This is a genomic window from Nitrosospira multiformis, from assembly GCF_900110185.1.
Lineage (GTDB): Bacteria > Pseudomonadota > Gammaproteobacteria > Burkholderiales > Nitrosomonadaceae > Nitrosospira > Nitrosospira multiformis_A.
Map to the genome: position 1 here is coordinate 1 of NZ_FOCT01000015.1, position 56,150 is coordinate 56,150.

58 protein-coding genes and 2 pseudogenes (1 of these 60 running past the window's edge) are annotated in these 56,150 nt (G+C 52.8%); 26 read left to right on the top strand and 34 right to left on the bottom strand.

The genetic code is table 11. The annotated features are described in order from the left end of the window. The first annotated feature begins 149 nt into the window (after positions 1–149). The 3 genes from BMY01_RS14055 to BMY01_RS14065 all read left to right on the top strand — a co-directional run bounded on the left by BMY01_RS14055 (position 150) and on the right by BMY01_RS14065 (position 1,752). Positions 150–971, top strand: a complete 822-nt coding sequence (locus BMY01_RS14055) for a DUF932 domain-containing protein (protein WP_074748789.1) — start codon at positions 150–152, stop codon at positions 969–971. Between the two features lie 215 nt (positions 972–1,186). Beyond that, positions 1,187–1,474, top strand: a complete 288-nt coding sequence (locus BMY01_RS14060) for a CopG family ribbon-helix-helix protein (RefSeq protein ID WP_074748681.1) — start codon at positions 1,187–1,189, stop codon at positions 1,472–1,474. Continuing rightward, complete coding sequence (locus BMY01_RS14065; protein WP_074748683.1) at positions 1,462–1,752, top strand: type II toxin-antitoxin system RelE/ParE family toxin; 291 nt, start codon at positions 1,462–1,464, stop codon at positions 1,750–1,752. The genes BMY01_RS14060 and BMY01_RS14065 overlap by 13 nt, the downstream gene beginning before the upstream one ends. Before the next feature lie 787 nt (positions 1,753–2,539). Here BMY01_RS14065 and BMY01_RS14070 read toward each other — a convergent pair. Continuing rightward, on the bottom strand, positions 2,540–2,953 hold the full coding sequence (locus BMY01_RS14070; protein ID WP_074748684.1) for a response regulator: 414 nt from the start codon (positions 2,951–2,953) through the stop codon (positions 2,540–2,542). A 273-nt stretch (positions 2,954–3,226) separates the two neighbouring features. Between BMY01_RS14070 and BMY01_RS14075 the strand changes: the two genes are divergently transcribed. After that, complete coding sequence (locus tag BMY01_RS14075) at positions 3,227–3,469, top strand: hypothetical protein (RefSeq protein ID WP_074748687.1); 243 nt, start codon at positions 3,227–3,229, stop codon at positions 3,467–3,469. Between the two features lie 1,239 nt (positions 3,470–4,708). Beyond that, positions 4,709–6,826, top strand: coding sequence for a putative bifunctional diguanylate cyclase/phosphodiesterase (locus tag BMY01_RS14090; RefSeq protein WP_074748691.1), 2,118 nt, complete (start codon positions 4,709–4,711; stop codon positions 6,824–6,826). A gap of 19 nt (positions 6,827–6,845) precedes the next feature. Here the strand turns inward: BMY01_RS14090 and BMY01_RS14095 are convergent, their stop codons facing one another. The 4 genes from BMY01_RS14095 to BMY01_RS17855 all read right to left on the bottom strand — a co-directional run bounded on the left by BMY01_RS14095 (position 6,846) and on the right by BMY01_RS17855 (position 8,956). Then, a complete protein-coding gene (locus tag BMY01_RS14095; protein WP_254772760.1) occupies positions 6,846–6,998 on the bottom strand; it encodes a response regulator in 153 nt (50 codons plus the stop codon). A 28-nt stretch (positions 6,999–7,026) separates the two neighbouring features. Next, a complete protein-coding gene (locus tag BMY01_RS14100) occupies positions 7,027–7,764 on the bottom strand; it encodes a PEP-CTERM sorting domain-containing protein (protein ID WP_074748693.1) in 738 nt (245 codons plus the stop codon). 113 nt (positions 7,765–7,877) lie between these two features. Next, positions 7,878–8,795, bottom strand: a complete 918-nt coding sequence (locus BMY01_RS14105; RefSeq protein WP_074748695.1) for a GGDEF domain-containing response regulator — start codon at positions 8,793–8,795, stop codon at positions 7,878–7,880. Further along, entirely contained in the window at positions 8,792–8,956 is a 165-nt protein-coding gene (locus BMY01_RS17855; protein WP_175463276.1) for a hypothetical protein, read from the bottom strand. Before BMY01_RS17855 ends, BMY01_RS14105 begins: the two co-directional genes overlap by 4 nt. A 169-nt stretch (positions 8,957–9,125) precedes the next feature. On the opposite strand from BMY01_RS17855, the gene BMY01_RS14110 reads away from it, so the two are divergent. The 5 genes from BMY01_RS14110 (at position 9,126) to BMY01_RS17865 (ending at position 11,280) form a co-directional block, all read left to right on the top strand. Next, positions 9,126–9,416, top strand: coding sequence for an NADPH-dependent FMN reductase (locus BMY01_RS14110; protein WP_081353952.1), 291 nt, complete (start codon positions 9,126–9,128; stop codon positions 9,414–9,416). A gap of 387 nt (positions 9,417–9,803) precedes the next feature. Further along, entirely contained in the window at positions 9,804–10,043 is a 240-nt protein-coding gene (locus BMY01_RS14115) for a hypothetical protein (protein WP_139176926.1), read from the top strand. 92 nt (positions 10,044–10,135) lie between these two features. Continuing rightward, on the top strand, positions 10,136–10,540 hold the full coding sequence (locus BMY01_RS18835) for a lysozyme inhibitor LprI family protein (protein ID WP_074748698.1): 405 nt from the start codon (positions 10,136–10,138) through the stop codon (positions 10,538–10,540). A gap of 217 nt (positions 10,541–10,757) precedes the next feature. Beyond that, complete coding sequence (locus BMY01_RS14125; RefSeq protein ID WP_074748700.1) at positions 10,758–11,081, top strand: FAD-dependent oxidoreductase; 324 nt, start codon at positions 10,758–10,760, stop codon at positions 11,079–11,081. 49 nt (positions 11,082–11,130) lie between these two features. Beyond that, on the top strand, positions 11,131–11,280 hold the full coding sequence (locus BMY01_RS17865) for a hypothetical protein (RefSeq protein ID WP_175463278.1): 150 nt from the start codon (positions 11,131–11,133) through the stop codon (positions 11,278–11,280). 110 nt (positions 11,281–11,390) lie between these two features. Here the strand turns inward: BMY01_RS17865 and BMY01_RS18840 are convergent. The 3 genes and pseudogenes from BMY01_RS18840 to BMY01_RS14135 all read right to left on the bottom strand — a co-directional run. Continuing rightward, positions 11,391–11,576, bottom strand: a pseudogene (locus tag BMY01_RS18840) (hypothetical protein); the annotation flags it as partial. Positions 11,577–11,832: 256 nt separating this feature from the next. Continuing rightward, the gene (locus BMY01_RS14130) at positions 11,833–12,471 is read right to left on the bottom strand and encodes a hypothetical protein (protein WP_074748702.1); all 639 of its coding nucleotides are present in this window, start codon (positions 12,469–12,471) and stop codon (positions 11,833–11,835) included. An 82-nt stretch (positions 12,472–12,553) separates the two neighbouring features. Continuing rightward, the gene (locus BMY01_RS14135; protein WP_139176927.1) at positions 12,554–12,784 is read right to left on the bottom strand and encodes a hypothetical protein; all 231 of its coding nucleotides are present in this window, start codon (positions 12,782–12,784) and stop codon (positions 12,554–12,556) included. A gap of 457 nt (positions 12,785–13,241) precedes the next feature. Between BMY01_RS14135 and BMY01_RS14140 the strand changes: the two genes are divergently transcribed. The 4 genes from BMY01_RS14140 to BMY01_RS14155 all read left to right on the top strand — a co-directional run bounded on the left by BMY01_RS14140 (position 13,242) and on the right by BMY01_RS14155 (position 16,838). Further along, positions 13,242–13,814, top strand: coding sequence for a hypothetical protein (locus BMY01_RS14140; protein WP_139176928.1), 573 nt, complete (start codon positions 13,242–13,244; stop codon positions 13,812–13,814). A gap of 91 nt (positions 13,815–13,905) precedes the next feature. Beyond that, positions 13,906–14,193 carry a ribbon-helix-helix domain-containing protein gene (locus BMY01_RS14145; protein ID WP_074748707.1) on the top strand — a complete coding sequence of 96 codons (288 nt, stop codon included), beginning with the start codon at positions 13,906–13,908 and terminating at the stop codon, positions 14,191–14,193. Between the two features lie 280 nt (positions 14,194–14,473). After that, a complete protein-coding gene (locus tag BMY01_RS14150; RefSeq protein WP_074748709.1) occupies positions 14,474–15,463 on the top strand; it encodes a tyrosine-type recombinase/integrase in 990 nt (329 codons plus the stop codon). Between the two features lie 484 nt (positions 15,464–15,947). Beyond that, on the top strand, positions 15,948–16,838 hold the full coding sequence (locus BMY01_RS14155; protein ID WP_074748711.1) for a hypothetical protein: 891 nt from the start codon (positions 15,948–15,950) through the stop codon (positions 16,836–16,838). A gap of 320 nt (positions 16,839–17,158) precedes the next feature. On the opposite strand, the gene BMY01_RS18425 is transcribed toward BMY01_RS14155, so the two are convergent. The 5 genes from BMY01_RS18425 to BMY01_RS14185 all read right to left on the bottom strand — a co-directional run bounded on the left by BMY01_RS18425 (position 17,159) and on the right by BMY01_RS14185 (position 20,142). Beyond that, positions 17,159–17,923, bottom strand: a complete 765-nt coding sequence (locus BMY01_RS18425; protein ID WP_074748712.1) for a PEP-CTERM sorting domain-containing protein — start codon at positions 17,921–17,923, stop codon at positions 17,159–17,161. Positions 17,924–18,065: 142 nt separating this feature from the next. Continuing rightward, positions 18,066–18,656, bottom strand: a complete 591-nt coding sequence (locus BMY01_RS14165) for a hypothetical protein (RefSeq protein WP_074748714.1) — start codon at positions 18,654–18,656, stop codon at positions 18,066–18,068. Further along, positions 18,656–18,928: a hypothetical protein gene (locus BMY01_RS14170; protein ID WP_074748716.1), complete on the bottom strand. Its 273-nt coding sequence runs from the start codon at positions 18,926–18,928 to the stop codon at positions 18,656–18,658. The genes BMY01_RS14165 and BMY01_RS14170 overlap by 1 nt, the downstream gene beginning before the upstream one ends. 7 nt (positions 18,929–18,935) lie before the next feature. Continuing rightward, positions 18,936–19,400, bottom strand: coding sequence for a hypothetical protein (locus tag BMY01_RS14175; protein WP_074748718.1), 465 nt, complete (start codon positions 19,398–19,400; stop codon positions 18,936–18,938). Positions 19,401–19,980: 580 nt separating this feature from the next. Further along, positions 19,981–20,142, bottom strand: a complete 162-nt coding sequence (locus BMY01_RS14185; RefSeq protein ID WP_081353954.1) for an HU family DNA-binding protein — start codon at positions 20,140–20,142, stop codon at positions 19,981–19,983. 220 nt (positions 20,143–20,362) lie between these two features. On the opposite strand from BMY01_RS14185, the gene BMY01_RS14190 reads away from it, so the two are divergent. Together BMY01_RS14190 and BMY01_RS14195 are read left to right on the top strand one after the other, a co-directional pair. Next, on the top strand, positions 20,363–23,770 hold the full coding sequence (locus BMY01_RS14190; RefSeq protein ID WP_074748720.1) for a TM0106 family RecB-like putative nuclease: 3,408 nt from the start codon (positions 20,363–20,365) through the stop codon (positions 23,768–23,770). Positions 23,771–23,937: 167 nt separating this feature from the next. Next, complete coding sequence (locus tag BMY01_RS14195) at positions 23,938–25,314, top strand: phospholipase D family protein (RefSeq protein ID WP_139176929.1); 1,377 nt, start codon at positions 23,938–23,940, stop codon at positions 25,312–25,314. A gap of 2 nt (positions 25,315–25,316) precedes the next feature. On the opposite strand, the gene BMY01_RS14200 is transcribed toward BMY01_RS14195, so the two are convergent. Next, entirely contained in the window at positions 25,317–28,124 is a 2,808-nt protein-coding gene (locus BMY01_RS14200) for a DNA methyltransferase (protein WP_074748723.1), read from the bottom strand. A 64-nt stretch (positions 28,125–28,188) separates the two neighbouring features. On the opposite strand from BMY01_RS14200, the pseudogene BMY01_RS14205 reads away from it, so the two are divergent. Continuing rightward, a pseudogene (locus BMY01_RS14205) lies at positions 28,189–28,995 on the top strand (IS3 family transposase); the annotation flags it as partial. 158 nt (positions 28,996–29,153) lie between these two features. Here the strand turns inward: BMY01_RS14205 and BMY01_RS14210 are convergent. From BMY01_RS14210 to BMY01_RS14270, 14 genes are all read right to left on the bottom strand, one after another. Beyond that, positions 29,154–29,879, bottom strand: coding sequence for a hypothetical protein (locus BMY01_RS14210; RefSeq protein ID WP_074748726.1), 726 nt, complete (start codon positions 29,877–29,879; stop codon positions 29,154–29,156). Between the two features lie 720 nt (positions 29,880–30,599). Further along, complete coding sequence (locus BMY01_RS14215; RefSeq protein WP_074748728.1) at positions 30,600–31,052, bottom strand: lysozyme family protein; 453 nt, start codon at positions 31,050–31,052, stop codon at positions 30,600–30,602. A 15-nt stretch (positions 31,053–31,067) separates the two neighbouring features. Further along, on the bottom strand, positions 31,068–32,489 hold the full coding sequence (gene trbL / locus BMY01_RS14220) for a P-type conjugative transfer protein TrbL (protein ID WP_439331409.1): 1,422 nt from the start codon (positions 32,487–32,489) through the stop codon (positions 31,068–31,070). Next, the gene (locus BMY01_RS17545; RefSeq protein ID WP_139176930.1) at positions 32,395–32,601 is read right to left on the bottom strand and encodes a hypothetical protein; all 207 of its coding nucleotides are present in this window, start codon (positions 32,599–32,601) and stop codon (positions 32,395–32,397) included. Before BMY01_RS17545 ends, trbL begins: the two co-directional genes overlap by 95 nt. 9 nt (positions 32,602–32,610) lie before the next feature. Continuing rightward, positions 32,611–33,402, bottom strand: coding sequence for a P-type conjugative transfer protein TrbJ (trbJ, locus tag BMY01_RS14225; RefSeq protein WP_074748730.1), 792 nt, complete (start codon positions 33,400–33,402; stop codon positions 32,611–32,613). Next, positions 33,395–34,702 (bottom strand): TrbI/VirB10 family protein, encoded by a 1,308-nt coding sequence (locus BMY01_RS14230; protein WP_074748792.1) that lies wholly within the window; start codon positions 34,700–34,702, stop codon positions 33,395–33,397. The genes trbJ and BMY01_RS14230 overlap by 8 nt, the downstream gene beginning before the upstream one ends. 16 nt (positions 34,703–34,718) lie before the next feature. Continuing rightward, entirely contained in the window at positions 34,719–35,264 is a 546-nt protein-coding gene (locus BMY01_RS14235; protein ID WP_074748732.1) for a hypothetical protein, read from the bottom strand. A 1-nt stretch (position 35,265) separates the two neighbouring features. Next, on the bottom strand, positions 35,266–36,468 hold the full coding sequence (trbG, locus tag BMY01_RS14240) for a P-type conjugative transfer protein TrbG (protein ID WP_254772762.1): 1,203 nt from the start codon (positions 36,466–36,468) through the stop codon (positions 35,266–35,268). A 16-nt stretch (positions 36,469–36,484) separates the two neighbouring features. Continuing rightward, the gene (locus BMY01_RS14245; RefSeq protein WP_254772763.1) at positions 36,485–37,234 is read right to left on the bottom strand and encodes a VirB8/TrbF family protein; all 750 of its coding nucleotides are present in this window, start codon (positions 37,232–37,234) and stop codon (positions 36,485–36,487) included. A gap of 32 nt (positions 37,235–37,266) precedes the next feature. Next, positions 37,267–39,945, bottom strand: a complete 2,679-nt coding sequence (locus BMY01_RS14250) for a VirB4 family type IV secretion/conjugal transfer ATPase (protein ID WP_074748733.1) — start codon at positions 39,943–39,945, stop codon at positions 37,267–37,269. Then, entirely contained in the window at positions 39,942–40,253 is a 312-nt protein-coding gene (locus BMY01_RS14255; protein WP_074748735.1) for a conjugal transfer protein TrbD, read from the bottom strand. Before BMY01_RS14255 ends, BMY01_RS14250 begins: the two co-directional genes overlap by 4 nt. Further along, the gene (locus BMY01_RS14260; RefSeq protein WP_074748737.1) at positions 40,240–40,659 is read right to left on the bottom strand and encodes a TrbC/VirB2 family protein; all 420 of its coding nucleotides are present in this window, start codon (positions 40,657–40,659) and stop codon (positions 40,240–40,242) included. Before BMY01_RS14260 ends, BMY01_RS14255 begins: the two co-directional genes overlap by 14 nt. Before the next feature lie 3 nt (positions 40,660–40,662). Further along, positions 40,663–41,628: a P-type conjugative transfer ATPase TrbB gene (gene trbB / locus BMY01_RS14265; RefSeq protein ID WP_074748738.1), complete on the bottom strand. Its 966-nt coding sequence runs from the start codon at positions 41,626–41,628 to the stop codon at positions 40,663–40,665. Between the two features lie 150 nt (positions 41,629–41,778). Then, a complete protein-coding gene (locus tag BMY01_RS14270; RefSeq protein WP_074748740.1) occupies positions 41,779–42,186 on the bottom strand; it encodes a transcriptional regulator in 408 nt (135 codons plus the stop codon). Between the two features lie 262 nt (positions 42,187–42,448). On the opposite strand from BMY01_RS14270, the gene BMY01_RS14275 reads away from it, so the two are divergent. From BMY01_RS14275 to BMY01_RS14295, 5 genes are all read left to right on the top strand, one after another. After that, positions 42,449–43,477, top strand: coding sequence for a replication protein RepA (locus BMY01_RS14275; protein ID WP_175463280.1), 1,029 nt, complete (start codon positions 42,449–42,451; stop codon positions 43,475–43,477). A gap of 923 nt (positions 43,478–44,400) precedes the next feature. Beyond that, positions 44,401–44,685, top strand: coding sequence for a KleE stable inheritance protein (gene kleE, locus BMY01_RS14280; protein ID WP_074748741.1), 285 nt, complete (start codon positions 44,401–44,403; stop codon positions 44,683–44,685). 67 nt (positions 44,686–44,752) lie between these two features. After that, entirely contained in the window at positions 44,753–45,532 is a 780-nt protein-coding gene (locus BMY01_RS14285; protein WP_074748743.1) for a ParA family protein, read from the top strand. After that, complete coding sequence (locus BMY01_RS14290; protein ID WP_074748745.1) at positions 45,529–46,509, top strand: ParB/RepB/Spo0J family partition protein; 981 nt, start codon at positions 45,529–45,531, stop codon at positions 46,507–46,509. The genes BMY01_RS14285 and BMY01_RS14290 overlap by 4 nt, the downstream gene beginning before the upstream one ends. A gap of 2 nt (positions 46,510–46,511) precedes the next feature. Next, positions 46,512–46,856, top strand: coding sequence for a KfrB domain-containing protein (locus tag BMY01_RS14295; RefSeq protein WP_074748746.1), 345 nt, complete (start codon positions 46,512–46,514; stop codon positions 46,854–46,856). Here BMY01_RS14295 and BMY01_RS14300 read toward each other — a convergent pair whose 3' ends face one another. Genes BMY01_RS14300 through BMY01_RS18845 form a run of 3 tightly spaced genes read right to left on the bottom strand, consistent with a single transcriptional unit; the run spans position 46,857 to position 48,381 of the window. Continuing rightward, on the bottom strand, positions 46,857–47,309 hold the full coding sequence (locus BMY01_RS14300) for a hypothetical protein (protein ID WP_074748748.1): 453 nt from the start codon (positions 47,307–47,309) through the stop codon (positions 46,857–46,859). After that, on the bottom strand, positions 47,306–48,034 hold the full coding sequence (locus BMY01_RS14305) for a nucleotide-binding protein (protein WP_074748750.1): 729 nt from the start codon (positions 48,032–48,034) through the stop codon (positions 47,306–47,308). Before BMY01_RS14305 ends, BMY01_RS14300 begins: the two co-directional genes overlap by 4 nt. After that, positions 48,034–48,381 carry a TraK family protein gene (locus BMY01_RS18845; protein WP_074748752.1) on the bottom strand — a complete coding sequence of 116 codons (348 nt, stop codon included), beginning with the start codon at positions 48,379–48,381 and terminating at the stop codon, positions 48,034–48,036. Before BMY01_RS18845 ends, BMY01_RS14305 begins: the two co-directional genes overlap by 1 nt. A 241-nt stretch (positions 48,382–48,622) precedes the next feature. On the opposite strand from BMY01_RS18845, the gene traJ reads away from it, so the two are divergent. The 4 genes from traJ (at position 48,623) to traF (ending at position 53,519) form a co-directional block, all read left to right on the top strand. Further along, a complete protein-coding gene (gene traJ, locus BMY01_RS14315) occupies positions 48,623–48,982 on the top strand; it encodes a conjugal transfer transcriptional regulator TraJ (RefSeq protein ID WP_074748754.1) in 360 nt (119 codons plus the stop codon). 25 nt (positions 48,983–49,007) lie between these two features. Beyond that, complete coding sequence (gene traI, locus BMY01_RS14320) at positions 49,008–51,014, top strand: TraI/MobA(P) family conjugative relaxase (RefSeq protein WP_074748756.1); 2,007 nt, start codon at positions 49,008–49,010, stop codon at positions 51,012–51,014. Beyond that, positions 51,011–52,873, top strand: a complete 1,863-nt coding sequence (locus BMY01_RS14325) for a type IV secretory system conjugative DNA transfer family protein (RefSeq protein ID WP_074748758.1) — start codon at positions 51,011–51,013, stop codon at positions 52,871–52,873. Before traI ends, BMY01_RS14325 begins: the two co-directional genes overlap by 4 nt. A 94-nt stretch (positions 52,874–52,967) precedes the next feature. After that, a complete protein-coding gene (gene traF, locus BMY01_RS14330) occupies positions 52,968–53,519 on the top strand; it encodes a conjugative transfer signal peptidase TraF (protein WP_254772764.1) in 552 nt (183 codons plus the stop codon). 57 nt (positions 53,520–53,576) lie between these two features. Here the strand turns inward: traF and BMY01_RS14335 are convergent, their stop codons facing one another. From BMY01_RS14335 to BMY01_RS14350, 3 genes are all read right to left on the bottom strand, one after another. After that, positions 53,577–53,894 (bottom strand): helix-turn-helix domain-containing protein, encoded by a 318-nt coding sequence (locus tag BMY01_RS14335; protein ID WP_074748761.1) that lies wholly within the window; start codon positions 53,892–53,894, stop codon positions 53,577–53,579. Beyond that, positions 53,872–54,261, bottom strand: coding sequence for a type II toxin-antitoxin system RelE/ParE family toxin (locus BMY01_RS14340; protein ID WP_074748763.1), 390 nt, complete (start codon positions 54,259–54,261; stop codon positions 53,872–53,874). The genes BMY01_RS14335 and BMY01_RS14340 overlap by 23 nt, the downstream gene beginning before the upstream one ends. Before the next feature lie 1,296 nt (positions 54,262–55,557). Next, positions 55,558–56,150, bottom strand: partial view of a sodium:calcium antiporter gene (locus BMY01_RS14350; RefSeq protein WP_074748766.1) — the 3' portion only. 349 nt of this gene lie beyond the right edge of the window; 593 of the gene's 942 nt are visible here — the last part of the coding sequence; its start codon lies beyond the right edge, outside the window; its stop codon occupies positions 55,558–55,560.

Genomic DNA, 56,150 nt, shown 5'->3' on the forward strand with positions numbered 1-56,150 from the left:
ACCCCACCCATTCCCAACCCTTGCCCGTGAGGGCAAGGGCTGTCTCCCCACTCCCGTCGCCCCCAGGGGCGAGGCGAGGAGAGTCCGAATGAGAGGATGTGATTTTTCACAGCCGCTCCTTCATCAACCATCTCTTCAAGGAGGCAATCATGACACTCGCTAGCAGTTTCCGTAGCCCTGCAGTTTTCCGTTCCGAACATCCGCTGTCCGATGAACAGATAGCGTGGGTTGCGCCCTCTATCTTTGCCCAGGGCAAGCATTACAGCCGCTCTCACCGGTACGCCTACATCCCTACCTGCGAAATCCTGCGAGGCTTGCGCCATGAAGGATTCGAGCCTTTCATGGCTTGCCAGGCGCGCGTGCGGGATGAGGGGAAGCGGGAATACACCAGGCATATGCTTCGTTTGCGCCATGCAAGCCAGATCAACGGCGAGGAAGCCAACGAGATCATCCTGCTCAACAGCCATGACGGGAGCAGTTCCTACCAGATGATGGCCGGAATGTTCCGTTTCGTGTGCGCCAATGGAATGGTGTGCGGAGATACCCTGCATGATATACGGGTGCGGCACAACGGCGATGCCGTGAACACCATCATCGATGGAGCATATACGGTGCTGGAGAGTTTTGAGACGGTCGGTGAGCAACTCGAAGAGATGAAATCGCTCACCCTGAATGAAGGCGAGCAAAAGGCTTTCGCACGAGCCGCCTTGACCCTCAAGTATGAAGATTCGGAAAAACCGGCGCCGATTACGGAAGGGGATTTACTGACGCCGCGGCGTTTCTCGGATCGTGGGAGCGACATGTGGACGACCTTCAGCCGTGTTCAGGAAAACCTTATCAAGGGCGGCATACGGGGACGAAACAAGTCCGGGCGCTCCATGACAACCCGCGCTGTGACCGGCATCGACCAGAACGTGAAGCTCAACCGCGCATTGTGGGTGCTGGCCGAGGAAATGAGAAAGCTGAAATAGAGGATTACTGGGGGCCAGTATCTTCGACTGGCCCTCAGTCTTGTTTTGGCAACGTCGAAAAGTACCAAATGTCAGGAGGCGTAGGCAATCTGCATCTCAGCTGTCAGTGCATCGCGTAAAACAGTGCGGGTAGAGTTCTGCCTGGATAGCACTTCTGGATTTGTTACCGTGGGTATGGTAAGGTAATACCACTAGATACCAAAACGGAGACTGCCATGGCTGCTGTTACTCGCCCAGTGGCGATCAAGATTGACCCGGATATCAAGGAGCGCGTGAAGCGTCTGGCGACGGCGCGCCATCGCACAGCGCACTGGCTCATGCGCGAGGCAATCACCCAGTATGTGGAACGCGAAGAGAAGCGAGAGGCCTTCCGCCAGGACGCGATCAAAGCCTGGGAAGAATACCAGGCCGCTGGATTGCATGCTACGGCTGAAGAGGCGGAAGCCTGGCTGGCCAAGCTCGAAGGAGGTCAGGACGCTGAGCCGCCAGAATGCCACGTCTGATCTGGACGCCTCAGGCGCTGCAGGATGTGCAGCGCCTGTATCGCTTCCTTGCTGGGAAGAACGCGGATGCTGCCAGGCGGGCCGTCAAGGCGATCCGCAAAAGCGTGAAAGTGCTTGCGCACCAGCCTGGGATCGGTCGTCCGGCCGAGGACATGGAGCCAGAGTATCGGGAGTGGATCATCGACTTCGGCGACAGCGGTTATGTGGCTCTCTACCGCTATGACGGCGAGACGGCAGTGATCCTAGCCGTGCGCCACCAGAAAGAGGCGGGTTACTGAGGGACCGCGGGAGGGAGTAGGCATCAAGTTCAATACTCGTGCATCTTCACCCCAGATCTCCGGGAGGGTGATAATCCCCGCGTTCTTGCCTGCAGCCTTCAGGCACGTTCAAAATTTCCTTCCAACCAGAGCGCCATTACTTCGTCGGCAAGTTCGTCCAGATCCCAGCGTGACAAATCCACACCGTCATGCAGCACAATATTCTGATTTTTGCATCGGTAAATGCAATGCGGGATGCACCACGGCGCCGGTAGTGCAAATGTGTGGCGTTCCGAACTGGGCTGATCCTTCTTCGCCAGATTGTGGGGCAGTAGTTTGCCGTGTTAGAGAAAGTTGGCAAGGGTCAATATCCTGGCCATTTGCTGATGCCATAACAGTTGCTCCTATCTGTAGACCCCCTCTATCTACAATAGCCTCCTAGTGATCAATCATGGAACCACCCATGGCATTCGTAACCAAGATGACTGCGGAGGAGCACCTTAGGTGGTCGAGTAGCCCAAAGGAAACTTAGCCCTCTGTGCCAGTAATTCTATCCAGAAGGTGCTTCTTACATCTTCGGTGCTGGCCACGCCAATGGTTCAATGGTTCCCCCATAATTTCCACGAGTTTTTGTCACAGTAAACCCAATGCTCGTCCTTCTTCAGAGCAGTCCTCCTGTCCCAGCCGATTGTAGGGCTCGAATAACTGGTCGATTTTCTCAGGCGGCACGCTCTCAAACCAGAATGCTTTATTAGCTTACACAGCTAATAAGATTGGGCAACCGGAACATTGCTTCATTTTTAGCCCATTATGGCATTTCGCTAATGGTCCAATATGTGTCGATCGACCTCATAACTTCGACGAATTTCCGGTAGTCGACGGGCTTTCCCATGTACCCGGCCACCCCAAGATTGAAGCTGTTTAACTTGTCCTGTTGTTCATTTGATGTCGTCAACACCACTACCGGGATACGTCTAAACCTGTCGTCATCCTTTACCGCTTGCAGAAATTCGATGCCGTTCATAATGGGCATGTTCAGGTCCAGCAGAATGAGACAAGGTTTATCGTTGGTTTCGCCCTCCAGGTAATTCAACGCGTCCTCGCCGTTTTCCCGGTGCACGGTCTTATTTGTAACGTGAATCTCCTTAAGCGCGCGCATGACTGTCATGGTATCCACCTGGTCATCTTCAACCAAGAGAATAGGCTTATTGGTGACCTTCATAGTGGTTTTCCTATATTCGGACTAAGGGATGGATGGGCGCGCACTTTGCCCTGACCCTTGGAATTTCGCGATTCATTCTTATCCAAGTGCTGAAAACTCCATTCTCTGAAAATTTCGTCGGATGGATTGTCGAGATTTAGCTTTTTCTCCCTCCGGCGGTCTCATCCGTGATTTGCATTTCGAAGCGGGGATGTGTTTTAACACATTATTATGTATAAAGAGTATAAAGACTGAAAAGTGATTTTTTGTGGTCCGGTAAGGAATCGTGATGAAATGGACACCATAGGTCTCACGAAACAAGAGAGTGCTCACATTAAAAAAGGCGGTCGCGTGTTCGTGGTGGACAAAATCGACGGCCCTCTCTGGCGCGTGCTCTCTGTATCAAAAACTGGCGTTGAAGTATTGCTCAAGCCTGAAGGGGCGGACGGTTTCCCGGATAAGTCGCGGGCTCAATACAACGCTTTGATGATCGCTGCCATCTCGGTGGACAGACCTTTAGTTCGGCCGTTTAATTGAGAGGCCGCACTATACCTTTGTCACCTGTGACGTCTCGCAAAACGGTGGTACTCGCATTCGACGTCGTTTTCTGCTCGAATCAACTGCAAAGAACGAAGCGCTCATGCACCCGCTATCTGCAGTTTGCCAAGCTCGCTGCGCTACAGTTATTGCCACTTCGTTCAGTGAGGAGAAACTTGCCCGGCGGAAGCACTAGGCGCACATCATGTGGTCAATTACCGAAAAGACAAAAACTGGGGTGACAGCGTGCGTCGCTTAACCAACGAACGCGGGATCGATCACGTTATTGAGTCGCTGGCTACATTGACCCAATCTCATAACGGCGCGATCGGCGGACATGTCGCGATGATTAGGATTCTTTTCGGTATGACCGCCATGTTGCCCCTGCTTTGCAGCAGCCCCAGTTTTGGGCATCCGCTCAGGGGGAACAATCAGCACTTGTCCCCTCTTTTTTAAAACCAGTTCCGCAACGTCATCAAGCAGCCCCCGGTCTTCCTGAACGCTAGTCCGGCGGAGAACGGCGCTTCTTCATCCTTCATCAGTCCCACACGCACCGCAGTTTTGGGGACATATATCCGTCCGCTGTGTAGAAAAAGACGTTGTGATGCAGTGTCAGTTTTTAGTTCTTTCTTCTAAGAGGAAATGGTGTATCAAACTTGACGGTCTGGGGGAAAGCGAGCTAGGACATGTATGGGATTGAGGCAATAGCGGAATCTGTAGAGAACCCCTCTTCTAGGGGATGAATAATTTCGGGTTGCCGAACTCGGAGATAATGGATGACTTTATGGCAGTGTTCTGAGCATCGCCGTCCCTCCCGATGGAGGCACATGTGGCGCAAAATGGGTGGCTGCGATTCCTGGCGAAGTACATCAGCTCAGGCAAGTATCGCTATGCTTCACCTGCTGGACTGAATGCTTTGGAATGAACTGGTTTGAAAGAATGATGAGCTTAATCTGCTCTGAGCAAATCAACCTTTACTTCGTTCTGGCATATTCCGTCTCGCTCGAAAACGGTGATATTTTGCAAGGCGGTTTGTGCGATGCTTGAAAGCGCTTCGGTTCAAGGTAGTCTTACTTCCCTTACTTGCCGAGATGTCGGATTCTACCGAATGAGTATGCAGATTGTTCTCCGGAAGCATTATGTCGTCAAGCTTGGAAATTCAGCCATGCCTATGCTGGATCTTGGGCAGGAACAGAATCAGGGTGAGTCGAAAGGTCCAATCCGCTGGAGGAATAGAGTTTGAGGCTCACCGCATTCTTCGCTGTTTTCCATAACAAGGAAACAAGAAAAGCACTGGAGAAAAAAACAGCGGAATCGAGCCGCTCGCTTTCGCTGTGCAAGGCTACCATAGAGTTGACGGCTGACGGGCTCCTGGTGACGGACAGGCTGGGCCGCGTGCTCTACCACAACCAGCTTTATCTGGAGATGTGGCCTATTCCCGAGGAGCTCATGGATAATACGCCACACCGGGCAATTGTCCAGTATGGTTCGAGGCAATTAAAAGATCCACAACAATTCCTGCACTCGACAGAGGAAATCTATCACGCGTGGCCGGCTGAAAGCTTTGATCTCCTTCAGTTTAACGATGGTCGGGTATTTGAGCGCTATACCAAGGCCAAAATCCTGGAAGGGCAAAACATGGTGCGCGTCTGGAGCTTGAGAAACATTACTGAACGAAGGCAGGCGGATGCCTACAAAGCGCAGCTGGCGGCAATTGTCGAGTCCTCCAACGATGCGATCATTGTCCAGGACCTCAACGGCATTATTACCAACTGGAATGCCGGGGCAGATGAGCTTTTCGGGTATCGTGCCAGCGAGGTAATAGGCTCTTCCGTAGAAATACTGATTCCCCCGGACCTCCTGGGAGAAGAGAAGGGTATCATGCGCCTCATCAAAAGCGGAAGACGCGCGGATAATTTTGAAACCGTGCGATGGGGAAAGGGCAGGAAACCCATTGATGTCTCGGTCACGATATCAGCAATGAAGGATAGTGCCGGCAACATCATCGGCGCATCTAAAATAGTGCGCGACATCACCCAGCGCAAGGAATCCCAGGAACGCATCGAGTATCTGGCCCATTATGACTCGCTGACTGGGTTGCCTAACCGTACGCTGCTCGCCGATCGCCTCAAGATCGCGATCGAGAACGCGAGGCGGTATTCCCTAAGATTGGCGCTGCTATTCGTGGACATAGACCGCTTCAAGCTGGTCAATGATTCGCTTGGCCATGAGATTGGCGACAAGCTGCTTAGGGCGGTTGCACAGCGAATGCAGTCCGCAGTTCGCCAAGCCGATACGGTGAGCCGGGTAGGGGGTGACGAATTTATTGTCCTGCTGAGCCGGATTGAAACAGCGACGGATGCGGCACGAAGCGCGGAAAAGCTTATTAAATCAGCCTCCCAACCCTATCAAATAGAAGAGCATGAGTTATTGCTGACCGCGAGCATCGGGATCAGCATTTATCCAGACAATGGCAAGGATGCGAGCAGTCTGACGCGCAATGCGGACGCCGCGATGTACTCAGCCAAAGGGCATGGCAGGAACCGCTATCAGTTCTATTCTGAAGACTTGACTTCGGCGGCGGTGGAACGCCTCAACCTTGAACACGACCTGCGCGGCGCGCTTGCGCGTAACGAAATTTTCCCGGTATACCAGCCACAGATAGAGCTTGCTACCGGACGGGTCATCGGCGCGGAGGCGCTCATGCGCTGGAACCGTGCGGGACAGGGACTGGTCTCTCCTGCAAGTTTTATTCCCGTAGCCGAGGACAGCGGTTTAATCCTGGCTCTCGGTGAATACATCCTTAAGGAATCCTGCCTGCAGGCGCGTCACTGGCACGAGCATCAGGGGTTTGAAGGAACGATTGCGGTAAATGTTTCAGCCGTACAGTTCCGCCAGAACGATTTCACGGATGTTGTATTGCGCGTCCTTTCCGAAACAGGTTTTCCGCCGGAGCGCCTGGAACTGGAAGTCACCGAGAGCGTCGTGATGCAGGGGTTGGAATCGGTGGTGCAGAAAATGGGTATCCTGGAATCGCACGGTATAAAACTGGCCATCGACGATTTTGGCACCGGCTATTCCAGTTTGTCCTATTTGCGGCAGTTCGCCATTGACCGGCTAAAAATAGACCAATGCTTCGTTCGTGACCTGCCCGGGAACACCGACGCCCAGGCAATTATCCGCGCCATGGTTGCGATGGGACGCAGCCTGGGCTTACGGGTGATGGCAGAAGGCGTGGAGACGGAAGCGCAAGCGCACTTTCTCCAGGACATCGAGTGCGCGGAAAGCCAGGGCTATCTCTATGCAAAGCCCATGGAGCCAAATGATTTTGAAGCCTGGCTAAAAACCAGGAATTAGGCTCTTCCTGAATTTTGCGTCAGGGCATCTCGCTGATCGTCCAATACGCATCGATCGACCGCAGGACTTCGACGAATTGCCGGTAGTTGACAGGCTTGGCAATATATCCTGCCACGCCGAAGTTGAAGCTGCTTAGCTTGTCCTGTTGTTCATCCGATGTCGTCAGCACCACTATCTATTCGAGACAGGTCCGCGTCAAGTTAGCAGGCTTTCCTTATACGTAATTTCTTGTTAAGAAATACCATTGCCGCGAGGCCAAGCCCAAGCAGGGGCAATGTTGCCGGCTCTGGAACATTGGCAGGGAGTTCGGCGGGAGGGGTTGATGGGAATTCGGCGTCGATAGGAAGTTCGGCAGGAGGGGTCGATATGGGTTCGAACACCTGCTGATTGAGCAGGCCCGAGCTTCCCACGTCCAGGAGACCGGAAGCGGCAAGCTTTGAATAAACCCCATTCTTATTCGCTACCTTGATATCCCAATTACTGCCGTCAATATCAAACCTGAAGGAATTCCCATCGAGGAAGAAGGTTTCCGAGAAATTGAAACCGTTGAAAACGCCGTGCTTGAACTGGATAGCTGGTTCTTCGCCAATATTGGCACTGCCAAAATGAAACGCCAACGGACCGCTTCCCAGGGAAATCGAGAAAATGAAATTGTCCGAGGCATCCATGATTGAAGCCAGCGGAATATTAACGATACCGCTATGCGCAGCGGGCGCCAGACTTGCATCGAACAATACGTGACCGCTGACAGTACCTTGAGGACAGCCGTTGCAATCTTTGTCTTTGGTTCTTTGCAACTCAAGTTCAGTGCTGAAGTGGGGGGTGTTGGTAACGCTTCCGGAAAAATCGGCGCTGAGGTAGAGGGGAACGGCTTGAGCGGGAGGAAAGGCGAATAACAGAAGTGCTGAAATAGAACTTGCTCCAAGCCGTTTGCTCATTTTGCCCCTGTCGGTGAAAGAAAAAAGTACTACAGCTTCATCTTACGGACTCCTCCCATATTTCGCTATTGGACGGAAGTACTAGATCGGTAGACAGGAGGCCGAGATGGTGATTATTCATCGACATATTTCAGCCTGGATTCGGCCATCCGGCTCGACATTTCAACTCGATTCCGCCCGGCCTCTTTTGCTCGATAAAGTGCTTCATCGGCGGCTGAGATAAGTGCGCCTGCATCTTCACCTTGTCCACAACCCGTCGCGATACCCACGCTCACAGTCATGACAATTTGTCCTGTGCGGCTGTTGACAGGCTCCCCGCTGATGGAACTACAGATTCTTTCGCCCAGAGCCATGGCCTGGCTCCAGTCGCAACCCGATGCTGTAATGAGGAATTCCTCGCCTCCATAGCGCCCAATCCGGTCATAACCACGCAATACACCTGACATCCGCCGGGCTGCCTCTTGCAGTATCTCGTCACCGGTTGGATGCCCGTAGGTATCGTTGATTCGCTTGAAGTGATCAAGATCCGCAACCATAACGCTCGTGCAGATACCTTGACGGGCTCCCCGCTCCAGCTCCTTCTGCAGATAATCCATGATGGAGGCTCGGTTCCATACACCCGTTAGATAGTCACGCGTGGCCTGGATATGTAGCTTTTGATGCAGACCAAGTATTCGTTCCGCAACCCGTAGCCGGGCTACGAGTTGTTCTTCATCGAAGGGTTTGGTAATGAAATCGTCCGCACCTGCGTCCATGCCTTCGAGATAGCTGCCCTTGCTGCCCAGCGCCGTAAGAAGGATGATATACGTATATTGCAGACCAGCCTCGCTGCGGATCATCCTGCACAATTGCGGACCATCGATATCAGGCATCATCCAGTCAGAGATGAGCAGAGGATATTCGTCCTTTTGCCAGGCTTCCCAAGCCTTACGCCCATCCTCTATTGCCGTTACGGTATGCCCCAATTTCCGGAGGGTGGCGGCAAACAACAGGCGTGAGGTAGTATCGTCTTCGGCAATGAGTACCTTCATGATCGAGCTGTATCGGACAGTGGCACACGATGGAGATCTGACAGGGTAATTTCGCACTTCACCCGTCCAAATTCCATTTCAATTTGTTCTACCAAAGTGACCGCTCCACTCATGTCGCCGACTTTACCTGCAAGCTCCAGCTTTTGAGCAATATCCGCCATGGAATGCGCGCCATACCGAACGAAGATTAGGTTAACCATAGTAACGGAGAGACTGAGGACGCATTGCCGCCTCAGAAGTGGAAATGCCCCACTACTTTCGCCTTCCCAAATTTAGAAGAAATGCTTCTGAGAGCAACAGGACAAGTTGATCTGAAAAAGAAAGGGGCTTGTGACACTGGATGCGGACTTTCCACCTGTCGCGCGTGCCTTCAAGAAGGCCATAGCCGATGTCGATGCCGTACTTTTCGTAACGCCGGAATTCAATCGCTCGATTCCTGGAGGCCTTAAAAACACAATCGACTGGGCAAGCCGCCCTTGGGGCCAGAACTCTTTCTCTCACAAGCCCTCGGGTATGATTGGCACCTCTCCCGGGGCGATCGGAACGGCGCTGGCTCAGAGCCAGCTGCGCGTTCTTTCGCTCCAGGGCTTGGATAATTCCCATAGGTCGGCACCGATATAGCAGGACGGTCAAGTTTGGTGACCATCAGTACACCACCTTTCCGGACGAACTCTAGCGCAGCTTCAAATCGGGCACAAATGGCAACCGAGGAAACCTGTTCCCGAAAGATTTTCTGGCATTTGACGCATTCGAGTTCTCTCAACTCCGCTTCGAAACCCCGATTTGAGCCTAATAAGATTGAGAATCTGCACTCAGAGAATTGCGAAGCTAAGCTAATAAACAAAAAGCCCGCTTAAGCAAACTTCCAGATATCTCACTCACTCCGATATAGCGCTTTTTGGGGAGGTGGGCTTGATCTGTGTATCAACTCCATCTATGTTGAAAACAACAAACTAGATTTTCAGACTTCCCCTATTGAAACCGCCCTTCCGGGAGCAAGCACGCATCATGGACTGGGATAACAAGGAGTGGCGTTCACTCTGGACACTTGAAATGGTTTCCCGAATCGTGGTGCTTCGATCCAGCCTCACAGTCAAAGTGATGAGCTCACCAAATGATCCAACGAAAGATTGTATCTTGCTTGAAAATACGGACAACCTGGATTTATCCTGCTGGGACTTGGGCGAGTTTACCGAGCAAGTAACGGCGCTATGGTTGGAAGGACATTTTGAGCGTGTTCAAATGTAATGGGATTTGGAGCAAGAATGTTTCCAAAATATGGGCCATGCACGTCCACCGAACGCCCTATTTAGCGGAGGTGCTGTTTATGGATAAATTTGATGAGCTTAAGGCGCGAGAATTCGCATAAATTTCTTCTTGCGGTAGTGGGCGCGCTCCTGATCTCTTGCGTGCCTCTGCTCACCTTCGCGCAATCGAAGCGGCCATCTGATAGTACACCTTGTAAAGATGCTGTATCACAGAGACAGATGAATGCGTGTTGGTCTGCGGCAGCATCGGATGCCGATCAGGCTTTAAGGCTTGAGCTAGATAAGAATAGGGAGGAACAGACATTGCATGATGCGCAACGGCATTGGGCTCAGTATCGTGATTTACAGTGTAAGCTCGAAGCCAAGCAGAGTGAAGGCAAACCCACGCAAATCATGGAGGAATCAATATGCCTTTGGCGAATAACACAAGCGCGGGCTAAAGAACTTCATCAACTCCGCGCAATGCGGCCGCATTAGCTGATTCTGGCTTCCTTCATCCTGAGCGTTATAGCGAACCCCGTCTGTACATTAGGTGAATTCATTGCGCTAAAGACGTTACCTGATCCAGAGCCTCGATTCTCACTCCAAAATCTACTGGGTCACCCTGAAGGTGGGCTTGCCACCGTTTTCATCCCCAGGAAATTTAATGCTTCCTCGCCGTTTTCCCGATGCACAACCTGATTAGGAACTTGAAGTGTCCACCATCATCCTGTCGCCACCGGACAAAATAATCGGACTGAAAGATGAGGAAATTTTTGAAATCTTCAAACGCGATGCACCAAGGTTGGGCATTGATAGCACCCGCGTCACAAACTACCGGGTGATACGTCACCCCGCCGACTTTTACTTACTGTCGCCGAACATGAATAGATTGCGCCCGCAATCACGCATTTCCGTCAACGGCTTGTTTCTCGCCGGAGATTATGTCCAGCAGTCTTTCATGGCCACCATGGAAGGCGCGGTAATTACGGGTAACAACGCAGCCCGCGACGTAATCAAGGCAGAAAAATCCATGTAGATAAGACCTGAATCCAAATACCTGGACGGAATATGAAGAGGAGCAATTTATGATGCAGGAAAGGATAAGGACTGAGCGAATACGGGAAAATATTGCCGCACTCGCTTCCGATATCGGGGAGCGTAATCTCTACCGGTATGACTGGTTGCCGGCAGGGCAAGCTTCATCGACCGATCCTGGGTGGGGTCGTCGCCCGTGAGAAAGATCGGAGCCGCCGAGAGTTTACCGAGCAGGTAATGGCGCTATGGATGGAAAGAAATTTTGAGCGTGATTGAAAGAAGAGGTATTTTCGCAGATGAGAAAATGCCATCAGTCGGCTTGCCGCTTTTCATTTTCCGCTGCAGTTGACCGCTGCCTTCCGCGTTGCTCCCGGCTTTCATACTCGACGTAATGGCTTCGCGGCAATCTCACGGTGAATACCGTTTCAGTCTCGTCTGACCGGGCTTCGATAGATCCGCCATGGCCCTGGGCGATTTCTTGCGCGATATACAGTCCAAGCCCACGGCTTTCCCATCTATATTAGATACGGTAGCCGACTTGAGAGTAAACGGAGAAAAACTAGCAGTTACTGGGATATTTGTAAAATCTATGTCTAGGCGAACACAAACGGAAACCATCGGTCTTGCCCTCACGCATGTGGGGGTGGGGGCGGTTCTGACCGGGGAACGCTGCGCCGGGCATTGAGGGGGAATTGGTAGAGTAGGCTATTAAAAGGCGACCTGCCCCTGTCAGGAAAGGTTTAAGGGAAATGTTATTTTTTTGAAACTTGGGGAGGAGATTGAGAAGCTTGTTGAGGGGGAAGAAATTGCCATGCAGCTACAGTAACAATGGTGCTTGTTATTAATCCTACTATAAAACCTATTGTCTGCGATCTTGCGGCGTTTTTCCATTGAAAATATTTAAAATCTTGGAGCAATTCTGGATCAAATAACCCAATCCAAGCCCTATATGCGGTGGCTGCTTCTTTGAACTTATAAACGGCTTCTTCCCGCTCATTAGGCGTGTTAGTTCTCGATTCAAGCGCTTCCTTATGGGTTTTAAGGGCGTATTTATGATCTTCAATAACCTTTTCTTTGGGGGCACATGCACACCATTTTGTTTTTTCTTTATTGGAAAGAATTTCGTTTGCCTGAGTAGAAAGCTTAAGGGCTATCTCTTGAGCTACTTCAAGGCCTGCATCCACCACAAACCTGAATGCGGTATCAAGATCAGATTGGGCATCTTGAACATTTGATCTTCGGTTTGCGGAGGCAATGGCAGATAAAACCTGGTTATTTTTTTCTGTTACAGAATGGAGCCTTATTCCCTGTTGAAGAAGTTCTGCGTACATTGGTTCTACAATCTCATTGTAGAATTTGTATACCCTATCTTCGGTATCGTTATCCAACATAATTATTATTTGAACAGGGATAAACAGAAAAGCCGCGTAGTATATAGCGCGGCTTTTCTGTTTACTGCTATCTTCTAGCTACTCACAAATTATTAAGGAGTAGATAAGATTCTTTGATGATTTTCTCGGATTGCTTCCGTATTTGTTCTGGGTCTACAGATACCGATTTTAACTTGCGACCAAGTTTCTTTTCAATGGCCTCTTCCATCTCGGCGGGAGTTCGAAACTGATCGAGTTTTTTTCCAACGATCTTCTCGAAATCTTTTCCCAAAAAATAGGGCTCACTTGAATGACCTGATCTTTTCACTGTCACTGTCCAATCCTCTAACTATTTTTCTTATTGAGCTACTGATTCGAATACACACTAAGTAAGTATTGCTAAGTACTTGTATTTATTGCCTTGGTGCGGTTGGCCGCATTATAATAAGATAATAAAAATTTGTCAAGTTTTTTCTTATGGAACTCTAAGAAAAATTTTGCTCCTCTTTGCTCCTAAGTTTAGCCCTTACTCTTATAGTAATCATAATAATTTTTTATCAAAGATCTAGTTCCATAATCTCTTTAATCTGGCAGATTTTCTGTACGGGAGGACACATATCAGAAAAGCTGGACCACCTCCTATGTCAAAAGACGCGAATTCTATCTTATTAGATGGTGCTAAGGTAATTCTAAGCAATATCCATTCCTGAAACTTTTTCAAAGCAGATTCAAGAGATTACATGAGGCCAAGTTTTTTAGGTAAGGAGGGTGTAAATATTTGCGACAATTTTTTGCTTAACAAACAATTTTATTATTTCGGTCATGACACGAAGGGGTGTCAAGGCCCAAGCCGCAAATCTGCCAATATCAATTCCAACAGTGGAGACGAAATTGACAGATTCCCTGACCCCAGATCTCCTGAAATTTTTTCAGCCGAGGGAAAGCACCCCTGCCAGCTCAGCGAGTTCGACAAGCTGGAAGCCGACCGCGAAAGACTGCTGATCCTGACCGGCATGGCGACTCTCCTTCAGACCGGGAGTTGCGCCAGCAGATCACCGACGCCCTCATTGCAACCGTGCGGGATATGGAAGCTAGAATGCGGCAATAGCGGTAAAGACAAAGGCCAGCTTTTGAGGGCTGGCCTTTGCGGTGATTTCTCACCCTTGTGCGGTCAACGCATCCTGCTGTACCGTGCCTTTCCTCTTTCTCTTAAATTGCTTGCTGAGTATTTTCGAGTCTACCTCGGTGCAGCAGACTTCCAGCCTCAAGGCGAGTCCACGATCAAGCGGACCGATATCGCGAGCACAAATAACAACCGCATCTACAACAAATTACCTCTCCCCTCTCGCCACTTTTACCCATGATAACATATTTTATCATGGGTAAAATGTTGGCAGAGATTCAGCCCAAAAGTATGATAAAGTATGATCATGAAAAACCTCTTGTTGACACCGAATGACCGAGCTCGAGCGCCTGACCATCACGCTCACCCCTGAACTTAGCGAAACGATCAAGGCTGCCGTCAACGAGGGCGACTATGCCTCAGCCAGCGAAGTGATCCGCGAAGCGCTGCGCGACTGGAAGCTCAAACGCGCGCTGCGGCAGGAGGAGCTCGCAGCGCTCAAGGCGGACATCGACCAGGCTTTAAGTGAGGTTGTGGCCGGACAACTGAGCGAATTCAATCGTGAGCGGATCGTCGAGCGCGCACGGAAACTGTTGGCCGCGCGCAAGCGCATGGGCTGACCAGCGGAAGCGGCTTGACCCGAATAGGCGCCTATATGACAATGGTGTGCATATATATATAGGAAAAAAATCGGGAGGCGCAGGTTGGAGTTTTTCCCAGTCAGCGCGCCTGTGTTTCGGTCACTGCCGCGGGTTGCCGAAAGGCGGGATGGAAAGACCGGGTGCGGGAGGATTCTCTCTTCCATCCTATGATCTTCGCTTGGCATGAGTGCTCGCGTTGAAAAACATACCCATATTATCAGCATGGATACTGACTTACTTGTCCTCAGGATGAATTGGCATGAGTGAAGAACTGATAGTCTCCCCGGCCGCACCGGCCTCGCCTGCCTCCGGCGCCGCCCTGACCTCGGCGCAATTTCGCAAGCTTGCCGAAGTTCCGCCCGAGATTGAGTGGTTCGCCAACATCGACAGCCGACAGACCCGGCGCGCCTACCAGAACGACCTGCGCGGCTTCATGGCTTTTGCCGGAATTGATAAGCCGGAGGACTTCCGGAGTGTCACCCGCAGCCATGTGCTGGCCTGGAGGAAGCGCCTGGAAGAAGAGCAGCTGGGGGGCGCTACCATCCGCAGGAAACTGGCCGCCCTCTCCTCCCTGTTCGAGTATCTGTGCGAGTCCAATGCGGTGACGCACAACCCGGTCAAGGGGGTGAAGCGGCCCCCGGTCGAATCCTGGCAGGGCAAGACGCCGGCGCTGGGTGACACGCAGGCGCGCGCCCTGCTCGAGGCCCCGAATGCAAAGACGCTCAAGGGCAAGCGCGACCGGGCGATTCTCTCCGCCCTGCTCTACCACGGCATCCGGCGCGAGGAATTGGCCAAACTCAAGGTGAAAGACTACAACCAGGCAAGGCGCGGGGTGCCGCATCTGCGCATCAAGGGCAAGGGCGGCAAGATGCGCTTCATTCCCACCCATCCCGGGACACTGACTCTAATCGAAGAGTATCTGGAGGCCGCGGGGCACGGCCAAAATGTGGATGCGCCCCTGTTCCGACCGGTCAAAAACAACGTGCACGGCCATACCTTGACAGCCCTCACGCCTGATTCGATCTATTTCGAGGTGGTGCTGAAGTATCTAAAGAAGCTGGGGATTTTTGGGGAGAACATGGGGCCGCATGTGATGCGCGCGACCGCAGCGACCAACGCCTTGGACAATGGGGCCGACATCGCTAAGGTGCAGGAGTGGCTGGGGCACGCGAATATCGCCACCACCCGGATCTATGACCACCGCAAGACTCGCCCGGAGGATAGTCCGACATTTAAGGTGAGTTATTGAAAAGGAGTAATGAATGTTTTGCTATAAATTAGGCTATTTTAAAACGTAAATTATTAATTCGAAAAAATACAGATCTAAGAAGCGTGGATACACCAGCTAACCTTGAAGCGATGCAATAGCCACTACAAGGGGGTGTAGGAGCATGAGCAACGGTTAATTTTTCCTGCTCATTAACAACTTTGATGTGCCCCCACTAAGCATCTATAAAACGTGGTAGAGCCCGATTCTTTAAAAAAGGCTCTTATCCCTGACTTGTTATTGTCAAAATCGGCACTTAACTTGAGTTTAATTATTATTTCCCGGTAATAACTCAAGTAAGTTTTGACTAATATTCACCCGACCGCAGCTGCTCATCAAATTGAGGATGCTGGCTTCAGCAACATTGTAACGAGAGACCCTCCCTCCATTTCCCTTAGGATCGGAACCTTAACCCCTAGTCGGTCTCTGTGGATATGATTTTTGTGGACTCATCGAGGACGATGCAATGCCATTAATCGATAGCGACGACTTAGAATCAACACAAGAAAGCAGCAAATTGTGGAACTCGATTGTAATCGCGGCGGCATTATTTCTCTTTACTTATTGGGTACTAAAATATCTTGCTCGCCCACGCTACGTTCCTAAACCCTCGAATGCAAGCGTCTGGAATGTTCGACCAAATAATAGTGCGACAAACGAACCTGTTAGAAGGAGATTCGTCGAGAATCAAGCGCGGGCGTTAGGTCAACCCGTGACCGACGCGCTCCTCGACGACGGTGTTGCAATGATGAGCAAGTCAGACGCTCACATTCAAGGAAAGGAGTCTGGCACGATGCAAGACCGGCACTTTGTGTCAACCAGTTGGCTTCGGGCGGCGGTTAAGGAGCTTGTGACCAACCCGAACCTTAAGGCTCATAATGAATTCCTTAAGCTGTTGGGCCTCATTAATCCAAACCTAGTACCAATATGGATTGACATCTATAACAAGGTAAGTAGCAGGGGTAAGAAGATATGGAACCATGTGGTCACGCCTACAGACATGCAAAAGTTTTTAGACGACCTACAGAATTCTGAGGCGAATAGAGCCATCTGGGATACAGCAGCTAACCAGCTAGCCGGAAACAGGCTCGATATTTCAGCTCAAACTAGCTTGCAGCATGCCCCTGGACACGTTTATGCGGTTGCTAGGCAGTATTTTCACACTTCTAATGCCTTACGCTTTCGACCAAGAGTGGAGGGGCTCTACATAGAAGATGACATTACACGAGGACCAAGCAGATTATGGCAAGTAAACTCCAACGATTTACCGATTCATCCAAGAGAGATATTGGGATATCAGACTTGGTTGATTGCCTACATTCAAACCGCAATCGATAAGCTTTTCGAGAAAAACTGAAGTTCTGCCCCATCCATACTTCACTTTTGCTTGCTCTAGGCTTTTTGGGAATTATAACGTCCTTTATCATTCATGACCCTGGAGCAAAAAGGGAGTAGCTAAATCTCACCCAGGCCCGCAGTAGTCGATCTTGAGCTAACGAAATTATTGGACTTTCTGCCATCCAATCGATGCGCTCATAGCACTTAATGATTAGACGCGGTGGGCTAATTTAAATTTTGCTGCTCAAACGCCAAAGAAAGAATGTCAGCTGCAATAAAAAGGAAAAGCCACAAAAGGGATAGAATCCCCTTGTGGCTCTAAATCTGGCTCTACTCTACTTAAGTAGTCTTGCGATGGCGTGCTAGGAAGCTCATCAAGCCCAATCCAACGACAAACATTGCGTAGGTCTCGGGTTCGGGGATAGGACTTACGTCAGCTGTAATATGGAAGTTGTCCATCGCTGCATAACCGCCCTCCAAGAGATCAATTCGCAGAGTTACGTTACCATTGGTATTGCCCATTGTACTGAGCGGTAGCGAGACTTCCGTCCAGCTGAATACATCACGCGGCGACGCTATACCCGAAACTTGCGCTACATCGAGGATCTTCCCAGAACCTAGGCCATTAACTCCATTAGGATTATCGTAAAGAGTGAATTCGAACGTTGGGACAGCTCCAGGTGTAACAAACGGGCCCCCAAATACGCTGAGATCAATACTCGAGATATCCATGCGCACGTTCATAAACGGGTTGCTTCCAACATTAAAAGACAGCCCCAGCCAATCATTTTGTTCCGTGGAAAGCATCCCCAAGGCATAATTTCCACCCTTGCCAGAAGGGTCGGAGTAGCCATGGCCAAACGCCTGATTGCCTGTTATAAGAAGTGTTTCTACGGTATTTGTTTGCGCAAAACTGAACCCAACTGGCTGGTCACCATAGAGTTCATTTACCGGATTGAAGATATTGACATCGCCGCCATCGTTTACAAAAGCCGCCGGATGCTCGAAATTCTGATCATATAAAGTCACCGCTGCATGTACGGGCGATGTAATGAACATTGTCATACTGAGACCAACAATTAGGGACGCTTGCTTTGAGTTCATTATTCTTCTCCTTTCTTGTGGTTTAAAAACATCTTCGAACGAGGGTTAATTCTCTCACCTGTTAAGAAACCTCATAGCTGAGCTTAACCTCGCTCATCATAATCCTGAATAGTGATTACTGGTAGAGGGAGGGGTGTGATGTTTAAACGGCCAAGGGCTTGTTCTCGACGCAATGAAACGCCGAAGAAGTTTGTGTCCGCTTCCAATTAATTTTCACGTCTTTACCCAAACTAAGTCCTGCTGCTGCAATAGCGGCCAACAGAATTGTCCTTATCTGCTCGGAACTCAGATTCGTGTCGATGTGCCAATTACCCACCAGTTTCCGGCTGTGTCTGTCGGCAAATGCCGGCGGCTTGCCAGGAAACAGCTCAGCAGGCGTTTTGGCGACATATGGGCGCTTCCTGCCGCAGGAACCCATTGCCTGCGCCATCGTTTCCCGACGATCCGGAAAATCTGTCCACAAGTGACGTAGAAGGTGAATATAGATGTCAATGCTGTACCGGTGCTCATACACTATCCCTCGATACTCAAACCCAAGCCTGATGGTTTTCACGGGAATTTGTGTAGAAACAGGTTGCAGTCGCGTGATGTGTTCCAGCTCCGCAGTCATAGCCTCACGACGACCTTCGAGAGTAGCGAACCATTTTTGGGACGCCTGGATAGCAGACTCAACCTGTTTCAGTTCCTGCATGAGAAACTGGAGTTGCAAGTTTAGTACGGGTTGCTCTTGCATTATTTCCTCCGGAGGCGACGAGTGCGATGGCCAATAGTAATGGTGCGGCCATCCGTAGTTTTTACCTTGTAAGCGTCGAACCATTCCGCGAGCCGTGATACCGCGCGTCGGCCCAGGTCACGCTCCATGTTTCTGATGCTGTTCTTATTAAGGTAGAGGGTGATAGCGCCACGGCCGTCGTATTCTTCCTGTCCATAGAGGTCAAGCAACTGTTCAACCATCGGCGGGATACCACGTTGCTGCGCCCGTATTTCCGCATGTCGGGTATTCATGGAAGTCCTAGGTCCGATTACGGCGAAGATCATCAGCAAGTAACCATTCCTTGTCGCGAGGCCTTTTAATCCATAGATCACGCCATGCGTTGCGTGCCGTGCCAGAAGCGATACAGTTTGCAAGACCAGACGGCGAAAAGGACTCACCCTCATACATGATTTTTTCATGCACTACTTCCGCGTAATAATCACGTCCCTTGTAAGCCATTTTGAGTTTGGTGCCATTGGGTAAGAAAATGGCGAGCCACTGATAGCCCTTGTCCGGGTCCCCTAAAGCTTCCCCCAATATTCGCTCAGCATCACGTTTGGCCAGATACTGCTCTCCCCAATACTGCTCGTCTTTCGTGCGCTCCAAGTAATCCGCCACGACATTTTCGATAGTTGAAGCCACATCTGCTCGAGCGTCACCGTAACGAAGAACGAACTCGTTGTAGATCTCTGAGGAAATTGGAACGAAAACAACATTATTCATAATTGACATCCTTTATAGTTTTTGAACTTACAAGCAACATAGTACGGTAGTTCATATAAGCACGTAAATAGCAATAATGCTTTCGATTTAGTCGGCCTGTAGTTCAACAAACGACCGTTTTTGGGAGGCCGTAAAAAACGGATGGGCTTGCTCCATTTCTGGCCAAAAACCCCTCCTAAAACCGTCTCTTGAAACTGACCCTCGGAAAAGCTAAAGCCAAGTTGAGTTTCTGGAGAGAAATTAGAAAAGGCGAGCAGAGGACTTTGGAAGAAATTCCCTAAATAATTAGGGCAAGGCCGAAGGTGGCGTCAGGAAAGTTTTCTTTGTTAAGGTCAGAGGGCCTGTGGGCATGCCATTTTTCAAGCAGAAGGTGAATGGCTACGAAGGATATGTGAATTAATAGACACGCCAATAAGCTGGTTTGCGCCGCAGCCTCACTGGATGGATCTTTTCAATAAATTTCCATCCCTCGGCCTCTCCCTCTACTACATGGGACAGTTCTCCGTATTGCCTGGAAGCTTTTCTGCCTCATCGGCGCATAACGACCCAATCGCCTAACAAGTCGCGAATAAGCTCCACCTCATACCAACGCTGCGCCTTTCCCAGCGTGCACGCACAACCATTCCCCTTTTTTTAAAGTCACCGAGATCACTTCAATCAGGGCGCGAACACTGGGTTCCGCCTCAGCTTTGCTTGACTCAGTTTTGGCGGCGATGGCCTGGATGAGTTCGTTTTTGTTCATGTTTTGACGCTCTGTTTTTAATCCTGAGATTATTGATGGCTCAATAGTTAGTGAGCTTGAGCAATAAGATATTGCTCATCACGCTCTTTTGAGCTGTCTGGCGGGATTCGGAGTGTACCTTAGTCCAGTAGTAGAAAAACCAGGAAAAAGAAACAATAACCATCAAACAAACAACATCAGGGGGAGAAGATGAAAAAAATGACAATTGCGGTACTCAGACATGAGGAATAATGGGGAAGCCATATACTTGAGTCCATCGGATCTGGTGGGACACTTGAGCTGTCGTCACCTAACGCAACTCGATCTCGCTGTAACGGTTGGGACGCTAAAGAAACCCAAGAACTGGGATCCACTGCTTGAAATTTTTCGCGAACGGGGGCGCCTACATGAGAAGGCGTTCGTTGAGCATCTGCGTCAGCAGGGGTACTTGCCGGTAGAAATCCCAGGGGTTGATATTACCCCATCTGCTGTCCACCTAACGAAGAAGGCGATGGAGGACGGACAGCCCATCATCCTACAAGGCGCGCTCCACCATCAGCGTTGGGCAGGACGGGCCGATGTTTTGCGACGTGTCGAGAAGCCAAGCACGCTTGGTTCGTGGGCGTATGAAGTTATTGATACAAAGCTTGCACGCGAAACAAAGGCCGGAGCAGTCCTGCAGCTGTGCGTATACGCTCATCTGCTTCAAGAGATGCAAGGGGCAGTACCAGAATATATCCACGTCGTTGCTCCATGGTCTGATTTTGTGCCGCAGACCTTCCGATTTGCAGATTTTGGGGCGTACTTCCGGAGAACAAAGGCAGCGCTTGAAGCTGCGACTGAGGCTGGCGCAGCTTCTCAGTTCTACCCCGATCCCAAGGAGCAATGTGAGGTTTGCCGGTGGGAAGCACATTGCGATCAGCGCAGGCGGAGCGACGACCACCTTTGTCTTGTTGCAGGTATTACCAAAAATCAAACGAGCGAGTTACAGAGAAATGGGATTGCTACTGTAGCGACTCTTGCAAAAATGTCGTTGCCATTGTCGTGGAAGCCGCAACGTGGAGCAACGCAATCTTATGAAAGAGCGCGGGATCAGGCGAGAATTCAGATGGAGTCCCGTGAGGCAGGTGAGCTGCGCTTTGTACTACTTCCTGTCATTCCTGAAGCAGGACTTTGTCTCCTCCCACCTCCTTCCGCGGGCGACATATTTCTCGACATCGAGGGTGACTCGTTTGTGGGGGAACACGGATTTGAATACCTCTTCGGTTATCAGTTCCGTGATGAAAACGGAAAGCTAGTTTATGTCGCGGACTGGGCATTTGATCGAAAGGGCGAGAAGGCAATTTTCGAGCGATTTGTCGACTTCGTAACCGCTCGCCTGAAGGATTATCCTGATATCCATATCTATCATTACTCCCCTTACGAACCCGGCACTCTTAAGCGGCTCATGGGCCGTTATGCGTCCCGTGAGAATGAAATCGATAATCTACTCCGTCGCAAAGCCTTTGTTGATCTCTACAACGTCATCCGACACACCCTCCGAGCCGGCGTAGAAAGCTATTCGATTAAGCAGCTTGAGCCGCTTTACCGATTCACGCGTCAAATAAGGCTGCTCGACGCGAATTCTGCCCTGGTACGCTTGCAGGCATGTTTGGAACTTGATAACGCGGCTTCGATTAGTGATGGGGACAAGCGAGCTGTCCAGGGCTACAACGAGGACGATTGCTCGTCAGCCCTAGCTTTGCGCGATTGGCTTGAGGAACACCGAACTTACCTAATACAGCGCGGTACTAACGTGCCACGCCCCCAGCCTGGTAAGGAGTCGGCAGGCGAAGAGCTTACCGAACGACAAGAGCTGGTCAAGGTACTCGTTGAACGCCTTACTGCTGACGTTCCGCTGGACTCGGAGCAGCGGACAGTAGAACAGCAAGCGAGATGGCTTCTCGCGCATATTTTGGACTGGCATCGCCGTGAATCCAAGGCGACATGGTGGGAGTATTTTCGTCTAGCTGCGCTAACGGCAGACGAATTGGTAGACGAGCGTGCCGCGCTTTCGAAACTCTCGTTGGTCGGCGTTGTAGACACTACTAAAACAGGAATTCCCACACATAGGTATCGATTTGAACAGCAGGATACCGATCTGCGTGGGGATGAAGAGCTTCGCGCGGTAGGCGGTAACAAGATCGGGAATGCTGTCACCGTTTCCACCATTAATCGCACCATTGATATCAAGAAGATGAAGGCGACGGCCGACTTACACTCTGCAGCAATCTTTGCCCACAAAATTTACGACGATAAGGAACAAGCTGACGCTCTGTTCCGCCTCGGCGAGTATGTGGCTGCCCATGGCATAGAAGGTGATGGGGACTATGAGGCTGCGCGGGCGCTTTTACTACGAAAGCTTCCGCGGATCGAAGAGCAACCGATCCGCCACCCGCACGAAACAGTCCTGGATGCCGCGCTTCGCATAGCTGGTTTACTCGAGGGTGGCATTTTTCCGATCCAGGGTCCACCGGGTACCGGAAAAACGTTTACAGGCGCCCGCATGATTTGCAAGCTTGTTAAGCAGGGTAAGAAAGTTGGGGTCACAGCCAACAGTCACAAAGTGATAAGGAACCTTATCGACAAAGTTCTCGAAGCTGCCAAAGAGATGAGTGTGGATCTATGCTGCATTCAAAAGGCCAAGGACAGAGAGCCCGACACGGACCATCTTCTTTTCGCAAAGGACAATAATCAGCTTTTGTCCGCTATGGCGAACGGGCAATGCCAAGTGGCCGGGGCGACTCACTTCTTATGGTCGCGCGAAGATGCATACCGCGTGTTAGATGTTCTTGTGGTGGATGAAGCTGCACAGATGTCGCTGGCTAATGTGCTTGCTGTATCACAAGCCGCACGAACGGTGATTTTGCTGGGCGATCCACAGCAGCTGGAGCAACCGATGCAAGGTGCGCATCCAGACGGAACAGGCGTCTCAGCGCTTCAGCACATTCTAGGCTGTGCCCATACTCTTACGCCAGACCGCGGCCTATTCCTTGAACAGACATGGCGGTTGAATCCGGAAATATGTGGCTTCAATTCAGAGCTTTTTTATGACGACAAGCTCGTTTCTAAAGAGGGGTGTGAGTGTCAGAAAATCCTCTCTGAGGGGTCGATTACAGGCAGCGGTCTCCGTTATTTGCGCGTAGACCATACCGGCAATAAGAGCTCATCGATTGAGGAAGCTGACGCTATAGTACGACTTGTCCAGACGATCTTAGCCAGCAAAACGACTTGGGTTGATCGAAATGGCAAAGTAGCACCCTTGACCCTTAGCGACATCTTGATCATTACACCGTACAACGCCCAGGTTTTTGAAATCCAGCAGCGCCTCCCGGAGGCACGAGTCGGAACTGTCGACAAGTTCCAAGGTCAGGAAGCTCCCATCGCAATCTACTCCATGGCAACTTCAAGTTACGCCGATGCGCCGCGGGGCATGGAGTTTTTGTACAGCTCGAATCGTCTTAATGTGGCAATCTCCCGCGCCCAATGCTTGGCCATTCTAGTTGCCTCACCTGAAATTTTTGAAGCCGAATGCAAGACTCCTCGTCAGATGCAACTTGCGAATGCGTTCTGCCGCTATCTGGAGCTTGCAACACCTCTCGAAGTCTAATGGCACGAAGCCACATAGATCGGTAATATGATGTGAAATGATCACTCTTGCATTGGCAATAGGTAACCGCTTTTCAAGAGATTTTCGCGCGAAAATTTTTCCCTTCCCCGTTTGCTGCTTTGTCACAGGCTACACCAAAGCGCCACTGAGGAGCGATACCGGGCGGTTTGGCCTATCACTTATCCCGAAGTTGCCTTTATCACTCTAAGAATAATCAGAATATGCTAGTCAACTTTTTAGCTCAGCCTCAAGAGCAACTGGGCGTTTACCTTCATGCCGCACTTAATGCGCCGACAGTTCCTACCTGTGTCACCATTGTGTCTGCATTCGCCTCTCTCCAGGCCGTACTTCGCCTCAAGCAACGTCTATATGAATTGCATGCTGCTAGCGCGCGTATTCGCATCGTAGTTGGCGTAGATATGGGAGGGACCAGTAAAGAGGTACTCAAAGAGCTTGCAACTTGGCCAGCAGAGGTTTTTGTCTTCAAGAACCGAAAGAGCGGCGTCACGTTTCACCCTAAGTTCTATATTGTGGAGACTGCGCACTACGCCGAAATATTTCTTGGCTCAAACAATCTTACTGATGGCGGCTTGTACGGTAACTATGAAGGGGCTGTTCGAGTTACCTATCAATTGCCAGCAGAAGCGATTCAACTAGATGTGGCAAAACAACAGCTCAACAAGTTTATTGAACCTACCCTCCCTACGGGAAGACGGCTCGACGAAGATTATCTCAACCTATTAGTTGCCCGGAGCGACATTCCCACCGATGCCGATTCCAGAGAACGGCGCAAAGCCGCTCGCAGTGCGTCGGACGGGGTGAGTGATGATGTCTTCGGTTACGAAGTTACGCCTGGACCACCAAAACTACCTATGGAGGTGCAGCAAGTTGTCATGGCGGCTGTTCGGCATCAGCTTGACCAACTCGATGCTCAGAAAGAAAGAGCTAGGCGACAGCGGAAGGCTGTCGAGAAGCAGGCGATAGCATCTGCCGCTGGCACATCCATAATTCTGCCGGAACTTGAGGCTAAAACAGACCCTCGCAGTTTTGTGCCAGTGGCGCAAATTGCGCCGGTCGCTTTTTATCTTGAGCTTACCATGACCAAAGGAAGCAGCGGGAAAATTCCGGGTGAACAACGTATACCACTTGAGGCCCTCAATGCGGCGCAGGACTTTTGGGGGTGGCCCGACAACTACGTTAAGTCTATCAATCCGCGGAAAGGCGACGCCCCTGGCGGTGAGGAACGCGTATACTTTAATTGGAAGCCCAAGTGGCGAATACGCTCAGTCGGCGAACCGGAAAAAGACATAGTTCAGGATATTCGTATGTACTTCTACCAAAATAGCTCTGACTTTCGCTTCCATTCCGGTGATCTTGCCAAGTGGGCTCAGGCTGGGGATATGGTTCGAATCACTCGGTGTGAGAACGAGCCCTATGTATACGAGTGTGTCCTAGCCGTGGACGGCACCTTACAGCATAAAGCGTGGAAGGCGCTGTGCAAGCCCGGTAGCGGTCGGTCGCGGCGCGTATTCGGTTTCTCTTAACTTCATTTTCGCAGTCGCAGTACGACATTTTCGGTGATAGCGTTCTTAATGTGAATCAGGTTCTCCGTAGTCACGGAAATGTCAATCTCTTCTATAAGCTCGAATCCGCGAGCCACAGCAATTGCTTCAGCAAGGTCGGTTGATGGAATTCGTACGTCCTCGCCGCCGATGGTCATCTTGCTATCGCCAATGACAATCATTGCTTCCGCACCCGGCTTGCATATCCTATAGAGTTGTTCAAAGACCTTGTCCATATCCTCCAAAAAACGATACGTCAGCGCAGGCATGTTCTGTTTGCGAAATCCGGAGTTCGGAGAAGCTTCAATTGCCCAATGCAGATTCCGGACAAACTGCAGGCAGTCTGCGGGGAGGTGATCCTTCTCAAGGAAATCAGCTTCAAGCTGCCGCCTGCTTGTAGTAGTCAACTCTCTGCTACCAATGAGTGCTTGCTCAAGCGGGCGACGCTCGCTTCCGCCTAATCCGAATATGGTCAACAAGGACAGGCGGTCCGTGTCAATGTATGGCAGCGCCATTGCATACGGGGGACTTGTCAACACGAGATCAATGGACTCATCTGCCAACCCTAGCAAATCGTAAGTCGCACGCTCTCGGTTGTCACCAGCAATAGCATGTGAATGGAAGAATGGGTTTGGTGCATAGCCTCGAACCTTCCAGAACTTTTCGATTCGACCGAACTGTAACGCGAGCCGCTCTTTGAACAATCCAAATACGTCCGCATTGTCCAGTAACTCCTTTCGGTAGCGAATTCTCAAGTCAGTAGGCTCCTGCTGTGATACGTCGCGAATGATGCTACTCAGTACGACCTCTAGGAAATCCCGTACTGCTCCATTACTTCCGGAACGAATGACTTTAAGCAGCCAGTTTAACTTCCGGGCGACAGGCGCGGCAAACCAGCGGTCGATTTCTTCGATGCACTCCGGTTCGAACTGGTCTAACGCTGCCCCAAGCTTTCCAGGAGCAGCATCTATGGCGCCAACCACTGTCGAGACAACCTCCGTCAGAACATCCGGGTCGACGTCAAGAATAGATGTTTTTGCCCGCGCGATTTTTGCCGCTAGCGGGTTCATATCACATCCATATGTTGTATATCCGTTCAAGTAACCCTCAAGCACTGCTGTGCCGCTACCACAGAATGGGTCTAGTATGCGTGCGCCATGAGGCAGTGAAAGCTGATTAATGAGCCCTTTGGCAAGTTGAGGATAAAACTTGCCCTTGTAGGCGTGGATTCCGTGCGTCACGTACTTCGGGTCCTTACGGGTACTCGGGTTTACAGCCGTGCCATTCTCTAGAATGGCTTGCCATGTTGGCTCCTTGTGGCCGTTCGGATAGCAAATTTGGTGAGTGAAGACTAGGGAGCGGCAACGCAGTAGTTCCTTTATATCAACACTCTTCTCGATGATGTTAGTATCTTTAGATGCTTTCGTAATCTTAAGGGTCTCGCCAGTCTCGCGAAGACGCAACTGTTGCTCGTATGGCCAAGGCTTGTACGGTGGGCCTTCAAGGGCAATGATGGTTTTTCGGAGCGCTTTGCGCAAAATTAACAGGCTCTCTGTTGCTGTTCGCCTCCCCGCAAACGTAAAAGAACGCTTCGTCTTGTGTACTGGCCTTCCAATGACACAGTTAATGTCGAATCCGTGCTCAGTCGCCTTTTCGGCTAAGAGATTCGCCGTTAAATAAGTCATACCCTCGTAGACGGAATCGCCAATTACGAGCACGGCATATCGTCCGTTTTTCAGTACGCGGCTTATCCCATCAAGCACCTGAAGCATGTCTGCAAAGTAGCTTGCAAATCCACTTGATTCGCGCTGGTGCTTGAGATGCGATCCAATCTCGATTTTACCGAGAGCAATGGGGTCGTATCCGAGCCATAGCAACCGAAAGCGGTGATAAAGATGATAGTCGGTAGCGTTTCCATAAGGGGGAGAAGTCATTACGAGGTCCACGGAGCCGTCGGGAATATCTTTCGACGTGAGATGCCGCACATCACCGGTCAAAAACTGGGATATGCCATATCGTGTTGCAGCCGCGTTACGGGCGACCGACTTCATAACAGCTTCGAATTCCTTAACGTAACGCTTGGTTGTCTCGCCAATTGCAACTTCACGCGGGACGCTCTTGTACCGAGTTTCGGAATCTTGAAAGGATGCTGACAGTACTGTTCGAGAAAGCGCCAGCAGGCTAATGTCTCGCGCTGCCTCGCTTTCAAGATGAGTGATTCGATAACGGATATAAGCAAGTTCACCGAACGCCGAGTCTGCAAACCATTTTTCGCGGTTTGCTATGGTGGGTGCATGAGAACCATAGGCGGCAACCAGCTCGGTTGCATCGGTTGGCAAGGATTCCAGTAGGGCCCGCAGTGCTCCATGGAGAAGATGTAGTTCTGCTACCGATTCGGGTGACACACGAGCGGTCTTTACGCGTCCGATGAGTGCCGCCACTGGGTTTGCGTCGACGCTAGCTGCCCGCCTGCCAAGTCGTATGGCTTCAAGCGCAGTGGTGCCACTGCCGCCAAACGGATCGAACACGAGTTCCCCTCGTGAACTGAGCAGTGAAATGAACGTCCCGGGGAGCTGCGGGATGAACTTTGCTGGATAAGGATGAAGGTCATGACCGAGGAAGCGAGTGTCATCGTCAGTGAATCCCCAGTCCCGACTCTCCAGATATGAAATTACTGCTCGGGCATCCTCCGTGTGGAGCGCCAGCTCCTCGTACATTGGAGCGATTGGCGAATCATCGGTAGAGGGGAAGGCCGAAAGCTTTGCTTGAGTCTGTGGTTTTGTTAATCGCATCTTTTCCTCCTTCTGGGATTTTATCAAAATCCCAGATCAAGGGATGCTTTCTTTCGTGGGCCAAGGCAAACTTGAAGCGCTTGGAATTCTGGCGGGCAAGGGATTATCGCAGCGATCAGCGTGTCGAATTGTCGGAGTAAGCCGTCGTATTGGCAGTTATGAGGTCAAGCAACCCGTTAAGGATCATGCTGTTGCTACACGGATAATTGAAGCATCAAGCCGCTATCCCCGTTTTGGGTATCGGCGCATTGCTGTCATGACTGGTCAGAGCATGGGGCGCGTGTGGCGCTTGTGGGGTAAGCTGGGACTAAGCTTGCCCAAGCGTAGGCCCAGGAAACGCCGCTGCGGGACGGATATACGCCTTCCTGAAGCAACTAAACCAAACAGTGTCTGGACTTATGATTTCGTCCATGATCGGCTGGCCAATGGCCAGACGCTAAAGCTGCTTTGCGTGCTGGATGAGCATACACGTGAGTGCCTTGCAATCGAAGTTGGCAAATCCCTGCGTAACCAGGACGTCATCCTGATCCTGTCACGGCTGATGCGCATCTATGGAAAGCCTGCCTTTATTCGCTCAGACAATGGCGCGGAATTTACTGCAACCGCAGTGATGACGTGGTTGCGAGATAAGAATGTTGGGCCAGCCTTTATTGAGCCTGGCAGCCCTTGGCAGAAGGGATTCGTGGAAAGCTTCAACGGCAAATTGCGTGATGAATGCCTCAACCGTGAATGGTTCATCACGCGGCATGAAGCAAAAATATTGATCGAGAAGTGGTGGCAGTTTTATAACAACGAGCGTCCACATTCTGCGCTCGGCAACCGAACCCCAGCTCAGGCAGGCTTGCAAAGGTTGCAAATCCAGACTGCTTGAAGCCAGGGGCACATCAATCGCGCACCAGTTGTACCGCCTCCTCTTAAACTCCTAGCGTATTTTTTCGTGTTGCCATCAACACCTCCTGACTCATTATCAGCCTTTTAGATGTGTGGGCGTGAAATCGGGGGAAAACCCTCCGCAATTCACCTCTCTGCTTACCACGGAAGCCTCCGTCGGAGTGTCACGTGGCTAGGCGAGCCCGGTGAAGGAGACATTAGCCTAAGACTAAACGTTACCTGTTGCCGTAGGCTGTCGAAAACTTCACTATTTGGACCAGCACGTTCGTTGATGGCGATGTTTAACCTGCCAGCGGATCCAAGGATGGAGGATTTTGCATCGTTAGCGCGATACCCAATCTTCGCCAGCGTTTTCGTTGATACGGGAATAGGTACGCTGACATCAAAGGCCACTGTTTCCCGAGGAGAGATTGTCTTAGGCCAACTCAGGAGTTTCCCGTCAGTTTCTCGGACGCCGTCTAACTTAACGAATCTAATCTTCTCGTCTGGTCCTTCATCGAATGAAATCCAGAGATCAGTAATTGTCTGAGGCAGTGTTGACCCATTCATCACAAATATGCGAACCGGGAACATCAGATAGGGAGGCTGATAGGGGGTTGTAATGTCTTTTGGCGCCGCAATGAAGACTCGCGCATGCTCGACTGGTTCCAAGAGCATTGTCAGCGCAAGCATTTCCTTGTGACGGCTTTCCTGTCGGTCGATCAGTGACAGGTACAATGAGATGCTTGCCACAACTAATGCAAGGAGCGCAATCGAGTTATTTAATGCACCGTGCCCTAACGCTTTGAGGAGATGACCAAGCGAGTTCGCAGCTTTATCTAGCGCTTCTTGACTCTCCTTCTGGCTACTTGGCTTTACTGACATACGATGATTCTCGCGACTGCTAAAGAGTCCAATGGCTACTGGGGGCAGTTCGTTGAAACGATGGGTTAGGGTTTATCGAGGATAAAGTAAATCAGCATGCTCTATCATTACTGTCGTCAACGTCTGGGCTTTGTATATCATTGAGGCAACCGCAATGAGCCTTTCTCAAGCATTGATCTGGTTATTCACCGTACATAAAGAAAGGAGATAGGAATCTATGCTCTTGTCTTGACCCGTCAATTATGATTATGGCCACCACGACAAAGGGGATTCAATATGTTCGTCATCCTCTCCTTCTGTCGCTGGATTGCACTATCGCGCTGGACCTTCAGCCCTTTGCAATACCTTGCCCGCAGTGCCTACATGAGTGAATGCATTATTTATAGCATACGAAGGAAGAAAGGTTTTGACAGTTCTGAGCTGACTTAGAAGGAACCCAGCTAGCCTTCGCCTAAGATGGGTGAAGAAAAGCCGGCAAGCTCTACAGTGGACGGTTCTGACTTGGGGTTTTAAAAGAAAATTTTCAAAAATAGTTAGGGCAAGGCCTGGCCGCGTCAGGAAAATTGATTTTATGTGGGTGAAGTCCGGGAAGCCTATGGGCAATCCCTGTGGGAAACCTCGTGGACGAGGATCTATTCGTCCATCAGGTTTTCCAGCAGGGTTGTCCATGGGCCAAGCGAAGCGCCGCCAGATGTTCGGCAAACCCGATCATCCACAGGGCTACCGCTTGTCAATCTGAAAGGTTGCTTCCCTCGTAACAAAGCGGGAATTGAGCCATTTTTCCCACCTGGCTGCCCTTCGCATCAGGTCTGCACGGTAGGCAGCGTTAAGATGAGGCGTGTACGAATGGTAGTTGGCCACTTTCGTCCACAAATCGCCCCGATCGTTGCGGATGTGCATGTGGATACGCCAGGCGGCGAGCGCATAGGAATAACATCCTGGTTGCGCCACATGCTCGGGCCTGATGCCGTATTTGGATAAGTCCGCAAGGTAGCCGGTATTGAACTGCATTGGGCCGATATCGTAGGTGTCATTTGCGTTTCGCACCCATTGCCCCGGCTTGCCCCCCTCCTTCTCGGCCACGGCGAGAAGGATGTTTGCTGGGACTTCGTATTTCACCGCAGCTTGGATAGAACAAACCACGCGCTCGGGCAAATCGGGAGGTAGATCCATCCCTCCCCTGCCCTGTTACTTACTGTCCCGGAAGGCAGCGGCTTCCGCTTCGGCGTCCAGCTTCGTCTCCGTCGATCCAGCAAAGGCATTGCCCTTGAATTGCGGCTCGGGAATGGTGGAGCGAATGGCTGAGGCAACTTTTCCGCCGGGGGTTTGGGCGACACGCCCGCCTTGCGAAGCAAGTCCGCTCTTTACCGCTTCCATCCCTCCCCGGGCAAGATGAGAGCCCATTTCGGCTACAAAGCGTGATGGCGTGCCCATTGCCTGAGCTAATCCGCCCAGTGGGGCATTCTGTCTGGGTTGCGTTTCGGCAAACATGCCCATGCCGCCTTCCATGCTGGCGTGAGCCGCGTCGAATGCCGCCTTGATGGCAGATGCTCCCCCTGCTGCATTAGCAGCCGAGGCCATCATCATGCCAGTCGCCACACCGGTCGCGGTCGCGGCAGTTGCAATTGCAGCGCCTGCGCCAAGATTGCCTATCCCCCCTGCCCCGCCGCCAACGATACTGCTTAGCATGGGCGGAATCTTGTTGACCAGGGTAAGCAGCACAACAGAGACAACTAACATTACACTCATTTCCTTGAGATTGAGGCCACCACTCATAGCGGAATAATAATCATCGAGAAAGGTCTTACCGATGCCCACCAGCAGCACCATGGCAAAGAGCGATATCGCGACGCCCAGGACGGTGCGGTAATAGTTGATCGCGATCTCCGAAGTCCAGCGCGAGCCGCCGAAGCCTAGGAAGAAAATGCCGGCGTAGGCCAGTATCCAGCCGGATACCAGCAGAATAACCATATTGATGCTGATCAGCGCAAGAACAATTAGGATGATGGCAGCCATCAAGATGCCAGCCATGCTATCAACTGGCTCCCAAACGATGGATTGATCCAATACCTTGTAGAAAATCTCAAAACCGATATCCACTATGCTAGACGGAGACCCCATACTGCGAAGTCCGCTGGCCTCGGAACCGATCTGCTTGAGCGAGGCAATGATCGAGGTGGCAAAAGCGGGTCCGTTGACCAGCAACCACCAGAAGAAGCCTGTAAAGACCGTGAAGCGGAGGAATTCGGCGAAGAATTCGCCGATGTCAGCCCGGCGCAGCGCCATCAGGCCAAATGTCCAGACCATGCTGATCGTTACGAGCACCCAGAAGAGCCATGAGGCGCGTTGGGTAATAACTGTTTGCCACGCCGATGCGGCTGTGTGGTATCGATCAAGGATATTATCCAACACTCCTACACTATCAATTGCAGCATAGGAAGGCACTGAAAAAAATATTATCCCCAGAAATAATAAACAAGACAGGGCATTAGAGATGTTCTTCGTTTCCATACCATTACCATTCCCGCGGCTCACTTTTCTTGAATGTGCCTTTTCTAGTTGACTCTGCAGCGGCAGCTTGTTCAGGACATTTTTTTGCCAAGGCTTCATACTCTGGCATGCCTCGGTATCGCCAGATTTCGCTACAGGGCACGTTCTCTACGCAACCGCTCAAAATGATAATCGCAAGAATCAATGTACTAACCGAACGTTGAAGTTTCATGTTTTCTCCTTACCATTCACGAGTTGGACTTTTTCTAAAGGTCCCACTTCTCAATTGCGCTGAAGCAGCTGCCTGCTGCGCCTCGATGTCCGCAATCCTTGCCTGCCGTGCCGCTTCCGCATTCTGCTGGGCAATCAGCAGTGCCCGGATTTGCATGAGCTGACTCGCCTGGTTGCTCGCGAGCTGATTGGCTGCCTGGATCGCGGCCATCTGCCCCGGCGCATCCTCGGCGTTCCTCTGCAATTGCTCGAGCCTTGCCGCATCTGCTTGCAGCTCCAGTTCCTGCAGCTCGAGGCTGCGGATCATCGCATCGTTTGCCATCTTCTCGCCATCGGCGTTCAGGCGCCGGTTAGTCTCCAGACTCGCACGCTCTTCAACTGTACAACCGTTCGGCCCGAAACAGGGTGAGTTCATATAGTAGGACGGGTTCTGGTAGCGCAGCAGGTAGCCATCGAGGCTGCCTGCCTGGTTGCGATAGTACTGCAGTGTATTCATCGCGCCCATCAAGCGCATGGTGGTAATCTGCGCCTGGTTCCAGACATAGGCGGCCGGAGCCACCGAGTTTCGCAGCATGTTCTCGTACTGCAAGAGCTGCAGCTGGTACTGCTCGACCATCTTCATGGTCTGGTTCACGCCCTCGATTGCCGAAATCACATTCTGCTTCATGTTCCCGGCATCGAACACAGCAATTCCGCTAGCATGAAGTGTCTCTGCCGGCAGGGCGGACAGGCCTGCGATCATGGCAGCAGCGGTGATCGCTCGGGTTGTGTAGCGTGCGCGCTTATTCAATCCTTTATCCATTCGCATTTCCCCTCGGGTTCGCTCCCTTGTAGTCGAAAGCCTGGTACGGCCGGGCAAGGACCATGTCCTTCGTCACCGTGACGTTGAACCGATATCCCGGACGGATTTCAAGTGTTGGCGCAATATTCAGGTTCTTCGAGATCATCTGCGTGATCACGCGCCCGAGCTGTTGGCCCAGGGTTGCGCTCAACACGCTGCTCGTCGTGGGCGCGCCGAACGTGCCCGCCACCTGGTTCGTGCTCTGGCTCAAAGCCACTCCTGCGGAGATAGCCGACATCAGGATCGCGCTGCCAAAGAGCCGCGCATAGTGGTTGTTCACTTGGTCGGTGAAGCCCGCATAGCCAGCTGAATTGGAGCCTGGCATTGCGCCTATATCCATGGTCTTCCCATCCGGAAAAACCAATCTCTGCCAGGCCACGAGCACGCTTGCCTGGCCGTAGGCCACTTCGCTCGAATACTCCCCTTCCAGTTTGGTGCCTTGCGGGATCAGGAGGTATTTTCCGGTGGCGGTATCGTATACGTCCTGGCTCACCTGTCCGAAGATCTTCCCCGGCAGGGAAGAATTGATGCCGGTAATCAGGGTTGCCGGGATGACGGAGGTGGTCAGCACTGTAAAGGCTGAGCGTGGCGGCGTGGCCCTGGAATCGAGTTTCCATCGATCTCCCCCTTCCCTGTTGTCGAATACCTTGATATCGTTCTGGTGTGCCTGGTCCTGCTGCGTTTGTCCTGCGTCCTCGTCATCCGGGGGCGCGACGATACCTACCCCTTTAAGCTGGGCCAGGCGCTCCTTGTACACGGCGGTAGGATCTGTGTTCGAAACCGGAACAGCCTGTGTCTTCGGTGCCTCCTGCGATGCGCGCCTCTGGATTTGCACTCCAGTTTTCGCCTTCAACGCCTCCTCGAACTGCTGCACTTTAACCTGCCGAATACGCTGCATTTCCTGCGTCTCGGGGGAAGCGGAGTGCCTTGCCGAAGGCAGATTGGCCTGCATGGGTGGCAGGTTAGGGTTCTCCGGGTAGCTGTTCTCATGGATTACTGGCTCGACTGCCGGGATCATCCCGCCCTTTTGCTCCCCTGCGATTTCATTGGCGAACATGGCCGCGTTGCTGCCTGCGGGGGTCTTCGCGGTCTCCTCCCTGTGCTTGGTTTTTGCCCGGTCCATCGCAACAAGCCCAATGACGATGAGGAAGATGGCGGCGGCCACCCCCAGCAGGTAGAGCGGCAGATCGTTGGCGCGGCGCACGCCCCATTTTGTCTGCAACCGGTTCGGGGAAGCGGAGGGAGACATGGGATCGTTCATATCATTGCCCCCCATGTCATTGCCCCCTGTAGGTCCAGGCGCCCGCGGCCGCGACACCCCTGGAATCCGGAAGGTAGGCGCGTGACAGGTAGGCATCCCCCACCTTCAACGTAATGGTATGAAGCGTGCCGTGCTCCGGAGTATCGAGGATATAGGAGAGAGCTATCCCCTGCCCTGCTGCCAGTGGGGTCGGTAGGGCCACCGGAGTTTCCATGCCCCGGACTTGGGGCTCATCCGATTGGCCGCCCGGTTTCTGCTGGAATCCGGCGAATGTGTCAGCAAAAAAAACTCTTTTTGTCTTCACGGTTTCCGAGACTGCGTAGCCTTTTGTGCGAAGCTTCACGGCCAGCACTTCTCCGAACTCCTTCGGTTCAGCCACGATCAGGTTGAACTGCGTTTTCGCGGGCGGATAGAGCTGTGCTAACTGGTTGGTGGCGTCCAGTGCAATCCTGTCGTCGGCAAGTTGGTTGCGATTTTGCTGTCGGGTTTCCTGCAGGCTGGCGCAACTGGCAAGGACAAAAGTAAGGACGAGGCAAAGAAGCAATGGAATCAAGCTGCGCATCTCACTTCCCCCGCCTGATGGTGACGCGGTCCTGGCTGGAGCCCACCCCCGCCACCAATATCGCCTTGTCGAAGATGCTGTCCACGATGAAGCGGTCGTTCTGCAGGCGGTAGTTGACCTGCACCGATTCCTCATCCGTGAAGAAGCCCCCATCTTTGCGCACCACGAGCAGGATCGGGGCCTCATGCTGGCTTAGGGTTCCCGGCATCTGGATGATGGTCTTCACCCCGTCGTTATAAACCCGCAACGGCTTCCATCGCGCAGCCTGCCCTTCGATCGTGTAATCGAAGTCGAGGTTTCCCAGGTATTCCCCGGTGCCCGGCATGACCTGGTTGTCATGGGCGGTCCTCTCCTCGCGCCTGATTTTCTCCCACTTGGCCATGGCCTCTTCCGGGTAGGTGAAGGCCACGCGCGGCATGAATTCCGTGCGGTGCGAGCGCAGTCTCAGGTGATAGGTGCGCCGGTCGGTGGTGACGATCAAGGAGGTCTCCAGTCCCGTGTCCATCGGCTTGATGATGAGGTGCTGGACTTCCATCCTGCCGGAACCGGTGACGGCCGGTTCCACCGTCCAGCGGGCCGTGTCGCCCAGGTGCAGGGAATTGACCTGCTCGCCCGGCTGCAGCTCCACGTCGCATACCTGCAAAACGGCACAGATAATGCTCGGCTGGGTTGCCCCATAGAGAAAGCGGATGGTGCCATCCCCTCCGATCACGGGCTTTACCCCTTGGGTCGAGGCCCCCGCCTTCCATTTTTTGGCCAGGGCCAGGACTGCGCGCTCCTGCGGCGTCAGCTTGATCTCCGGATTGCTGAAGTGCAGGGCCTGAGGGGATGTGGCGTCCGATGGAGTTGGCAAATCCGGCACCGAGGCAACCGGTATGGGGAGCATCGGCGGCGCGGGAGGTGTGGGGTGCACAGAGGATATAGAAGCGGCGGCAGGCGGGCCGGCCGGCACGTTTCCGGGAGCGGATTGTGGCGCCGGCAGCTTGTCCTGGCCGGCAGGGATATAGCCTGCCGTCCTGGGTAGCTGGGGCGGCTGGGGCGGCTGGAATGATTGCTGCGGCAACGGCAATTCAGACGGCTGCTGCTGCTGCAGGGTATTGTTGGCAATCGCCGCGGTGACCGCGACAAGCGGCAGGCCTGCCGCGATCGCCACTGCCAGCCTGGTCGGGAAAAACATCGGGGAAAACTGCAAGGGAATTTTCATGGGAGCTTAGAGGTTCCTAGAGTTGTCTCGACCAGGCAAAATCGCTGACATAAATGCCAAGCGGGTTGTTGCGCAGCTGCGCCTCGCTGATGTCAGGTGACGGTTCCGCCACATACACCGTGACGAGTGCCCTCATGCGGTAACTGTTCTTCACGATCCCCTGCCGGTCACGCACGGTCTCCGTCCAGTCGGCCTGCCAGGTCTGGGGGGATTGGGCGATCACCGAGACGATCTCGGTGCTCACCATCTCGCGTTCCGCGCGCCTGAAGGGACTGGCTTCGGGCCTGCCATTCATGAATTCATTCATCTTGGCGGTGGCCGGATCCTCAGGCGAGAGCATCGCGTACACCCCGAAGATGGCCTTCCGTTGCAGAGCAACATCCGGGGTGACCATGCGCGCCTGCTGGATAAAGGCGGCGACTGCCGCATGGACGATGCGCGCATCCACTTCCTGCGCGCGATCGACGGAGGCCACCGCCAGAGTCTGGCCGAGCTTGTCCACTTCCACCACGTAGGGGATGAATTTCGCCTGGCTGCCAATGTGGATGACGCCGCCCACGGCTGCCAGGGCAATCAGGAGCGACAGGAGCCCCAGCATCTGCCAGTTCCTGCGCGAGGCTGCCATGTCGCCCATATGCTCGTTCCAGGTGCGCCGCGCCGACAGATAAGGATTCTCCTCCTCCCCTGCCCGCCTCCCGTCGGCGATCAGCACATCCGCCTGGCGTTCGTCCTCGCCTTGGCCTTTCCTCCAGATGAGCGTTCTCATCCTCCGCATCACCCCAGCACCCGCACTCAGACTCATGTCGCTATTGCCTCCCTGCCGTGTTCATTCACGCAAGCCGCCAGATAGTCGTTCAGATCGAGTCCCCGCAGGGCAAGCCACTCGCGCACCCAATGCTCTCCATGCAGCACTTCCAGTGCCTGGATCGCCGCAATCGATTCCTTGTCGGTGCTGCCAAGAAACGCCAAGGCGAGTGGCCCCAGGGCAAGCTCGTAGAGCCGCCGCCCGAGCTCCGACACATAGTAGTACTGGCGTTTAGGTGTTGCTGTTGCCAGGATCTCGATCTGCCGGTCGTTCAACCCCATGCGCCGGTAGAGTGCCGCGGTATCCTGGTCTCTCGCATACACGTTCGGCAGGAAAATCTTGGTCGCGGTCGACTCCAGGATCACATCGAGAATGCCGGAATTGGCGGCGTCGGAGAGGCTTTGCGTTGCCATCAGAACCGTGCAGTTGGCTTTTCTCAAGACTTTCAGCCATTCCCTGATCTTGGCGCGGAAGACCGGGTGGCCAAGCATGATCCACGCTTCATCCAGCACGATCATGGCAGGCTGGCCACGGAGGGACCTTTCGATGCGGCGAAAGAGGTACAGGAGCACCGGCAGCGCATAGCGGTCGCCCAGATTCATCAGTTCCTCGATTTCGAACACGGTGAAATCCGTAAGTGACAACCCGTCTTCCTCCGCGTCGAGCAAATGGCCCATGCTGCCTTCCACCGTATAGACCTTGAGCGCCTCGCGTATGGGTTCGTCCTGGATCAGGGTGTAGAACTCGGAGAGCGTCTTCGAGCCGCTCCCGTGCATGCTCGTGATCGCAAGCCCGATCTCGTTCCTCTGTGCGGGTGTGGTGACCAGTCCGTTCAATGCCAGGAGCGCATCGATCCATTCCATGGCCCAGGCGCGGTCGCCCTGGGAGGCCAGGAATTGCAGGGGACAGAACGATAGCGATAGCGACAGGCCTGTGTTCTGCTGTTTGCCGGAATGACTGGCCGAGCGCGTGCCGGAATGCGCCTCTGCGTGCGCATCGGAGTGCGTGTGAGTGTGAGTGTCGGCCGCGATAGTGAAGTGATCGCCGCCCGTGGCGCTGCACAGCGGGTAGAGCGACATCCCCTTGTCAAAGCAGAAGATCGACATGCCGCGGTAGCGGCGCGCCTGCGCGATGAGGGCGCCAAGCAGTGTCGATTTGCCCGCTCCGGTGGGGCCGAATACCAGCGCATGGCCGACATCGCGCACATGGGTGTTGAGCCGGAACACGGTCGAGCCCTGTGTCACGCAATGCATGAGTGCTGGCGAATGCGGCGGATACATGGGACAAGGGGCATCCGCTTGGCCCGTCCAGATAGCGGAAGTGGGCAGCAGATCCGCCAGGTTCATGGTATTCATGAGCGGCCGGCGCACGTTCTCGACCCCATGACCCGGGAGGCTGCCCAGATAGGCTTCCATCGTGTTCAACGTTTCGATCCGGGCCGTGAAGCCCAAGGCGTTGATCGCCTTTTCCAGGCGCAGGGCAAGGGCTTCGAGCTCGTCGCGACTCTCATCCATCAGCACCACGACACTGGTGTAATACCCCTGCGCCACGGCGCCACTGTTGATCTCGGCAACGGCAGCCTCGGCATCGGCCACCATCGACATCGCGTCCTGGTCCACCATGCCGGTATGGGTGTTGAACACCTGGTCGAAGAAGCCGCGTATCTTCTGCCGCCACTTGCGGCGGTATTTGTCGAGATGGGCCACTGCTTCATGCGGGTCCATGAAGATGAAGCGCGTGGACCAGCGGTACTCGCAGGCAAGCTCAGACAAGGCTGAGAGGATGCCGGGACAGGATTCCATCGGGAATCCCTCGATGGCGACCACCCGCAGGAACTTGGCTCCGATCCTCGGCACCACTCCCGGCCACAGTTCCTGGCCGCCCAGGAGCATGTCGAGATACATGGGGTTGTTCGGCAGCTGCACCGGATGGCTCAGGCCGGTCACGCAATACTGCAGCCAGCGCAGGAAATCGTCATGCCTCAATTCCCGCCCCTCCTCGCTCACCACGCCTCTCGCCTTCAAGCGCTCAAGCGTTATAGCAGCCGACAGGCGTGCCTCGATCGTTGCGCAGTCGCGCTTGAAGTCCTCGATGAGACTTCGGGTTCGGGCCTTGTGATCGGCAGGGGCGGCCTCGTCGTCGAACATGAGTTCCACGAACTTCCTCTGCACGAGCAGCGGCGGAAACCAGGTCACTGTCAGCACGAAGTAGCCTTCGAACATCGTGCCCATCCGCTCGAAGAGCTGCCGGCGCTCTTCATCGATCGCTTCAGTGACAGGATCGGGAAAGTGCGAGCGGGAACGCTGCGGATAATGGGGTGCGGGTCTCCTTACCGCATCGACATGGATCATCCAGCCGGCTCCCAGGCTGCTTAAGGCCTGGTTGATGCGGAAGGAGACGAGATTGCGCTGCTCCTCGCTGGCACTCGCGTTATCTTCTCCCCGGTACATCCAGGCCGCCATGAAGGCGCCGTTCTTGCCGACGATGACGCCATCGTCGACGCAAGCGGCGTAATTCAGGAGATCGGCAAAGCCGGCTTGCCTGTCACGGTGGTGACTCAGGCGCCGCGCCTTCTCCGCATCCCTCAGACGACCATACAGGAGGGCGAGAAACAGGGTTCCGGTCGCGGCAACAAGCAGGGTGATGAAGCCCAGCAGCGATGTGGCATTCATCGATAGTGCCACTCCTGGGAGTTGGTGTTCTCGCGGAAGGGCGTGGCGCGCGGCGGGTAATAGGCCTTGTAGCTCCTGCTGCGCCACCACACCAAAATCATTCTCGGATCGTGCTTTGCCATCAGGCGCAGGAGATACAGTCCAACCACCCAGAAGGCGACACCGACAATGGCTGCGCGCAGTTCCTGCGCATTGAAAACCAGGGCGGAGCAGACGATGCCCAACATCGCCACGCATACGCGGTCGCCGCCTAAGAGCAGATTGTGGCGGTGGCCAATGCGCCGGATGGGAATCCTACGCAGCGCCATGACTCCCCTCCCCTGCTTTCGCAGCAGCAATTCCGGGAGATTCAACCGCCTCATTCGCGGCGATCTCGGCACCCCGTCCGAAGAAATTGCTCATCATGTTCTGCGCGCCCACCAGGAAGGCCAGGACCAGCACGATGAACACCAGGGTTCGAAAGAAGCCGCTCAAGTCTCCTCCCATCACAAGTGCCCCTCCAGCCACTACAATGCCGACCATGGACAGCGTGAAGGCCACGGGGCCTGTCACCGAGTTGCGCAGGTTCATGAGCCAGCTCTCGTAGGGGAGCGTCCCGCCAATGCCCTCGGATGCATGGGCCTGGCCCGAGACGGCAAGAAAGAAGACGGCGAGGAGACAAGCAAAGGCCAGGATGGAGGATGTTCCACGTGAAAAAGATGTAATGATTCTCATTTCTTACTCCCTGAAAGTTGTGGTCAAGTAATGGCCGCTCTCAAAGCCTGAAACCTCGAGGATTTCCTCGACCCTGCGGCCAGTAGTAGTACGCGTGATATGCACGATCAAATGTGCTGCTTCGCCGATCAGAGGCTCGATCGGCCGGGGCGAGTCGGGATGCATGCTGATGAGGAGTGCGAGCCTCGATAAGGCGGCTCTTGCGCTGTTGGCGTGCAGAGTAGCTACCCCGCCCTCGTGGCCGGTGTTCCAGGCCATGAGCAGGTCGAGTGCTTCAGGCCCCCTCACCTCCCCCACGATGATGCGGTCGGGCCGCATGCGCAGCGTCGCGCGCACGAGTCTCGTCATGCTCACTTCCGCCGAGGTGTGGTACTGGACATGGTTGTGCGCGGTGCACTGGATTTCGCCCGTGTCCTCGATGATGACAACGCGCGTCAAGGGTTCGATTTCGATCAGGTGGTTGAGGATGGCGTTGACGAGGGTGGTCTTGCCCGAGCCTGTGCCGCCGGAGACGAGGATGTTGGAGCGGGAGGCGACAGCTGATTTGATGCGCCCGCATTGCGCGGAGCTCATGATCCCGGCCGCTACATAATCATCGAGCGTGAAGACTGCGACTGCGCGCTTTCTGATGGCGAATACGGCTGACGGGACTACGGGTGGAATCTGGCCGGCAAAGCGCGAATTGTCCAGTGGGAATTCGCACTCGATGGTGGGGCTGTGGCGCGTGAGTTCGCGCCCGTGCATGCCCGCGACGTTGCGGATGACGCTTTGCGCCAGCCCTGCTTCCATGGTGCCGAAACAGCGCATCGACTCGCCCAGGCGTTCCTGCCACAGCCTGCCGTCGGCATTGAGCATGAGCTCGATGGTGCGCGGATCGTGGAGGGCGGCCAGGAAATCTGGGCCGAGATCGCGCTCGAGCTTTTCTGCAGCGCGACTATTGATTGAGGCAAATTCCGCGGACGGTTTCATCAGCTTTTCCAATTCTGATGTTTATCATCGTATTGCCGTGGTACGATATAACGAATCTAGAGTTATGGCAATACTATTTATCGTATTTCATGAAAAAGGCCTTGGAATACGAATTGGAAAAGGAAATTTGGGGTTGTAGAACCTTTGGATTTAGCGGACGGTCGCTTTTTTCTTTGGGGAAGCCTGTTCTCGTAACCTTTTGCGATTGACCTCATCCCATTCCTCCACGAGGAACGCTTGATAGTCAGTCAATATTGCAGAGATTCGTTGGTATCCTTGAGGAAGGCTCTGGAGGGCCTTCCCACCCGCCAGTTCGTTCAGCGCTTCTCGATCCAAGTCGGTGGACTCAAGAAGCGTGGGCAAGGGTGTTTCCAGCGCTACGGCAATTGCCTCCATAGTTCGAAGAGAAGGGTTAGCCCTTCCGTTTGCAAGATCTGAAATGAACGATGTCGACACACCCGATCGTTCAGCCAACTCCTCTTGTGTCATGCGCCGCTCATCCAGGACGCGAAGAATATTGGTAAAGAAAATTTGGTGATAGAAGGAGGATATCGGCATTTTAGCTGCTAAAAATTAATTGTTATTGTTTAGGAATATCAGCATTCGGTTGTAGCTTATGAGTAATTAAGTAGCACTGTCAATAAACTATTAAACTGCTTATGTACTTGTATTTTAAAAATATCCTTTTCTTTCTTTGAGGAAAATTATGACATCATGAATATCTACGATTTATCGAATTTACTAAGGTGTGGTGGTAAGCTATTTGACGTTACAATGCAGCTTCAGGGGTTGGATGATATTTCCAAGGGGAACGACAACAATGGCAAAAAATGACGTGGCAAAGAATGCAAAATCGGTAGTGCCAGCATCGGCGGATATTGATTACCGGCAAGGCAAAGTTCCTCCTTGGGTACGCGAAGTTATCGAAACCCATTTTGCAATTGAGGCCGAAGATGCGAAAAAGGTGGGTTCGCTCGGTTTTATGGCCCGTGCGCTCGTAATTGCAACCATGCCATACAAGGATCCTAAAGCGGATGTCTTCAAGCGGGAAAACGGCGATTTTCGGTTGAGGATTGTTGCAGGCTATGAAGGGGGTATTCCTTTCGGCATCTACCCTCGCCTGCTCATGTCCTGGGTCACAACAGAAGCTGTACGGACCCAGTCACCTGTCATTGAGCTTGGTGACTCATTGTCTTGGTTCTTGAGAGATGTATTGGATTTACAGCGTGGTGGCGGCAAACGTGGCTCCAGCACGCGAGTTGCTGAGCAGATGAAACGTCTGTTCGGATCGCTCATCACGGCTCAGTATACAGGGGGCCTACGAGACCGCAGCTTCAGTCTGCGTAATGTCACTATCGCCGACAGCATTGACTTTTCCGAGGACGATTTAAAACTGGATGCGGCACCGGAGTCGGTTGATACGAATTCTAGTGGCACTGCTAAGCTTTGGACACCGCAAGCCCGGGATGTGGCTGGCACCTGGCGCAGTAAAGTCCGACTATCTGGGGCTTTCTTCGACGAATGTATATCGAAGCCAGTGCCCATCGATTTACGAGCGTATAAGGCACTACGAGGCTCCCCTTTGGCGATGGATGTTTATACCTGGCTAACGTACCGCATGAGCTATACAGAGCGCAGAACTCGGCCTATTCCCTGGGAAGCTCTTATGGGTCAATTCGGAAGTAACTACGACACAGGAAGGGCCGTCCTGGATTTCAAACGCGCCTTCATCAAGGCACTGAAGACAGTTCAAATCGTATATCCCCGAGCAACTGTCAAGATTGAGGATAATGGTATCGTCCTGCTGCCGTCCCCCCCGCACATCGCTCGTCAACCAGCATTGTTTTGAGTGATGAACAACTCTCATGAAGGGTGATGAAGAACTCTCAAAAGGGTGATGAAGAACTCTCAAAAGGGTGATGAAGAACTCTCAAAAGGGTGATGAAGAACTCTCATTAATTCGACTCGGCTTTATATCGTTTAAAACTCTTTGTTATCGTGATGAAGAACTCTCAAGAAGGGATTTCTATTTCGCTTCCCCTTTCCTGGGTATATCCCTGTGGATATTTAAAGTTATCCGTGATGAAGAACTCTCACGCCTTGGATGACCTGTAATCAAAAAGTTACATTGCTTATCAACAAAAGAGCGTGATGAACAACTCTCACAAAGCGTGATGAACAACTCTCAAAAGTGTGATGAACAACTCTCACAATTTTCTGATCAAATCCTTCTCAAACCCTGTCTCCACAAGCTTTTACAGCCTTAAGGTCTCCCCTCCCCTGTATTTACCTATAGTTTTTCCTATAAAACGCCTTTAACAGTGCATGGGTTATCCACAGAGGGTCAGTTTTATGAACGTTTTCTTTTTTTAATATTTTCTTTTTTTAGAACCCAACCCCCAAAACCCACTAAGTACCGACCCTATTCAGAAAAAATCCACGTTATTCAGAATCTTTGAATTAAACCCCAAGAGGCCGAACCCCTGCCACCTTAAAGAATAAACCTTCTCTATCTCTTAAGGTTTTCCTAGCTCCTATGTTTACTCTCGTCATTTTTCTTCATCGACTTCTCAGTCTGTCTGCTCTACATCGCGAAGGTCCGCTCACTTATAGCAATCGTGACAAGTTCGATATATCGTATTAATATAGGTGTACCTTCTAATTGCTAACTGATCTTCTATTTTCTGTAACTCCAAAAGATTCCAAATCAAAGGCAAGCTGCGTACGCAGATCGCCCTATCTCGAGTAACGTTTAATGATGAGGAGCCAGTTATGGCCATTGTTGTTCGAATTCATAAAGCTTCAGAACCTGTAGAGAATAAAAACAAAGTTTCTAAGGATTTATCCACCCCCATTATTGGCCAGCTAGTCTGGGCGCTTACGGTCATGATATGGCCATTGCTCCGCTGGGTTTTAGCGCTAGACGTCACTTTGCAATTATTTCGAGCGTTTATTCTCTCAATGCACAAAGGCTGGTATCTGGATTGGATTCTGATAGAGCACTTCATGTTTTTTGTAGCACTCACATACTTTGTATCAGTTTACAAGCCTAGATAGAATTTTAGCTGCTAAAATTTAGAAAACCTTGATTGTCGTCTTGCTCCTCATATGAAAGGGAAAGTTCATGAAGATACTGGTGGCAGCAAACCAAAAGGGCGGCGTTGGCAAAACTGCTGCACTGGTCCATCTGGCGTTCGATTTTCTCGAACGAGGATTGAAAGTCGCGGTCATCGATCTAGACACTCAGGCTAATGCTTCTTATACCCTCGCCCAATATAAGGGGGAAACAGTTGCAAGTGATATATTCTTTGGCGACCCCGCGCCGGTCTGGATCGCACCCGAAGAGGGAACACTATTGCTGATCGCCTCCGATACCGGTCTTGTTAACCTCGAGCAGCTTCCTCTCCCTGAAGCTATCAGTAGGTTTAGGGAAAGCATTCGACAGATACGAGATCAAGAGTTTGATATTTGCCTCATCGACACGGCTCCATCAATGGGTGTTGGCTTGATGAGCGCTCTATATGTATCAGATTATGTCTTGTCCCCTATCGAGCTTGAAGCCTACAGCATCCAGGGAATCAAGAAACTCTTGACCACAATCAGCAATGTGCGCCGGACAACGGTGCCGGGAATTGAGCCAAACACAGGCTTAAAGTTTTTAGGGATGCTACCCAGCAAAGTAGACGCGCGCAAACCCCGTCAGGTACGCAATCTCGCTGAACTTCAAGCTGCCTATCCTGAACTGCTGGTGCCATTGAATATCGGTTTTAGAGACGGCATTGCCGAGGCACTGGCTTCCGGCATTCCCGTCTGGCAAATTAAATCTACTGCGGCGCGCAAAGCCGCTCTGGAAACAAAGGCTATGGCAAAGTACGTACTGGAAAATATGGGACTTAAGACATGACAAAAAAGAATGTGACTGTAATGAAGCCACAGAGAAAACCTTCTGGCTCCATCGGCTTGGGCTTGGATCACGCTGATCTATCCCGATTTTTAAGAGATGATGTGCCCCCTGCGCCCGGCCACCCCGAGCCGATGGAACTCGACCTATCCTTGATCGACGAGGACCCGAACCAGCCGCGTACCGTATTCAGCGAAGAGCTGCTATTGGATATGGCAAAGACGATCAGTGCGCGTGGAGTAAAAAATCCCATTTCGGTGCATAAGCATCCAGACCGCGAGGGGCGCTATATCATCAACGATGGAGCCAGACGCTACCGGGCTTCCAAGCTTGCTGGCAGGAACACCATCCGTGCATTTATCGACGCTGATTTCTCCAAGATTGATCAAGTTATTGTCAATGCCCATGCCGAAACCTTTACCCCTCGGGAATGGGCGGTGTTGATAGACCATGAACGCAAAGCTGGAAAACTCAAGTCCGAAATCGCTGACTTGTTCGGAAAATCCAATGCCTTCATTACGCAGCACCTAGCATTGCTCGATCTTCCGGATCCCATTGCGGAACTGTTCAATTCTGGTGCTTGTGTCGATCTAACCGCTCTTAATGAGTTATTAGTTGCTTGGAAACGTGAACCCGGGAGAGTAGAAGCTTGGTTACGTGATAGATCGGAGGAAGTTACGCGCGAGGATGTAAAAAAGTTGCGTAGATTTCTCGACAAAAAAGCCCATCCTCCAGGGCAGCAGGAGGCAGAAACTTACGAGGAAATTAGCGAAGAGACCCACAAAAAACCTAAGGAGTCCGCTTCAACAAAGCTTCGTAAAACCATTGTTCAGGTGGAACACGAGGGGAAGTCGGCACAATTGATTCTTCATCGTCGTCCTTCAGCAGTAGGGCGGGCATGGCTACGGTACGAGAATGACGGTACGGAATTTGAAAGTCAGCTAGATAAGGTCAAGCTGGTGGCGTTGATAGAGGGTTAGGGATGAAACAGCGTGTCCTGGTTATGAATGGACAGCGGCTCCTCCAGAGCGAACAAAACGGTGAGTGGAATACAGTTAATGTACAAAAGGCAGGGGATCTAAAGCCCGGCATCTACCATCTTTATCTGGCCAAAGATGCCGACAAAGGTCATAAGTATATCGGGTATATCCTTCATACCGATAAAGATTACGTATACCAGCAGTATGACAAGAACGTGGTTCGTCATGAACGTGCTGCCTTTGAGGTTGCTCCTAACCCTGGAACATTAAAAAGCATATCCTACGAGCAGGACGAGGCAATTGTTGCCACGGCAGTACAGAAGCGTGGTCGCGGCTTGACACGTTAGTCATGCATATCCCAAGGAGTTCCATAGAACGGCGGCGGCAGCTGCCACCGTTAAAACCGCTGCCACTAAGCTGATATTGCTAGAGTGCTGACATTTCTTTAATTCTTCCCAGATTTGCGACTGAATAGTCGCATACCGCGCGTCTACCACGGCGGTAATCTTTTCCACATCTTGGTTCATTTGATCTCTAAAATCAGTCTTGGCAAAGGCAATGGTCCGAACTAATGCTTGGTCCAGTTTGGAAGTAGTTTCCTTTTCCCAGTCATCCAAGGTTTGTTCCAGTTCTTCCCGGAAATGATCGAACAGTAACTGTTGGCCATTGGCACTATCGGCCAACAGCCGTTGCTGTATGGTGTAGACGAGTAACACTGGGTCATCGAGGCTTAGTACAAATCCATGCTTCGCGGCGACTTCTTTGATTATCTCATCAAGTGAATCCGCATTTTCGATCACGATAGCACCTCTACTTGATCGAGCTGACTAAAGAGCCCATCCCTGATTATTTTTAATCTCTGACGGGTCATAATGGGCAGAGAAGCAGTAGTCAAAGCCTCATCAAACGTCATCCGTTCCTGAAGCATGTCGCTTAAGTCGCGTCCATACGTTTCTTTTTTAAGTTGGGGAATCTCAACGATGGCAGACACACGTTGCCGATTATCCTTACATGCTTTCAATTGCTCAAAGCTCTTGCCGGCGTACTCTATCGGCCCCCAGTAAGGGTTTAGCCAGACCACGAAACTTGTTTCATCTGGAAACTGGGTCACGAGCTGCGCAAAACCATTGATCGTGTCCAGCAGCGCCTGGCCTCCGGTGACTATTGTATGAACGACAAGCTTGTGTCCCATATCCTGCAGAAGAGTAGGGACTTGGTTGCTGATCAGATAGTGTGATAACGGAACGAAGGAGCTTGCCCCATTATCGATGATCGCATCCTCGTTTGAAGGTGCAATCAGTTCAACGAGTGCGTCAAACTTGCGAGGGTTGATTTCATCGCCATCCATGATTTGCAGCCGATGCACATTAAGATTACCGTATCCGTGAAAAGTCGCATTGACTGGGTCCGTATCTATACAAAGCGGAAGATTGCCTCGGCTTGCTTTGTATTGGGCTACGACTGCGGCAACCAATGATTTACCTACGCCTCCTTTTCCCTGAAGGGTCATGTGTATTTTCGGCATTACAGTAGTTCCTCTTTGTTAGGAGTTGAATCAAACTTGAAGCCATTCCTTACGGCTGGTTTGGCAGACCTAGTTTCGTGGCTGGTTGCACTCGAAGTGCGTGTTAACGCCGTCTTGTTAACCGTTATCGAGCGGTTGACTCGTCTGCAAAACGCCCCATAGCCGAAGCCGATCTTTCCTTCTTCGTGCAAGGTTTCCCATATATGGCGCAATGCCCATCCATCCTTCAGCGCAGTTTCGATCTCCGAGCGTAGCGAGAGAAACGCAGCAAGATTACGTGCATTCCTAGTGGACTTAGCACTCTCTACCCGCACTAATATTCGATAAGAAAGATTTTTAGGAGACACGTTTCATTACACCGGTTGTGTATCTACGATATATCGAATTTTTTGATTGCGCAACCGTTTCTTTCCTGCTACTGTAAGTCGTTGCTACCACTGAGCCGGGCAAGATATGTGAAGTGGGCCTACCCGCAAGCGGCCATTCCCCCTTCACTTTTCCCTTTATTCGCACGGACGTGCTCAACGGGAATCTTGCCCTGCGGGGCAAACTGATTGGGTGCGGCTGCCGCCGCCGACAGGGGAGAGCATGGAACAGGAGCAGGAGCCCACACGCAAGGGCAGTACCCCGATCAAGGTGTACTGCCTTCCCGATGAAAAAACGCAGATAGCGGAGAACGCGAAAGCGGCAGGCCTGAGCCTGTCTACCTTCCTGTTGCGCGTGGGCGCAGGCTTTGAGGTCCGTACCGTGCTCGACTACCAGCGCATCGAGGAGTTGGCCAGGGTCAATGGCGATCTCGGGCGGCTGGGCGGATTGCTCAAACTGTGGCTCACGAATGACGAGCGGTTGCGTGAAGTCCGGGCTGAGGAATTGCGCGCACTCTTGAACAAGATCGAGCGCAACCAGGAAGCCATGCGCACCATCATGCAGAAAGTCCTGGCCCGATAGAAGGAAAGGGGAGGGGAGGGTAGGAATGATTGCCAAGCACATTCCGATGAAGTCTGCCCGGCGCAGCAGTTTCAAGGAACTGGTGGCCTACATTACCCAGGCAAAGGATAAAGCGGTGCGCATCGGGGAAGTGCGGGTCACGAACTGCCATCAGGATAATGCCACCGATGCTGTCCTTGAGGTGCTTGCCACCCAGCTGCAAAACCAGCGCGCCTGCAGCGACAAGACCTATCACCTCCTGATCTCCTTTCCCGCTGGCGAGTCTCCCTCTACGGAGGCCTTGCGCGACATCGAGGATGAAGTCTGCAACGCACTGGGTTTTCGCGAGCATCAGCGCGTGAGTGCCGTGCACACGGACACCGACAACCTGCACATCCATGTCGCCATCAACAAGATCCACCCGAAGACACTCACCATCCATAATCCCTATTGCGATTACAAGGCCCTGGGGACCGTCTGCGAGCGCCTGGAGCGTGTGCACGGACTCATCCATACCAACCATGAAAAAATCGCTCATGGAGCCCGTAATCGCGCCCTGGACGTGGAATATTTGGCAGGGGTGGAAAGCCTGCTTGGCTGGATTCAGCGCGAGTGCCTGGAGGATCTTCGCCAGGCGCAAAGCTGGGGGGAGTTGCATGAGCGCTTGAGAAGAAACGGACTTGCGTTTCAGGAGCGGGGCAACGGGCTCCTAGTCTCTGATCAGGAAGGTCGGATGGTCAAGGCAAGCTCGATTGCCCGTGACCTCTCCAAAGCGCAGCTCGAAAAGCGCTTTGGCCCGTTTGAAGCAACCGATGCGCAGCTGCAGGCGAGCCGGGGACAGAAGGGCCAGGTACAGAAAGTAGAGAAGGTGGACAGGGCGTATCAGCCGCGGCCGGTATCGCGCGATTCCGGCACAGACGCACTCTATCAGAGTTATCTGGCGGAACAGGCGCGCAGGCGAAGCGCGCGGGCGCAAATCCGTCAGGAACTGGGCGCGCAGAAGCATTCCCTCGTGTCCCAGGCGAAGGACCGAGCGAGGATCAAGCGCGGACTGATCAAACAGCTCGATTGCGACCGGTTCATGAAACGCATGCTCTACCAGCAGGCAGGCTCGGCCTTGCGCGAGGATATCGGATCCATCCATGCCCAGCAGAGGGCAGTGCATGAGGACAAATTCTCGCATGCGAGAGTCCTGTCCTGGTTCGACTGGCTTGCCGAGCGCGCAGCCATGAATGACGCACAGGCGCTAGCTGTCCTGAGAAAGCGGCAGCGGACTGTCTTCGGCCGCGCCAATGCGTTGCTCGGCGCACAGGAGGAGATAGGGCAGGGCAGGGCGCCGCAGGGGAAGAAGGATTGTGCCTCTCGCGCTGGAATCAGGATCGATGACGCGAGGATCGATAGCGTAACCAAGCAGGGCACTCTCATCTATGCGAGTGGCAAATCCGCTATCCGCGACAGCGGCAATCGTCTCGAAGTCTCGGAGGCTATCCGCCAGGATGGGCTGGAAATAGCGCTTGCCATGGCGGTGAAGCGCTTCGGGCGATCCATCAAGATCGAGGGCGATGCGGCGTTCAGGAAGCGGGTCCTCTCCACGGCCCAGGCGCTGCAGCTCGATATCCGTTTTGACGGGATGCAGGCCAGATTGAAAGAAGAGCAGGGCAGGGCGGAAGAGGCGAGCGCAGCGGAGATACGGTGCCAGGCACCTGAGGCATCCGACAACGTCCCTATGGTCGGCAGCGCAGGCGAGGCAGCGGCACGGCGCTATATCGCCGAGCGGGAAACGAAGCGGCAGAAAATCCCCGATATCCCCAAGCATGTCCTCGGGGAAATGAAGCCGCACCTGAACATGCGCTACGCTGGTTGGCGCCGGGTGGATGGGCAGTTCCTGCTGCTGGCACAAATGAGCGAGGAGGAAATTGCCGTGATCCCGGTGGAAGCAGATGTGATTGCGCGCGCGTCGGGATTGAAGCGGGGTGAAGCCATTGCCCTCGACAATGAGAGCGCTTCGATCAGGCGGGTTCAGGGGGGTGAAACGAAAGGAATGCGGCGATGAAACCGGGACCGAACAATGGCGTCGGTTTGCCAATTCGGGCAGACACGGCAAACCGCCCCTTCCTGATGTCGGCACTCTTTCTCCTGGTACTGGCATTAAGCCTGGCCGCGGCCACGCAGTACTTCGCGCACGCATTCCAGTACCACGCCGCCCTGGGCACCCATCAGAACTTTCTCTACGCACCTTGGAAGATCCTCGAGTGGGCAAAGCTGTGGCCGGACCGCTATGGGAATGAGTTTTCCATGGCGGGAAGCGTAGCCACCATGACCGCAGCCCTGGGACTGATCCTGCTTCTAGCCTTGAAGCGCCATTTGTCAGGACCCGCCACCTCTTATCTTCATGGCTCGGCGCGCTGGGCCGGGAAAAAGGACATCATTGCCGCAGGACTGCTGCCGCGCCGGCGCTCTTGGCTCGAGGTATTGAGAGGGCAGGGACATGGTTCCGCCTTCCGTTCCACTGGAGTCTACGTAGGTGCTTGGCTGGACAAAAGGGGGCGGCAGCACTACCTGCGACACAGCGGGCCGGAGCATGTGCTCTGCTATGCGCCGACGCGCTCAGGCAAGGGCGTGGGCCTTATCGTTCCCACGCTTCTGTCCTGGGGGGAGAGTACGGTCATCACCGATTTGAAAGGCGAACTGTGGGAGCTGACCGCCGGGTGGAGAAAGCAATATGCGGGCAACAGGGTGTTGCGCTTCGAGCCTGCCGCGGCAAGTGGGGGCGCGCACTGGAATCCTCTGGAGGAAATCCGGCTGGATTCCGAATTCGAGGTAGGCGACGTGCAGAACCTTGCAACACTCATCGTCGATCCGGATGGAAAGGGACTGGAGAGCCACTGGCAGAAGTCCGCGCAGGCGCTCCTGGTCGGGCTCATCCTGCACGCGCTCTATCAAGCCAGAAGCAGTGGCGGGGCAACGCCTTCTTTGTCGGATATCGATTCCCTGCTCTCGAACCCGAATCGGGATATCGGGGAATTGTGGATGGAAATGTTCCTCCTGCCGCCCTCGAGCGGGCCGAACTGCCGGATCGTGAGCGCGAGCGGACGCGACATGCTGGACCGGCCGGAAGAGGAGGGGGGTTCGGTCCTCTCCACCGCAAAATCCTATCTTTCGCTGTACCGCGATCCTGTGGTGCGCGGGAACATCAGCGACTCCCATTTCAAGATACGCGACCTCATGCACCACGAGGATCCCGTCAGTCTCTACATCGTCACGCGTCCAACCGACAAGGCGCGGCTGCGGCCCCTGATCCGCATCCTGCTCAACATGATCGTGCGGCTGCTGGCAGATCGAATCGAGTTCGAGGGAGGACGACCCAAGCCCGTGTACAAGCACAGGCTCCTGATGATGCTGGATGAATTCCCCAGCCTGGGAAAGCTCGAAATCCTGCAGGAGTCGCTCGCGTTCCTTGCGGGCTACGGCATCAAGTGCTACCTCATCTGCCAGGATATCAACCAGCTCAAGTCCTCCAGGACCGGCTACGGGCAGGACGAGTCCATCACGTCCAACTGCCACATCCAGAACGCCTTCCCGCCTAACCGGGTGGAGACCGCAGAGCATCTCTCCAAGCTCACGGGACAAACCACGATTGTCAAAGAGCAGGTGACGAAGGGGGATAAACACACCTCGCGCACCCTGCAGGAAGTGCAGCGCTCTTTGTTGACTGTGGATGAGTGCCTTCGCATGCCTGGTCCCGTCAAGGGAGTGAAAGACGGGGGCGACGTGATCGAGCGCGCCGGCGACATGATCATTTACGTTGCAGGATTCCCTGCGATCTATGGGCGCCAGCCGCTCTACTTCCAGGATGCGGTCTTCCAGAAGAGGGCGGAAGTGCCGGCGCCGATGGCAAGTGACCGGCTGTAGCTTGGACATTACAATGACGAAAGCACATCCAATGGAAAGATCAACAGAAAGATAGCGACACGTTTTTCCGTGCCAGATTAATCTGCCTTGAGAAATGCTAAGAGCCAAGCCGATCATGATCATGGGTCGTGTGAGCCAAACGACAGCAGTGGCGGCACTCGGCCTGCTGGTGCTGGGGTTCATGTTCCATGCCGCAGGCCTGAGGGTCAATGTCACAAAAAGCATTCCCATTGGTCTGTACCAATTAAGCGACGTGCCGGTGCGGAAGGGGGAATACGTCATCTTTTGCCCGCCCGAGTCGACGCTGTTTGATGAAGCGCGCAGCCGCGGCTACATCGGCGCGGGTTTTTGCCCGGGAGGCTATGGATACATGATGAAGCGGGTGTGGGCGGTGGCAGGCGATGTAGTGACATGGGGCGAGGAGGGGATTACCGTCAATGGCAAGCTTCTGCCGGCAAGCGCGCCGCGCGAAGCGGACAGCGCAGGCAGGACTCTGCCCCAGTACACGTTCTCTGACTACACACTGAAGGAGTCCGAATTGCTGCTCATGTCAGATGTGAGCTGGGCATCCTTCGATAGTCGCTACTTCGGGCCGGTGGATGCAGGAAAGATCAGGGGTGTGATCCGGCCGATGGTGACGCTCTAAACCGCATGCATCCTGGATCAATCAGTCCATATTCTTGCCAATCCATCCATCGGACACTCACGCAATGGCCTGAATCCCCTTCTTCCTGATCACGGTCAGTAACCGCAATGCCGGACCACCCGGCTTCTTGATGCCCCGCTCCCAATCGGAGATCAGGTTCTTGCTGACATTCAGGTAACGGGCAAAGACGGGTTGCGACAGGTGTTCGCGCTCTCGCAGCTCGCGAATTTCCTCGGGTGACATGACCTGCACGGGAGCAAGGCACGACTCGTCGAACTCGCGCATGGTCTGCTTATCGACCACCCCAATCTCATGCAGAGCTTCCATCGTCTCATGGATTGCCGCGAGCCCATCACTTCGATACTTCTTCGCCATTTTCATGTACCTCCGAAAACTGGTTCTTGCCGATCAACTCAGCCAACTGCTCATCCGTCAGTCCAAGGACATGGACCGCTGCCTTCTTGAACAGCACTTCCTCATCATCCTCGATGTTGTCGCGCTCGCTCTTGGCAAAGCCGTACACGAAGAAGGCACGTCCTGCTGCGTGATAAAGAATGATGGTGCGAAAGCCTCCAGACTTGCCTCGGCCGGTCCGTGCCACCCGCTGCTTGATTACGCCTCCACCGAGGTCAGCGTCAATCTGGCCCTTCTCCGCTCGTTCAACGGCTTCAAGCAAGGCTTTATCAGGGATGCGCCGCTTACGGGCGAAGCGTTCGAACCATGCGTTCTTAAATACCCTCACGAGGCCATCCTATCCCTCATCCGTATGCAGAATCATAACACATAGTGTTATATAAAGATCGTTTCATCACAAACTGCCTCTGCCTGGTCAGAGTCTAAGCTTCTGGTAGAACAAACCCGTGCAAGTTCTTCTTCGCCTCGGTTCTGCTCAAGGGGCTAGGCGAGGGGAATGATCCGTCTGGTTTTAGCCTGGTGAATTCCCAGGCTGCCCGTTTTGCAGGCAACCCGTTCGCCACAGCTACTGGGTTGGCTCGTATACTCATACGCCAGCTCATCACTATCTTGATTAAATCTTGCTCCGCTTACTTTAGGAGGACTGCATGAATCCATATCACGGTATCTTTCCAAATTAAGTTTTCCCCGGTTGGCGTGGATAGGTCTGTGGATAACTGCGGAAGCTTGTGTCCCAGCTTGGGTTTCTTGCATTGATCAAGAGTGTGGCACTTCCTGAGCAAGAAGCTGCTCTGCTCAAAAGAGAAACCTGGAACCCCGCTGTCTTAATCGAAGCGCTCGCAATAGAAAATGGCTTTGAAGCCAGTCAAGAAGAAACAGAAGATCGTGTGGACAGGACAACTTCGCATTAAAAACCCCGCAGCCTGTGGTTTTTTGCTAACAGAAATAGAAATCGTTTGCCCGTTCCTCGAGTTTTATTGATATCCACAATTTTTTTATGGGAATTTTAGAGAAGTTGGGAATTTTCTATTTTGAGCCCCGTCGAATAGCATACGGACAATGCTTTTCCGTCCGTAATGTGTGTTTGAAGATGTTGGTGGCCGGACCGGTAGCGTTATTTTAGCTGGTCATCAAATTGATCATATTCTTTTTAGCATCTCAATTCTGAAAGGGGGGTTATCATGGAAATGGCGATTCTCGTAGTAGGTATAGGTGCCGTTGCTCTTTGGTTTTTCATGTCCAAAGATGGACGGAAAGAATAATACTGATCTGACGACGGCACTCAGAACTCGGAGTTAACCGCTCATTCAAATCAATCGGCCGATGCTCAAGCCAAAAGGCAAGAGCATCGGCTTCTTTGTTGACGTTTTACAGCAGAGAATCGAAAGTACTGTCTAAGTGACTTTTCCTCGGCTTTGATCGGCAGTTATGAGCAAGCTGTCGAAGCAAATCCCGTCGCTCCCAGGGATCCCGTTTTGTGGCTCTAACGGTTCGGGGAAAGTGCCCTTTCACGGCTATTACAATCCAAGGCATTTACCTACTGGCTGCTTTTGTAGATGAGGTAGTCTAAGTGAGACATTCAACCTACAAAGAGTGGCATCAGAAAACAGAAAACACCAGCCAGCTAGTGCATAAGAATCAATAGCACATAAGCGATATAAGCTGCCAGGAGGCCGAACCCGCGCTGGCGCGAGATAACGTTGTCGCGCGGCAGGATCAACAGCACGGCCAGTGTGCCGAATATCAGTGCCACCGCGACCTTGCTGAAAGGTGCGTGGATAGGGTGAATAATGGCAGTAACGCCGACAATGGCCAGACCATTGAAAAGGTTACTGCCCAGCAAGATACCTAGTCCCACATCGTCATGCCCATGCCATCGGGAAAGCAGCGTTGTCACCAGTTCTGGCAAAGAGGTTCCGAGGGCTACCAGGGTTGCGCCGATAATGTAACCGTGTACCCCGAAGGCGGTGGCGATGCCGCTTGCACCGGTTATAAAAAAATACCCGGCGAGCAGCAGGCATGCGAGTCCCACAAGAAGGAGCAGAGATGCGTATATGGGTCGGACCGAAGATGTGTATGTCGTATCTGCCAACAGTGTTTTTTGTCGATGCCCGATTGCTTGCTTGGCAATCAAGGTCAGCCAGACTATAAACAGCGCCAGCAATAATATGCCGTCCGCGTGCGACAATATTCCGTCAGATGCCAGCATCAGCGTGA

Excerpts from the sequence above, each read along its gene's own strand:
- BMY01_RS14055 (WP_074748789.1), top strand. The coding sequence starts at position 150 with ATGACACTCGCTAGCAGTTTCCGTAGCCCTGCAGTTTTCCGTTCCGAA.
- BMY01_RS14060 (WP_074748681.1), top strand. The coding sequence starts at position 1,187 with ATGGCTGCTGTTACTCGCCCAGTGGCGATCAAGATTGACCCGGATATC.
- BMY01_RS14065 (WP_074748683.1), top strand. The coding sequence starts at position 1,462 with ATGCCACGTCTGATCTGGACGCCTCAGGCGCTGCAGGATGTGCAGCGC.
- BMY01_RS14070 (WP_074748684.1), bottom strand. The coding sequence starts at position 2,953 with ATGAAGGTCACCAATAAGCCTATTCTCTTGGTTGAAGATGACCAGGTG.
- BMY01_RS14075 (WP_074748687.1), top strand. The coding sequence starts at position 3,227 with ATGGACACCATAGGTCTCACGAAACAAGAGAGTGCTCACATTAAAAAA.
- BMY01_RS14100 (WP_074748693.1), bottom strand. The coding sequence starts at position 7,764 with ATGAGCAAACGGCTTGGAGCAAGTTCTATTTCAGCACTTCTGTTATTC.
- BMY01_RS14105 (WP_074748695.1), bottom strand. The coding sequence starts at position 8,795 with ATGAAGGTACTCATTGCCGAAGACGATACTACCTCACGCCTGTTGTTT.
- BMY01_RS17855 (WP_175463276.1), bottom strand. The coding sequence starts at position 8,956 with ATGGCGGATATTGCTCAAAAGCTGGAGCTTGCAGGTAAAGTCGGCGAC.
- BMY01_RS14115 (WP_139176926.1), top strand. The coding sequence starts at position 9,804 with ATGGACTGGGATAACAAGGAGTGGCGTTCACTCTGGACACTTGAAATG.
- BMY01_RS18835 (WP_074748698.1), top strand. The coding sequence starts at position 10,136 with ATGAGCTTAAGGCGCGAGAATTCGCATAAATTTCTTCTTGCGGTAGTG.
- BMY01_RS17865 (WP_175463278.1), top strand. The coding sequence starts at position 11,131 with ATGATGCAGGAAAGGATAAGGACTGAGCGAATACGGGAAAATATTGCC.
- BMY01_RS14130 (WP_074748702.1), bottom strand. The coding sequence starts at position 12,471 with ATGTTGGATAACGATACCGAAGATAGGGTATACAAATTCTACAATGAG.
- BMY01_RS14145 (WP_074748707.1), top strand. The coding sequence starts at position 13,906 with ATGACCGAGCTCGAGCGCCTGACCATCACGCTCACCCCTGAACTTAGC.
- BMY01_RS14150 (WP_074748709.1), top strand. The coding sequence starts at position 14,474 with ATGAGTGAAGAACTGATAGTCTCCCCGGCCGCACCGGCCTCGCCTGCC.
- BMY01_RS14155 (WP_074748711.1), top strand. The coding sequence starts at position 15,948 with ATGCCATTAATCGATAGCGACGACTTAGAATCAACACAAGAAAGCAGC.
- BMY01_RS18425 (WP_074748712.1), bottom strand. The coding sequence starts at position 17,923 with ATGAACTCAAAGCAAGCGTCCCTAATTGTTGGTCTCAGTATGACAATG.
- BMY01_RS14165 (WP_074748714.1), bottom strand. The coding sequence starts at position 18,656 with ATGCAAGAGCAACCCGTACTAAACTTGCAACTCCAGTTTCTCATGCAG.
- BMY01_RS14170 (WP_074748716.1), bottom strand. The coding sequence starts at position 18,928 with ATGAATACCCGACATGCGGAAATACGGGCGCAGCAACGTGGTATCCCG.
- BMY01_RS14175 (WP_074748718.1), bottom strand. The coding sequence starts at position 19,400 with ATGAATAATGTTGTTTTCGTTCCAATTTCCTCAGAGATCTACAACGAG.
- BMY01_RS14185 (WP_081353954.1), bottom strand. The coding sequence starts at position 20,142 with ATGAACAAAAACGAACTCATCCAGGCCATCGCCGCCAAAACTGAGTCA.
- BMY01_RS14190 (WP_074748720.1), top strand. The coding sequence starts at position 20,363 with ATGAGGAATAATGGGGAAGCCATATACTTGAGTCCATCGGATCTGGTG.
- BMY01_RS14200 (WP_074748723.1), bottom strand. The coding sequence starts at position 28,124 with ATGCGATTAACAAAACCACAGACTCAAGCAAAGCTTTCGGCCTTCCCC.
- BMY01_RS14210 (WP_074748726.1), bottom strand. The coding sequence starts at position 29,879 with ATGTCAGTAAAGCCAAGTAGCCAGAAGGAGAGTCAAGAAGCGCTAGAT.
- BMY01_RS14215 (WP_074748728.1), bottom strand. The coding sequence starts at position 31,052 with ATGGATCTACCTCCCGATTTGCCCGAGCGCGTGGTTTGTTCTATCCAA.
- trbL (WP_439331409.1), bottom strand. The coding sequence starts at position 32,489 with ATGAAGCCTTGGCAAAAAAATGTCCTGAACAAGCTGCCGCTGCAGAGT.
- BMY01_RS17545 (WP_139176930.1), bottom strand. The coding sequence starts at position 32,601 with ATGAAACTTCAACGTTCGGTTAGTACATTGATTCTTGCGATTATCATT.
- trbJ (WP_074748730.1), bottom strand. The coding sequence starts at position 33,402 with ATGGATAAAGGATTGAATAAGCGCGCACGCTACACAACCCGAGCGATC.
- BMY01_RS14230 (WP_074748792.1), bottom strand. The coding sequence starts at position 34,702 with ATGAACGATCCCATGTCTCCCTCCGCTTCCCCGAACCGGTTGCAGACA.
- BMY01_RS14235 (WP_074748732.1), bottom strand. The coding sequence starts at position 35,264 with ATGCGCAGCTTGATTCCATTGCTTCTTTGCCTCGTCCTTACTTTTGTC.
- trbG (WP_254772762.1), bottom strand. The coding sequence starts at position 36,468 with ATGAAAATTCCCTTGCAGTTTTCCCCGATGTTTTTCCCGACCAGGCTG.
- BMY01_RS14245 (WP_254772763.1), bottom strand. The coding sequence starts at position 37,234 with ATGAGAACGCTCATCTGGAGGAAAGGCCAAGGCGAGGACGAACGCCAG.
- BMY01_RS14250 (WP_074748733.1), bottom strand. The coding sequence starts at position 39,945 with ATGAATGCCACATCGCTGCTGGGCTTCATCACCCTGCTTGTTGCCGCG.
- BMY01_RS14255 (WP_074748735.1), bottom strand. The coding sequence starts at position 40,253 with ATGGCGCTGCGTAGGATTCCCATCCGGCGCATTGGCCACCGCCACAAT.
- BMY01_RS14260 (WP_074748737.1), bottom strand. The coding sequence starts at position 40,659 with ATGAGAATCATTACATCTTTTTCACGTGGAACATCCTCCATCCTGGCC.
- trbB (WP_074748738.1), bottom strand. The coding sequence starts at position 41,628 with ATGAAACCGTCCGCGGAATTTGCCTCAATCAATAGTCGCGCTGCAGAA.
- BMY01_RS14270 (WP_074748740.1), bottom strand. The coding sequence starts at position 42,186 with ATGCCGATATCCTCCTTCTATCACCAAATTTTCTTTACCAATATTCTT.
- BMY01_RS14275 (WP_175463280.1), top strand. The coding sequence starts at position 42,449 with ATGGCAAAAAATGACGTGGCAAAGAATGCAAAATCGGTAGTGCCAGCA.
- kleE (WP_074748741.1), top strand. The coding sequence starts at position 44,401 with ATGGCCATTGTTGTTCGAATTCATAAAGCTTCAGAACCTGTAGAGAAT.
- BMY01_RS14285 (WP_074748743.1), top strand. The coding sequence starts at position 44,753 with ATGAAGATACTGGTGGCAGCAAACCAAAAGGGCGGCGTTGGCAAAACT.
- BMY01_RS14290 (WP_074748745.1), top strand. The coding sequence starts at position 45,529 with ATGACAAAAAAGAATGTGACTGTAATGAAGCCACAGAGAAAACCTTCT.
- BMY01_RS14295 (WP_074748746.1), top strand. The coding sequence starts at position 46,512 with ATGAAACAGCGTGTCCTGGTTATGAATGGACAGCGGCTCCTCCAGAGC.
- BMY01_RS14305 (WP_074748750.1), bottom strand. The coding sequence starts at position 48,034 with ATGCCGAAAATACACATGACCCTTCAGGGAAAAGGAGGCGTAGGTAAA.
- traJ (WP_074748754.1), top strand. The coding sequence starts at position 48,623 with ATGGAACAGGAGCAGGAGCCCACACGCAAGGGCAGTACCCCGATCAAG.
- traI (WP_074748756.1), top strand. The coding sequence starts at position 49,008 with ATGATTGCCAAGCACATTCCGATGAAGTCTGCCCGGCGCAGCAGTTTC.
- BMY01_RS14325 (WP_074748758.1), top strand. The coding sequence starts at position 51,011 with ATGAAACCGGGACCGAACAATGGCGTCGGTTTGCCAATTCGGGCAGAC.
- traF (WP_254772764.1), top strand. The coding sequence starts at position 52,968 with ATGCTAAGAGCCAAGCCGATCATGATCATGGGTCGTGTGAGCCAAACG.
- BMY01_RS14335 (WP_074748761.1), bottom strand. The coding sequence starts at position 53,894 with ATGGCGAAGAAGTATCGAAGTGATGGGCTCGCGGCAATCCATGAGACG.